Annotated in this window: 47 protein-coding genes and 6 pseudogenes; 21 read left to right on the top strand and 32 right to left on the bottom strand. The window is 69.0% G+C overall.

Annotated features, from left to right (window positions below; genetic code table 11):
• Window positions 1–583: 583 nt before the first annotated feature.
• The 3 genes and pseudogenes from ABZ434_RS31055 to ABZ434_RS31045 all read left to right on the top strand — a co-directional run.
• Window positions 584–1,378 (top strand): metalloregulator ArsR/SmtB family transcription factor, encoded by a 795-nt coding sequence (locus tag ABZ434_RS31055; RefSeq protein WP_359143599.1) that lies wholly within the window; start codon window positions 584–586, stop codon window positions 1,376–1,378.
• Window positions 1,379–1,435: 57 nt separating this feature from the next.
• Window positions 1,436–1,951: a hypothetical protein gene (locus tag ABZ434_RS31050; RefSeq protein WP_359143575.1), complete on the top strand. Its 516-nt coding sequence runs from the start codon at window positions 1,436–1,438 to the stop codon at window positions 1,949–1,951.
• A gap of 106 nt (window positions 1,952–2,057) precedes the next feature.
• Window positions 2,058–2,216, top strand: a pseudogene (locus tag ABZ434_RS31045) (IS5/IS1182 family transposase); the annotation flags it as partial.
• A 64-nt stretch (window positions 2,217–2,280) separates the two neighbouring features.
• Here the strand turns inward: ABZ434_RS31045 and ABZ434_RS31040 are convergent.
• The 4 genes from ABZ434_RS31040 to ABZ434_RS31025 all read right to left on the bottom strand — a co-directional run bounded on the left by ABZ434_RS31040 (window position 2,281) and on the right by ABZ434_RS31025 (window position 10,531).
• Window positions 2,281–2,820, bottom strand: coding sequence for an SMI1/KNR4 family protein (locus tag ABZ434_RS31040; RefSeq protein WP_359143597.1), 540 nt, complete (start codon window positions 2,818–2,820; stop codon window positions 2,281–2,283).
• Between the two features lie 608 nt (window positions 2,821–3,428).
• The gene (locus ABZ434_RS31035; RefSeq protein WP_359143572.1) at window positions 3,429–7,382 is read right to left on the bottom strand and encodes a S8 family serine peptidase; all 3,954 of its coding nucleotides are present in this window, start codon (window positions 7,380–7,382) and stop codon (window positions 3,429–3,431) included.
• Between the two features lie 62 nt (window positions 7,383–7,444).
• Window positions 7,445–7,585 carry a hypothetical protein gene (locus tag ABZ434_RS31030; RefSeq protein WP_359143569.1) on the bottom strand — a complete coding sequence of 47 codons (141 nt, stop codon included), beginning with the start codon at window positions 7,583–7,585 and terminating at the stop codon, window positions 7,445–7,447.
• A gap of 45 nt (window positions 7,586–7,630) precedes the next feature.
• Window positions 7,631–10,531: an AAA family ATPase gene (locus ABZ434_RS31025; RefSeq protein WP_359143566.1), complete on the bottom strand. Its 2,901-nt coding sequence runs from the start codon at window positions 10,529–10,531 to the stop codon at window positions 7,631–7,633.
• 1,012 nt (window positions 10,532–11,543) lie between these two features.
• On the opposite strand from ABZ434_RS31025, the gene ABZ434_RS31020 reads away from it, so the two are divergent.
• Window positions 11,544–11,897, top strand: coding sequence for a hypothetical protein (locus ABZ434_RS31020; protein ID WP_359143563.1), 354 nt, complete (start codon window positions 11,544–11,546; stop codon window positions 11,895–11,897).
• Window positions 11,898–12,097: 200 nt separating this feature from the next.
• A complete protein-coding gene (locus ABZ434_RS31015; protein WP_359143560.1) occupies window positions 12,098–12,475 on the top strand; it encodes a hypothetical protein in 378 nt (125 codons plus the stop codon).
• A gap of 33 nt (window positions 12,476–12,508) precedes the next feature.
• Here ABZ434_RS31015 and ABZ434_RS31010 read toward each other — a convergent pair.
• Both ABZ434_RS31010 and ABZ434_RS31005 read right to left on the bottom strand, forming a co-directional pair.
• Window positions 12,509–12,700: pseudogene (locus ABZ434_RS31010) on the bottom strand (ATP-binding protein); the annotation flags it as partial.
• Window position 12,701: 1 nt separating this feature from the next.
• A pseudogene (locus tag ABZ434_RS31005) lies at window positions 12,702–13,024 on the bottom strand (IS21 family transposase); the annotation flags it as partial.
• Window positions 13,025–13,198: 174 nt separating this feature from the next.
• On the opposite strand from ABZ434_RS31005, the gene ABZ434_RS31000 reads away from it, so the two are divergent.
• Entirely contained in the window at window positions 13,199–13,414 is a 216-nt protein-coding gene (locus tag ABZ434_RS31000) for a hypothetical protein (RefSeq protein ID WP_359143557.1), read from the top strand.
• A 753-nt stretch (window positions 13,415–14,167) separates the two neighbouring features.
• Here ABZ434_RS31000 and ABZ434_RS30995 read toward each other — a convergent pair.
• From ABZ434_RS30995 to ABZ434_RS30965, 7 genes and pseudogenes are all read right to left on the bottom strand, one after another.
• Window positions 14,168–14,384, bottom strand: a pseudogene (locus ABZ434_RS30995) (IS630 family transposase); the annotation flags it as partial.
• Between the two features lie 154 nt (window positions 14,385–14,538).
• Window positions 14,539–15,060 (bottom strand): hypothetical protein, encoded by a 522-nt coding sequence (locus tag ABZ434_RS30990; RefSeq protein ID WP_359143554.1) that lies wholly within the window; start codon window positions 15,058–15,060, stop codon window positions 14,539–14,541.
• A 1,944-nt stretch (window positions 15,061–17,004) separates the two neighbouring features.
• Window positions 17,005–17,937: a carbohydrate ABC transporter permease gene (locus tag ABZ434_RS30985; protein WP_359143550.1), complete on the bottom strand. Its 933-nt coding sequence runs from the start codon at window positions 17,935–17,937 to the stop codon at window positions 17,005–17,007.
• Window positions 17,934–18,827 carry a sugar ABC transporter permease gene (locus tag ABZ434_RS30980; protein WP_359143547.1) on the bottom strand — a complete coding sequence of 298 codons (894 nt, stop codon included), beginning with the start codon at window positions 18,825–18,827 and terminating at the stop codon, window positions 17,934–17,936. Before ABZ434_RS30980 ends, ABZ434_RS30985 begins: the two co-directional genes overlap by 4 nt.
• A gap of 87 nt (window positions 18,828–18,914) precedes the next feature.
• A complete protein-coding gene (locus ABZ434_RS30975; protein ID WP_359143544.1) occupies window positions 18,915–20,243 on the bottom strand; it encodes an extracellular solute-binding protein in 1,329 nt (442 codons plus the stop codon).
• A gap of 70 nt (window positions 20,244–20,313) precedes the next feature.
• A complete protein-coding gene (locus ABZ434_RS30970) occupies window positions 20,314–22,047 on the bottom strand; it encodes an alpha-glucosidase (RefSeq protein WP_359143541.1) in 1,734 nt (577 codons plus the stop codon).
• 88 nt (window positions 22,048–22,135) lie between these two features.
• Complete coding sequence (locus ABZ434_RS30965) at window positions 22,136–23,317, bottom strand: ROK family protein (RefSeq protein ID WP_359143538.1); 1,182 nt, start codon at window positions 23,315–23,317, stop codon at window positions 22,136–22,138.
• A gap of 736 nt (window positions 23,318–24,053) precedes the next feature.
• On the opposite strand from ABZ434_RS30965, the gene ABZ434_RS30960 reads away from it, so the two are divergent.
• The 3 genes from ABZ434_RS30960 (at window position 24,054) to ABZ434_RS30950 (ending at window position 27,698) form a co-directional block, all read left to right on the top strand.
• On the top strand, window positions 24,054–26,426 hold the full coding sequence (locus tag ABZ434_RS30960; RefSeq protein ID WP_359143535.1) for a family 49 glycosyl hydrolase: 2,373 nt from the start codon (window positions 24,054–24,056) through the stop codon (window positions 26,424–26,426).
• Window positions 26,427–26,520: 94 nt separating this feature from the next.
• Window positions 26,521–26,961: a DoxX family protein gene (locus ABZ434_RS30955; RefSeq protein WP_359143532.1), complete on the top strand. Its 441-nt coding sequence runs from the start codon at window positions 26,521–26,523 to the stop codon at window positions 26,959–26,961.
• 152 nt (window positions 26,962–27,113) lie between these two features.
• Entirely contained in the window at window positions 27,114–27,698 is a 585-nt protein-coding gene (locus ABZ434_RS30950; protein ID WP_359143595.1) for a lytic polysaccharide monooxygenase auxiliary activity family 9 protein, read from the top strand.
• 1,178 nt (window positions 27,699–28,876) lie between these two features.
• On the opposite strand, the gene ABZ434_RS30945 is transcribed toward ABZ434_RS30950, so the two are convergent.
• The 6 genes from ABZ434_RS30945 to ABZ434_RS30920 all read right to left on the bottom strand — a co-directional run bounded on the left by ABZ434_RS30945 (window position 28,877) and on the right by ABZ434_RS30920 (window position 33,362).
• A complete protein-coding gene (locus ABZ434_RS30945; protein ID WP_359143529.1) occupies window positions 28,877–29,635 on the bottom strand; it encodes a MerR family transcriptional regulator in 759 nt (252 codons plus the stop codon).
• 254 nt (window positions 29,636–29,889) lie between these two features.
• Window positions 29,890–30,291 (bottom strand): zinc-binding dehydrogenase, encoded by a 402-nt coding sequence (locus ABZ434_RS30940; RefSeq protein WP_359143592.1) that lies wholly within the window; start codon window positions 30,289–30,291, stop codon window positions 29,890–29,892.
• A 29-nt stretch (window positions 30,292–30,320) separates the two neighbouring features.
• The gene (locus ABZ434_RS30935) at window positions 30,321–30,755 is read right to left on the bottom strand and encodes a DUF6228 family protein (RefSeq protein ID WP_359143526.1); all 435 of its coding nucleotides are present in this window, start codon (window positions 30,753–30,755) and stop codon (window positions 30,321–30,323) included.
• A 207-nt stretch (window positions 30,756–30,962) separates the two neighbouring features.
• Entirely contained in the window at window positions 30,963–31,754 is a 792-nt protein-coding gene (locus ABZ434_RS30930) for a nitroreductase (protein WP_359143523.1), read from the bottom strand.
• A gap of 89 nt (window positions 31,755–31,843) precedes the next feature.
• Entirely contained in the window at window positions 31,844–32,584 is a 741-nt protein-coding gene (locus ABZ434_RS30925; RefSeq protein ID WP_359143520.1) for an NAD(P)-binding domain-containing protein, read from the bottom strand.
• Between the two features lie 166 nt (window positions 32,585–32,750).
• Complete coding sequence (locus ABZ434_RS30920; RefSeq protein WP_359143517.1) at window positions 32,751–33,362, bottom strand: helix-turn-helix domain-containing protein; 612 nt, start codon at window positions 33,360–33,362, stop codon at window positions 32,751–32,753.
• 172 nt (window positions 33,363–33,534) lie between these two features.
• Between ABZ434_RS30920 and ABZ434_RS30915 the strand changes: the two genes are divergently transcribed.
• Window positions 33,535–33,861, top strand: a complete 327-nt coding sequence (locus ABZ434_RS30915; RefSeq protein ID WP_359143514.1) for a hypothetical protein — start codon at window positions 33,535–33,537, stop codon at window positions 33,859–33,861.
• Between the two features lie 467 nt (window positions 33,862–34,328).
• Here ABZ434_RS30915 and ABZ434_RS30910 read toward each other — a convergent pair whose 3' ends face one another.
• On the bottom strand, window positions 34,329–35,249 hold the full coding sequence (locus ABZ434_RS30910; RefSeq protein ID WP_359143589.1) for an SGNH/GDSL hydrolase family protein: 921 nt from the start codon (window positions 35,247–35,249) through the stop codon (window positions 34,329–34,331).
• 424 nt (window positions 35,250–35,673) lie between these two features.
• Here ABZ434_RS30910 and ABZ434_RS30905 point away from each other — a divergent pair, with 424 nt between their 5' ends.
• Together ABZ434_RS30905 and ABZ434_RS30900 are read left to right on the top strand one after the other, a co-directional pair.
• Window positions 35,674–35,955 (top strand): hypothetical protein, encoded by a 282-nt coding sequence (locus tag ABZ434_RS30905; protein ID WP_359143511.1) that lies wholly within the window; start codon window positions 35,674–35,676, stop codon window positions 35,953–35,955.
• Between the two features lie 368 nt (window positions 35,956–36,323).
• Complete coding sequence (locus ABZ434_RS30900) at window positions 36,324–36,515, top strand: hypothetical protein (protein WP_359143508.1); 192 nt, start codon at window positions 36,324–36,326, stop codon at window positions 36,513–36,515.
• 257 nt (window positions 36,516–36,772) lie between these two features.
• On the opposite strand, the gene ABZ434_RS30895 is transcribed toward ABZ434_RS30900, so the two are convergent.
• Together ABZ434_RS30895 and ABZ434_RS30890 are read right to left on the bottom strand one after the other, a co-directional pair.
• Window positions 36,773–37,054 carry a hypothetical protein gene (locus tag ABZ434_RS30895; protein ID WP_359143505.1) on the bottom strand — a complete coding sequence of 94 codons (282 nt, stop codon included), beginning with the start codon at window positions 37,052–37,054 and terminating at the stop codon, window positions 36,773–36,775.
• 219 nt (window positions 37,055–37,273) lie between these two features.
• Window positions 37,274–38,428: an Lrp/AsnC family transcriptional regulator gene (locus ABZ434_RS30890; protein WP_359143502.1), complete on the bottom strand. Its 1,155-nt coding sequence runs from the start codon at window positions 38,426–38,428 to the stop codon at window positions 37,274–37,276.
• A 59-nt stretch (window positions 38,429–38,487) separates the two neighbouring features.
• Between ABZ434_RS30890 and ABZ434_RS30885 the strand changes: the two genes are divergently transcribed.
• The 4 genes from ABZ434_RS30885 (at window position 38,488) to ABZ434_RS30870 (ending at window position 42,644) form a co-directional block, all read left to right on the top strand.
• Entirely contained in the window at window positions 38,488–39,741 is a 1,254-nt protein-coding gene (locus tag ABZ434_RS30885) for a M20 family metallopeptidase (protein ID WP_359143499.1), read from the top strand.
• Window positions 39,742–39,749: 8 nt separating this feature from the next.
• Window positions 39,750–41,174: an MFS transporter gene (locus ABZ434_RS30880; protein ID WP_359143497.1), complete on the top strand. Its 1,425-nt coding sequence runs from the start codon at window positions 39,750–39,752 to the stop codon at window positions 41,172–41,174.
• A 623-nt stretch (window positions 41,175–41,797) separates the two neighbouring features.
• Window positions 41,798–42,214: a hypothetical protein gene (locus ABZ434_RS30875; protein ID WP_359143494.1), complete on the top strand. Its 417-nt coding sequence runs from the start codon at window positions 41,798–41,800 to the stop codon at window positions 42,212–42,214.
• A gap of 244 nt (window positions 42,215–42,458) precedes the next feature.
• Window positions 42,459–42,644, top strand: a complete 186-nt coding sequence (locus tag ABZ434_RS30870; protein ID WP_359143491.1) for a hypothetical protein — start codon at window positions 42,459–42,461, stop codon at window positions 42,642–42,644.
• Between the two features lie 41 nt (window positions 42,645–42,685).
• On the opposite strand, the pseudogene ABZ434_RS30865 reads toward ABZ434_RS30870, so the two are convergent.
• Window positions 42,686–42,946, bottom strand: a pseudogene (locus ABZ434_RS30865) (transposase); the annotation flags it as partial.
• Window positions 42,947–43,305: 359 nt separating this feature from the next.
• Window positions 43,306–44,775 (bottom strand): serine/threonine-protein kinase, encoded by a 1,470-nt coding sequence (locus ABZ434_RS30860; RefSeq protein WP_359143488.1) that lies wholly within the window; start codon window positions 44,773–44,775, stop codon window positions 43,306–43,308.
• 715 nt (window positions 44,776–45,490) lie between these two features.
• Between ABZ434_RS30860 and ABZ434_RS30855 the strand changes: the two genes are divergently transcribed.
• Both ABZ434_RS30855 and ABZ434_RS30850 read left to right on the top strand, forming a co-directional pair.
• Window positions 45,491–45,784, top strand: a complete 294-nt coding sequence (locus tag ABZ434_RS30855; RefSeq protein WP_359143485.1) for a hypothetical protein — start codon at window positions 45,491–45,493, stop codon at window positions 45,782–45,784.
• Window positions 45,785–45,933: 149 nt separating this feature from the next.
• Entirely contained in the window at window positions 45,934–46,710 is a 777-nt protein-coding gene (locus ABZ434_RS30850; protein ID WP_359143482.1) for a DUF4097 family beta strand repeat-containing protein, read from the top strand.
• Between the two features lie 6 nt (window positions 46,711–46,716).
• Here ABZ434_RS30850 and ppk2 read toward each other — a convergent pair whose 3' ends face one another.
• The 3 genes from ppk2 to ABZ434_RS30835 form a co-directional block, all read right to left on the bottom strand.
• Complete coding sequence (gene ppk2, locus ABZ434_RS30845; RefSeq protein WP_359143586.1) at window positions 46,717–47,652, bottom strand: polyphosphate kinase 2; 936 nt, start codon at window positions 47,650–47,652, stop codon at window positions 46,717–46,719.
• Between the two features lie 444 nt (window positions 47,653–48,096).
• Window positions 48,097–49,575 (bottom strand): hypothetical protein, encoded by a 1,479-nt coding sequence (locus tag ABZ434_RS30840; RefSeq protein WP_359143479.1) that lies wholly within the window; start codon window positions 49,573–49,575, stop codon window positions 48,097–48,099.
• Between the two features lie 573 nt (window positions 49,576–50,148).
• Window positions 50,149–50,772, bottom strand: coding sequence for a hypothetical protein (locus ABZ434_RS30835; protein WP_359143476.1), 624 nt, complete (start codon window positions 50,770–50,772; stop codon window positions 50,149–50,151).
• A gap of 202 nt (window positions 50,773–50,974) precedes the next feature.
• Here ABZ434_RS30835 and ABZ434_RS30830 point away from each other — a divergent pair.
• A pseudogene (locus ABZ434_RS30830) lies at window positions 50,975–51,106 on the top strand (N-acetyltransferase); the annotation flags it as partial.
• 80 nt (window positions 51,107–51,186) lie between these two features.
• On the opposite strand, the gene ABZ434_RS30825 reads toward ABZ434_RS30830, so the two are convergent.
• Complete coding sequence (locus tag ABZ434_RS30825) at window positions 51,187–52,080, bottom strand: hypothetical protein (RefSeq protein ID WP_359143473.1); 894 nt, start codon at window positions 52,078–52,080, stop codon at window positions 51,187–51,189.
• Window positions 52,081–52,139: 59 nt separating this feature from the next.
• On the opposite strand from ABZ434_RS30825, the gene ABZ434_RS30820 reads away from it, so the two are divergent.
• On the top strand, window positions 52,140–52,271 hold the full coding sequence (locus ABZ434_RS30820; RefSeq protein WP_359143469.1) for a hypothetical protein: 132 nt from the start codon (window positions 52,140–52,142) through the stop codon (window positions 52,269–52,271).
• On the opposite strand, the gene ABZ434_RS30815 is transcribed toward ABZ434_RS30820, so the two are convergent.
• From ABZ434_RS30815 to ABZ434_RS30800, 4 genes are all read right to left on the bottom strand, one after another.
• Entirely contained in the window at window positions 52,258–52,506 is a 249-nt protein-coding gene (locus ABZ434_RS30815) for a hypothetical protein (RefSeq protein WP_359143466.1), read from the bottom strand. The two genes, ABZ434_RS30820 and ABZ434_RS30815, sit on opposite strands and share 14 nt — an antisense overlap.
• A 76-nt stretch (window positions 52,507–52,582) precedes the next feature.
• Window positions 52,583–55,312, bottom strand: a complete 2,730-nt coding sequence (locus ABZ434_RS30810; RefSeq protein ID WP_359143463.1) for a Helicase associated domain protein — start codon at window positions 55,310–55,312, stop codon at window positions 52,583–52,585.
• Complete coding sequence (locus ABZ434_RS30805) at window positions 55,305–55,802, bottom strand: hypothetical protein (protein ID WP_359143460.1); 498 nt, start codon at window positions 55,800–55,802, stop codon at window positions 55,305–55,307. The genes ABZ434_RS30810 and ABZ434_RS30805 overlap by 8 nt, the downstream gene beginning before the upstream one ends.
• Before the next feature lie 53 nt (window positions 55,803–55,855).
• Window positions 55,856–56,197, bottom strand: a complete 342-nt coding sequence (locus tag ABZ434_RS30800) for a hypothetical protein (protein ID WP_359143457.1) — start codon at window positions 56,195–56,197, stop codon at window positions 55,856–55,858.
• A gap of 251 nt (window positions 56,198–56,448) precedes the next feature.
• Here ABZ434_RS30800 and ABZ434_RS30795 point away from each other — a divergent pair, with 251 nt between their 5' ends.
• Window positions 56,449–56,745, top strand: coding sequence for a hypothetical protein (locus ABZ434_RS30795; RefSeq protein ID WP_359143454.1), 297 nt, complete (start codon window positions 56,449–56,451; stop codon window positions 56,743–56,745).
• The last annotated feature ends 361 nt before the right edge of the window (window positions 56,746–57,106 follow it).

Raw genomic sequence — 57,106 nt, 5'->3', positions numbered from 1 at the left:
GTGGTCGAGGAAGCGGAAGCTGACGGCGACTGATTCCTGGGCCATGTCGCTCCCGGTCCACTCCAGGAGCCCATCGTCGGTCCGGATCTTCTCCGGCCGGGCCGCGGCGGTGCGCGTTGGGAGGCGGTGTGCCTGGGGCATGTTCTGGGCAGCGAGGCGCTCAGGCACGCTCCGGCGTGATTGGTGTCGATGGCGTCCCACCCGATGCGGCAGATCGACGCCGTCGTCGGCGTCGCCGGAGCCGGGTGGGGATTCGTGGCCCGGCGCCATGGCCGTCGACGGTAGGGCCCCGCTGCCGTGACCTCTGGAAGCGACATGGCCATGTCCGGTACCCCGCCTGGAACGGCTCATCACCCGCCCGTCCGCATACCGGGCTGCGAGAGCCCGGTAGCCGTCCCACTTCGGCTCCGCAGCGTGTTGGACCGTCCATCGCGGCAGCGAGCATCGGCTCCGGCAGTAGATCTTCTCCCCAGAGGCCAGCGCACATCGCTGCGCCCGGCTCGTGGGGTCGGCCCATGACATGCTTGACGATAGGCAGGTGAATACCTGCATAATGTCGAATGTGAGCCTCGAAGCAACAGCGATCGACTCGGTGTTCAAGGCGTTGGCCGATCCCACTCGACGCCTCCTGCTCGACCGGCTGCGCGAGCACAACGGGCAGACGCTGCGCGAGCTGTGTGAACGCCTCGACATGGCGCGCCAGTCGGCGACGCAGCACTTGGACCTCCTTGTGCGGGCCAACCTCGTCACCGTCGTACGGCGCGGCCGGGAGCGGCTGCACTACCTGAACCCGGCCCCGATCCATGAGATCGAGGAACGCTGGATCTCCGGCTTCGACAAGCCCCGCCTGCAAGCGATCAGCGCCATCAAGCACCAGGCAGAGGAGTACGCCATGACCAACGCGCCCGCACCCGCACCGGTGCCGGACTACGTATACGTCACCTATATCCGCGCCCGTGCGGAGCAGGTGTGGCAAGCCCTGACCGACGCCGACCTGACGGCACGCTACTGGGGACACGCCAACGTCTCGGACTGGCAGCCGGGATCGGCCTGGGAACACCGGCGAGCCGACGGCTCAGGCAAGATCGATGTGGTGGGCCACGTCCTGGAAACCGACCCTCCGACCCGGCTGGTCATCACCTTCGACGACGCCCCCGATGCCGAATCGCCGAGAGAACCGTCGATCGTTACCTTCCTGGTTGAACCGCATCAGGACATCGTCCGCCTCACCGTGACCCACGAGAGGCTCCCCGATCAGGACATGCTCGGTGGCATCTCGGCCGGTTGGCCTGCCGTGCTCGCCAACCTCAAGTCACTCCTGGAGACCGGCTCGGTCCTGCCGCAGGCACCCTGGGAGATGTCAGGCACCCACACCTGAGCCGCACCGCTGCGTCCTTCGTCCATTCCGCATAAGCCACACAGACAGGTGCCATACATGCTGGATACCGGCCCGCTCCAGGATGCCTACCGAGCGCTGCTCGACGCCGCCGCCACCGTGGCCGGCGCCGACGGCCCCATCCCGGCCCCACCGGACGGCGAGTGGAGCGCCGACGAGATCCTCGCGCACGTCTCTCTCGTCAGCGCCGCCACTGTCGCCGCCGTCGCGGATATCGCAGCGGGGGCCAACACGACGTACGACAACAGGGCCGCGCTCGACGCCTGGACCATCGAGCGAACCATCGCGCATGCCGGTGGCACCGCCGGTCTCCGGGACCGCATCAGCGACCAGGCAGCCGCTCTGTGCGCGCTCGCCGGAGGTACGGCGCTCAGCGAGGCCGAGCTCGGCACCCTGGTGCCCGCCCGGCTGCTGTCCAAGGACACGCTCCTGGTCGATCAGCCCATGCCTCTGCGCGACATCGTCACCGGGCTGGCTGACGCAGAACTGCCCGGCCATACGAAACAGCTCCTCGCCCTCCTTCCCGAGCGGGCCACGACCGGGGCCACGAGATGACCTCTGGGGCCTGCCCGCCGCAGCGGACGACGACCAGGTCGCCGCCGATCGTGTAGTGGCGCAGCCCCGTCAGGGGGCGTGCGACGAGGGGCACCTCAACACGCCTCGGCGAGCAGTTGATCGCGCTCTGTCAGCGGCACGAGCCCTGGTCGAACGAGGCATCGCCCGGCTCAAGTCCTGGCGGATCCTCCGCAGGGCCCGCTGGAGCCCTCACCGCATGACGGCCATCGCAGCAGACACCATCGCCCTGGAACGTGAACGCTGACAGCTCACTGCCGCTCCCGAGCGAGGACGAATCGGCAATGGCCGTCATACGGTGGGGGACCGTCTCACGACCAGACGAGTCGACCTTCGGTGACCCGACAGGGCGGGTAGCTGCCATCGGCAATCCGCGTCAGCATCTCCGCTACGGAGTCGAAATACTGGGCCATCGATTCGTACTCGCCCGTGACCGTGATGTCCCCCACGAACCAGCGGCCGACACGCCCGTCCCGCACATCGATGAACTTTCCCATCCAGCCGTCCTGGTCCGAGAGGAACGGGATCCACTCGTTACGCCAGAACGGATTGTCCGGCTGGTCCGGAGGGTCGAATCCACCGGGCATGGAGCGGTTCGCGTAGAGCTTCTCCATGGCCCGGATGCCCAGGAAGAAGCTCCCCTCGTCCGGGAACCCGTCGAAGCCGCAACATGCCACTTCGTCGTCGACAACTTCCTCAGGTAGATCCAGATTGTTCCGCAACAGCCACGTTCGCAGATCCCGCGGCAGGGAGATACCCATCCGTTCCTCGGCGGCCGTCAGCATCTGCCCCGTAGCGGGCCCTGGCAGATCCGCGTGATCGGCCGGGGCGTGCTGCCGAAGAAGGGTCATCACGCGGGACCAACTCTCAGCGACACTCATGCTTTCTGGCCTCTCTGCACACGTGCCTCCGCCTGACCGGGCCCCGGCGGGGTTACGAAGTGCCGACCGGAGAGCCTTGCGGGGATGGTACTTCAAGCATGCTTCCTCCCCCTCCACCCCTCGCGCTACGGCTGGCCGGACAGCATGTGCCCGTGCCTGTCCGCTGCCACCTTCTGATGCAAAGGCCGCTTCACTCCCGGCACGCAGCCGCAGCCGAGGTCACCCCTTTGCCTCCTCGGCGGCGTCGTGACGGCTGGGCCGGCACGGTGCCCGCCCGATCTGCTCGTTGATTTGTCGGAGCTTCTTCTCGCCGTAGGCGGTGCGCACTTAGAAGAAGCTGCACCGACCCATAGGGGCGGCTGCCACGGAACTCCCTCCCATAGGCCGGCACCCAGCGAATCCGGGCACCGACCCGTTCTCAGTGGGCGCCGGTGTGGCGCACTCGCCACCGCAACCAGCATCGACCGCATTGCCCGCGACCTCACGGTCTGGATGGCCGCCCGCAGCTTCCCCGGACGGCCTACCCAACACACGACCAACTTCTGGAACACGGCCTGGGCGGGTGGTGCGCTACGCCGCTACCTCAGCGGGAACGCCCGCGTGGTGGTCTGTTCGACCTTGTTTCCGTCGGCGTCCCATGCCTGGGCCTTGAGGCTGACGGCACCCTTGGTGTCGGCGAGCTTCGGGTAGGTGAGAGAGGTGGAGTACACGCCCTGACGCACCTTGCGGACGGTGGCGGACTTCCAGGTTGCCCCGTCATCCGTGCTGTAGGAGAGCTTCAGCCCGGCGATGGCCGGCAGCGCATCCGTGGACGGGGCGTGGCTGACGTCGATCTCGAAGGTGTGTCGGTGTCCGGCGGGAACGGTGTTGTCCAACGCCTGCGTGCCGGCCAGGTCGTAGCCGACGAAGACCAGGGGGAGAGGGTTGCAGGGGCTGGTCGCGCCGAGCTGCGCGAGGCACGTGTACGGCAACGGTGCGGTGTCCTTGTCGTGGCCGCGCGAGCGGAACGTCCAGACGTCCGCGTTGCCCGCGCCGCTCTGCTCCAGTCGGTAGGTCGCCTCCTCCTTCGGCAGGGCGAAGACCGGCAGCCCCGGGAACGGCGACGGCGTGCGCGCCATCTCGGTGCCGTTCTTGAACAGCCGGGCGTTGGCGTTGTAGTAGCCGCCCTCGGTGACCTGCTTACCCGATCCCACAGCCGAGACGTACGCGGGAACGAAGGTGTCGTCCTGACGGCACATCACGCACTGCGTCCGCCACTGGACTCCGGTGACCGAGGGTGCCCTCTGGACGCCCGGTGTCGCCGGGGCCGGCGACCACTCCTGGGTGCTCCGGCTCGGCCGGTCGACGATCGACGAGGTTGTCTGCCAGGTGCCGTCCCCGGTGTCCACCTCGGCGATCCGCAGGGTGTCGGCGGCGAATCCTCCGAGGTACTCGGTGCGCTCGGACGGCGCCATGAACTGGGAGCCGGCTCCGAAGGAGACGTTTTCCAGGGGCTTGAAGCTCTGCCAACCCTCGGAGCCCATCGCCCCGGCGGGGCCCGCCGCGGAGTGGTAGCTGGAGCGCACGGTCGCCAACTGCGAGTCGGTGTACCGCTTCGTGAGGCTCGGGGGGACGCGGCCCTCCTCGTAGCTCTGCAGCTGGTAGGTGTAGTCGATCTGGGGGTTGCTGGTGACCGACAGCGTCACCGGGCCGTTGGCGAGCAGCTTGCGCAGCGCGTCGCCCTCGGAATGGAGGACCTGTGCGACCGGGAGCGCCGGGGGACCGGGCTCGGTCGGCCAGACCGTGATCGGGCATCCGCCCGGGGCGGTGTCGGCGAACAGGACGACGCCGACGGCCCCGGCGTCCTTCAACTGCTGGATGCGGTCGTTGTAGATGCCGCAGCCCCAGTAGGGCCCGCTCGCCGGGTCGGCGGTCATGGTCTCGACGGCGATCTTGCCCTTGAGGTCCGCCTTGGCGATCTCTTCGGGGCTCGCGAGTCCGACATAGGCCAAGCCGCGCTTCTGCGTCCCGGCCGGGAACGGCGTGTCCGCGCCGTGCGGCAGGCTGTGGCCCTTGTCGAAGTACTCGTACTGCAGGGGGTGGAGCGGGTGCTTCGAGGGCGCCGTGACGCTCGCCGACAGCTGCGGGTTGGCGGCGGTGACCCGGGTCGAGAACAGCAGCTTGCCCACGGTCACCCGCCCAGTGGGCGTCACGTACACGTTATTCATCAGGCCCATGGTTGCGGTGGCCAGCATCGTGCCGTCCGTGGTGCGACGCGCGAAGGTCACGGCGCCGTTTGCATGGGACATGTCGATCGGCCGCGGCGTCTCGGTGCGCAGGCGGACGGCCGCGCGGGCGTCGAGCGTGACCTCCGCGCCCGCGTCGCCCACCGTCACCTGGGGTTTTTCCAGCAGCGACAGGGTGGAGGGGCCTCCGTCGTCGGCGTCCAGGACCGCCAAGCCGCCGACGTCGTAGGTGCCGGGCTCGACCCGGGCCTTGTAGGTGCCTTTGGCAGTGATGGCGCCAGGGGGAGCGCCGTAGACGCCGGGGACGTCGACGGCCGCGGCCCAGGCGGAGAACTGGTGCACCGCGGCCGGTTGTCCGTGGCGGTCCAGTACGTGGATGGTGAGCGGGACCGTCTTCGGCGCGCGCTGCAGGCCGACGGGGGTGGTGACGCGGTCCCCGGACGGGTCCGTGGCGACCACGCTGCCGGAGTAGGAGCCCTGGGCGAGCCCGCCGGGGTGCACGGTGACGGTGACGTCGGCCGTGCCGCCGGCCGGGACGCTCACGGTCTGCGCGCTGAGCGTCAGGGCGCCGTCGACGGCCCCGTCCGCGCCGCCGAACGTCGGCGTCAGAGCGAGCGTCACGTCCTGGTCGCCGCCGTTGGCGTAGGTGACCTTTCGGTCCGCCGCGGCGTCGTCGTCCGCCGGGATGGCGCCGAAGTCGGCGCCCTCCGTCGTGGCGGTCACCTTCTGCGCGGTGGCGCGGGCCACGTCGACCCGGCCGGCGCCCTGCTCGTAGGCGGTGTAGCCGTCGTCCTTGGCGGTGCTCATCAGCGCGGCCTTCAGCCGCGCCCCGCTCCAGTCGGGGTGCTCCTCGGCGAGGATCGCGGCCGCCCCGGCGACGTGTGGGGTGGCCATGGAGGTGCCGTTGAGGGTCGTGTAGTACTGGTCGACAGGCGTGCCCAGGCTCGTTCCCGCCGCACGGGCGGCGGTGATGTTCACGCCCGGTGCGGCGATGTCCGGCTTGAGCGCTCCGTCGGCCCGCGGGCCGCGGCTGGAGAAGCTCGCCAGCTTGTCGGACTTGTCGGTGGCGGCCACCGTCAGGGCCGCGGCGGCGGCGCCGGGGGTGCCGATCGTCGTCTTGCCGGGGCCCGCGTTGCCCGCCGCGATGACGAACAGCGCGCCGGTGGAGGCGCTGAGGTCGTTGACGGCCTGGGAGAGCGGGTCGGTGCCGTCGGTGGGGTCGCCGCCCAGGCTCATCGAGACGACCTTGGCGCCCGCCTCGCCGGTGGCCCACTCCATGCCGGCGATGATGTCCGACTCGGCGCCGGAGCCGGCGTTGTCGAGCACCTTTCCGATGGCCAGCTGGGCGCCGGGGGCCACGCCCTTGCGTGAGCCGTTCGAGGCCGCGCCGGAGCCGGCGATCGTGTCGGCGACGTGCGTGCCGTGCCCGTGGCCGTCGGTGACGGTCTGGCCGGCGACGAAGCTGCGGCTGGCGGCGACCTTGCCGGCCAGGTCGGGGTGGGTGGCGTCGATGCCGCTGTCGAGGACGGCGACTGTGACGCCCTTGCCGTCCCAGCCGGCCTTCCACGCCTCGGGCGCGCCGATCAGCGGCACGCTCTCGGAAAGGCTCGCCTTCACCTTCGCGTCCAGCCACACCTTCTCGACGCCGCCGGTCAGCGTCTTCGGTGCCATCCCGGAGGTGGCGCCGATCTTGCCGCGCAGCGTGGTCCAGAAGTCCTCGGCCTTGTTCTTGTCGACGGAGACGGCGGCGCCGTGGATGCTCGGCAGCGAGCGCTTCTCGGTGCTGGCGGGCAGGGCCTGCGCGGTGGACGCGACGGACGGCTGCGCCATGCCCGCCTGGTACTGGATGATTACCGGCAGCTGAGCGGCCTTGCCGTCGGCGAAGTCGTTGCGGGCCAGGTACTTCACGTCGAACAGCCGACGGTCGAGGATCCCGGCGTTGACGGCCTGTTGGGCGTCGTCGGGGATGACGAACACCCCGTCCGGCCCGGACTGACTGTGGAAGAAGGGGATGCGGCCGTCAGGTCGGGGCGTCAGGTCGGGGGTGACGGTGTAGCGGCCGGCACCGTCCTCGGTAAGGCGCACCGTGTCGCCGGTGATCAGCGTGACGGTCCATCGACCGCCCACGGCGCCCGTGCCCGGCACGGCGACGACCTTTCCGTCGTCGCCGCCTGCGGCCGGGGCCTCGGCGGCCTGTGAGGCCATCGGGGTGAGGAGCCCGGTGGCCAGCGCGGCAACGCCGACGGCGGCGAAGGTGCGGCGTCTGGGTCGGGACCGGGAGCGGTTGTTGTCTTGATGTATCGACATGGTGGGGACACGGCCTTCCTGCGTGACAGGTGGTGGAGAGGGAGCGTCAGGGGCGGGGCGGGTCAGGCGTCGACCCATCCGTCGTCGTCCAGGGCGTCGTCCGGAGCCGGTGGGTCCTGCGGCACCGGATGCGGCGGCGTGTCAGGATCCGGTGCCGCCGACTCGGCCGGGGCCTGCTCGTCCTGGGATGGGGAATCTGGCATCGCACAAGCGTCGCGCCGTGCGGGGCTCCGGTGCTATGCGGGAAACTACGTGTCTTTGATCCGCGAGCGGCCCAGGTGGTGTGCGAGTTCGGTGCGGGACCGGAGGCTCAACTTGCGGAGCACCACCCGAAGATGGCCCTCGACCGTGCGCGCCGAGACGAACAGCAGTTCCGCGATCTCCCGATTGGTGCGCCCAACGGCCGCCAGCTCGGCCACCTGCCGCTCACGGGGCGACAGCCCTTCGCCGTAGCCCTTCCGGCCACCGCGGTGCGAGGCGGGTAGCAGGACGCCGTGACCGCGGGCGAGCTGCGTGGCCCGGTCGAGGTCCCAGCGGGCGCCGAGCGATTCGTATCGGCCGAGGGCGGACCGGAGAACCGACTCGGCCCGCGAGTCCCCGACCGCGAACAGGCACGTCGCCGCCTGCTCGCGGGCCTGTGCCGCCTCGTACGGGCAGGGGATCGCGTCGTACGCCTCGGCGGCCTCGATCAGCAGGGCCTGCCCGCCCACCGCGTCGCCCGACGCGGCGGCCAGGATCCCGCGCGCGTGCGGCAGGGCGGCAGGGGTGAGGGGCGCGTCCAGATCGCGCAGATCGCCCTCGAACCGGACCACGTGGTCGACCGCCTCGCCCAGTCGGCCGACGGCGATCAGCGCGTCGACCAGAGCGGGCAGCGCACGCACGCCGAGTATCTGAAGGCCCCTGCTGCGCCACACGGTGAACATGTCCGCCGTCGCGGCCACCGCGGCCCGGGCCTCGCCACGCGCGGTGGCCAGCCGCAAGTACACGGACGCGGGCAGCGGCAGCACGTCGACCTCGCCTGACTCGGTCAGGCGCGCGAGGCTCACCTCCAGCAGTGAATCCGCGGCCTCCGGGGCGCCGCGCACGGCGGACCCGCAGGCGTGCAGCGTTTCCAGCACGCGCCGGTGGTGGGTCAGGACCGGCTGGGTACGCAGATTGTCGGCGATCGCGTCGTCGAGGCCCGCCCACGCACCGCTGCAGTGGGCGAGCAGCAGGGCGTTGGTGCGGCCGTGAAGGCTCGCATGCCCGTTGGGCTCGGTGCGGTCGGCGACCTCCAGGAGACGGTGCACGGTTCTGTGGTGGCCGGCGAGGCAGGCATCGGAGGCCAGCGAGTAGCAGGCCTCGGCCTCCCGGGCGCCTGGGTGCACACCGGCTACGTACGTGATGACCTGCTCGGCGAGTCCCGACCAGCGCGGGTCGCCTTTCGCCACCATCACCATGGCCACCTTGCCCGTGACGGAGATCGCCGAGGCCTGGTCCGCGATGGCCGGGACCTGCTCCAAGGCCCGCTCCAGCCAGGCGGCGTGCTCCGCGGGTGGGATGCCATCGACCATCGGGATGCCCAGGCCCACCATCGTCCAGGCGGCGATCTCCGGGTGGTCGCCGAGATCCTCGACCGCGCGGAGGTAGGCGGCGCGCTGCTCGACGGGGTCAGCGCCCGACCGCTCGTGCTGAAGGCCGGTCAGGAACCACAGTTGACCGCGTGCGGACGCCGGCGGGTCCTTGCTGAGGGCACGGGCCAGCAGGTCGCCCACGTCCGTGGGTTGGGTGGCGCGGGAGGCCGCATAGCCCAGCTTGACGGTGAGGGTGGTCTGCCGACCGGGTTCCAGCGGCGCAGTGCGCAGTACGTCCTCAAGGAGGCGGGCGGCCTCGGTGTCGTCGCCGAGGCTCGCGGCCTGTTCTGCGGCTCGTTCGGCGGCGTCCACCCATGGGCCGAACTGCTCCGCCTCGCGCAGGTGGTGGGCGAGTTGGCCGAGCGGCGTGGGGGCGAGCTGGCGGACGGCGTCGGCGGCGCGGGTGTGCAGCGCCTGGCGGCGGGGCAGCGGGATCCGCTCGTAGACGGCTTGAACGGCGAGCATGTGGCGGAAGGAAATGCGGGTGCCGCGTTCCTCCAGGAGGCCGGACTCCAGCGCCTCGGTCAGGCCGTCGAGGGTGTCTGCCGGTGGGAGCGGGGCGGCGGCGGTCAGCACGGCGAGCGGCATCGGCTCCTGGAGGACTGCGGTGGTCGCGGCGACGGCGCGGGCGGCGGGGGAGAGGCGGCCGACGCGTTCGAGGACGGAGTCGCGGACGCCGGCGGGGACGTCGAGTGCGTCGAGGGTCCGGCGGGCCCAGCCGGTGCTGCGGCGGACCAGGGTGCCGCGCTCCCGCAGCAGGGCGAGGAGCTCGTGGATGGCGAAGGGCAGGCCGGAGGTGCGTTCGCGTAGATAGGCGGCGAACTCCTCGGACAGCGGCTGGGCGGAGTCGAGGAGGGCGGAGGCCAGGGTGCCGGTCTGGGCGTCGTCGAGGGACCGCAGGCGGATGTGAGCGTGGGAGAGCGACGGGGGCAGGCGGGTGGTGGCGGCGCGCAGGGCGAGGTCGGTCTCCTCGCCGCGGTAGGTGAGGACGACGGCGAGCGAGGCGGGGAGGTGGGTGAGCAGGTAGCCGAGGTAGTCGACGGTCTGCTCGTCGGCCCAGTGGGCGTCCTCGATGACCAGGACGGTCTCGCCGAGTGTGGCGAAGACGCCGGTCAGCGCGCGGAAGACTCGGTGGCGTTCGGCGACGCGGTCGTCCAGGGGATCGGGCGCGGGCGGGAGGCGGTCGGCTATCTCGGGGAGGAGGGGGCGAAGGACGCCGGTGATGGGGGAGAGCCGCTGCGGGTCGAGGTGGGCGCCGGTGTCGCGGAGGGCGTCGAGGAGGGAGCCGAGCGGGAAGGGCTCGCGGATTCGGCAGCAGAGGCCGACGAGGAGGCGGCGGCCGGCCAGTCCGGGGTGCGCGGCCAGCTCGGCGACCAGCCGGGTCTTGCCGATTCCGGCCTCGCCCTCGACGACGGCGACGCCGGGAGCACGGCTCACCACGGACACCAGCCGCAGCAGTTCGTCGTCGCGGCCGACCAAAGCGGGGGTCGCGGCGGGCCGCTCGTACCGGCCGTCGCCCGCACCGAGTTTCCGCATGGAGGAAAACGTCACCGACTCGGGTTCGTCGCGATCGCCGCCAAGGGGGCCGGCGGCCGCAGGTGGACCTTGCCGTCATCGCCCGTGCTGCTTGTGCTCGATGCTGCTCGGTGCTGCATGCATACAACACGAACAACGCGCGAACGGGAAGAGCCCGGGTGCATATGCGAGGGCGGTGAGTTTGTCGTCGTTGGCATGGGCCGGGGTCACGAGCGCGGCGAACTCGCCGGTGAGTCGCGCGAGTGCGGTCATCTCGGGGCAGGCCGAGGTGAGGTGGCCGAGCGATTTCGGTGTCCTTGGCCCACAGTGTCCGGGGTGGGTGAGCAGGAGCCCGGCGAGGCCGCGAGGGGTAGTCACGGACGCCGCCGGGGCGAGGTGGGTTGACGGGGGCCCAGCAGGGGGCGTGGGCGTAGACCTTGGCGAAGCTCATCCTCACTCCCCACGACACCGAGGACCTCTCACCACGTCTTGCGCCGCAGCCGACTGCGGCAGCTGTGAACAGGCCATTGACGAGCCTCTGCGCGCCTTCTTCCAGGAAACGACGACACGGGACGACATGCGGTCCTGAGGCCAAAGAGACTCCCGGCGGCTAGCGAGCTGATCGGGTTCTGTTGCAGTTCACGCCCAGCCCTTAGCCCTCGTCGTCGTTCTCTCCAGCCGGGTACAGCTCCCGCTTGTGACCGTCTCGGACCTTTTCGGTGACCGGCGGTGCGGTGATCCCGTCCATGAGCGTGACTCAGACCTGGGTGGGGGAGGCGGGGGCGAGTACGGGCGAAGGCGGTCGTGGCCCGCCCACTCAATCGAGTCAACATTCGGTGCAACCCACCCGTCCGCCCCGGGTTTTGAGGGAGAAGACAAGGGCCATCTCGCGAGTTGCCCCCTGCTGCACTTGCGGATTGCTGTTCACCGGCTGGGGCGGCGAACTCGGACGTACCCCGCCAGCTCGGCGGCGGTACTGGCAACCTGCCGCAAGTTCGCCCCTACCACGAGGAACTACACCGCCTCGAAGCTGATGTCCCAGGTCGGCTCGCGGGCGAGCGGGGTGTGCAAGTTCGACCTGGCCGACATCAAGTGGGACCTGGGCCGCTTCGGCAAGCTCCACGTCCGCCATGGCAAGGGTGCCCGCGGATCGGGCCCGCGCGAGCGCACGGTGCCGCTGATCAACGGCGCCGACCGCACGCTGCGGTGGTTCATCGACGATGTCTGGGGCCAGTTCGACGACGACCACACCCGCCCCGGCGCCCCGCTGTTCCCCTCCGAGCGAAAGAACACCGACGGGACCTCACGCCGGGTGGCCGACAATGCCCTGCGAAGCGGGCTCGAGGAGGCAGCCAAGCTGCATCTTCCGGGCTGGGGGAGACGCTGACCCACACGTCCTGCGGCACTTCTGTGCGTCCCAACTCTACGGAACCGGACTCGACTTGCTCGCTCCAGGAGGTTTTGGGGCACTTCTGTCGGCGTACGACCTGAGCTCCCCAGCTGCGTACGGACGAACGTCCCCAGTTACGTTCGCGGGTTTGGTTGGTTGGGTTGAGACCGACACCCTGCCCCAGAGACACTCGCACAATGAGACAGAGCATGTCGGACACCGAGGTAGTGGAACAAGGCTGGGATGAGCCCTGGTACCGGGTCCGCACGGAGGCATTCGAGGCATCGTTCCTGCCCGGCGTGGACGAGGACTTGGACTCGGTGTGCAACGTCGATGTTTCCGTGGACCTCCAGGACGGTTCCCGGTGGACCGCAACTGTGTTCACGGTCGCAGAAGTCGAACGTCTGATGGAGGTCTGGGCAGAAAGCGGAGCGGCTCTCGGCGGACGCTTCTTCTGGGTCTCGGACAGCCTGATCGTCCGAGATCCCGGTGTCAACAGCATGATTCAGGTGATCGCCGGACTGATCGAGACCGATGAGTTCTCCACGGTCTTCCAGCGGCTCGAAGACGATTGATCAGGCCCTGGCAGCCGACTGGGACGTGACCTGTCAGGCCGCGTCTGTGTCCCGCTCGATGGCCTTGAGGCGGTTCTTGAGGCGGTAGCTGGGTCCGTTGATGGAGATCACGTCGCAGTGGTGGAGGAGCCGGTCGAGGATGGCGGTGGCCAGGACCTCGTCGCCGAACACCTGTCCCCATTCACTGAAGGTCTTGTTCGAGGTCAGGATGATCGAACCCTCTTCACGAGAGCGTCATGTGGAAGGAGTAGACCTTCGCGATGCCCATGTGGGCGAGGATCTTTCCCTCATCTCCCCAGTCCACTTGGGCCTGGGCCCCTGGGATCACCTCGAACCGGCGGTGCATCCCCGCCAGTTCCCCGGGTGTGCTCCGGAGTTCCTCGGTGATCCTGGGCCGGGCCGTCTGAACGCAGAGCTTGACCCGCTGATAGCTGATAATTGCCGGTGAGCCGTACTCCTGGGCCCGTCGCTCGTGAATGCCGCGGCCTTCATCAGGACCTCGGCCCGGAGCATCGAGTCAATAAGTGGCCCGAACTCGTCGATCACCCTGCCCGGCCGCGCCTGCGGCGCATGCGAGAGCGTCCGCCGCAGCGAGGCGCCCGCCAAGTGCGGCGGCTGCCGGCGAACAGTGCGGTTGAAGAAGGGGTACTGCCGTCTGTGCCGGCATCAGGCGAGCCAGGACGCCGGGGGGCAAGTCACCGTATTGGAGCCTTACTGGAGAAGGTGCGGCATCATCAACTGTTCTTCACCAACCTCCACCATCCGCCAGGCACCACGCTGACTGGCGGCGGCGTTCACCAGACACCGATCAACGGCGGACTCCTCACCGATTCCTACCCCAGCGCGGACGGCATGACCTGGACGGTGGGCATCGTGATGCTCGGCACGCCAGGGACCTTCACGTTCACCCCCTACGCCGTGTGCCTGCCGGTCGGCTGAGCCGGTCCCGGGAAGGGCGCCGCCACCGTCCCGGTGACCGGCCCCTCGGGGCACCTTCACCGCGGCCCGCGGCGACGTCTACCTGTGGCACGTCCCGGCCCCCTGAATCCGCTCCCAGACCCCTAATCGAAGCGTTTTCCCAGGTCAGACCCGACACCCGGTTTTTCGGTTGTCGGGTCCCACCTGCGTAAATGATTCGTTTACGCAGGTGGGACCGACAACGGGTTTTCCCGGGACCCGGGGAAGGCGGGAGTCCCTATAGAAGACTGGGGTTACAGAAGAGCGGCCCGTGCGCCGCTGGCGACGCCCGGAAGGCTAGGTACAGGTAGGAGCGCGCGAACGTGCGTGAGGCGGCTCCGCCGCGACCAACGGTGCCACGGCGCCGAACCAGTGCCCTCCTCCCCCGAAGACATCCACCCGGCGGCCGGTGGCCGCACACCCCGTCACGGGGCGGGCCTCGACGGGCAACTGCCCCTCTCGTCCCCCTAACAGGCCGGGGCGCCCGCCGTGCTCATCGCTTTCTCCCCCGATACAGGGGCTCATGGCACCCTTGCCGCCGTTGCTGGAGGGGACCCCTCGACGCTCCGCGACGCTGCACCCACGGAAGCCGAGGTGCTACCAGATCTGCGCGCGGTGGTACTCGACCGTGCGGCCCGTCCCGTCGTAGGACTCCAGCTCCGAGGCGGGAACTGCACCTGCCGGGCGACGAACTCCACCCACCAGGCCGTCGCGGTCACCGGGCTGAGACGTGCCCGCTACCTGGAGCGATCGGAGTGCTGACAGCGTGTTGTTGGCGCCCTTCTTGCGGCGGTTAACGCCCCACAGTGTGTCAGCGCCGACGGAGTAGCAGCCGTGGAAGTACCCGCACCCCGTGGGCGCGGCGATAGGTCGCGGGGTGTCGCTCGGGGTGGCCTGCGGGAGCCCAGCTGGCTCCGGCGGTGGGTCCAATGCCGAGCGGGCCGAACTCGTCCAGCCCGGACTTTCAGCCCAACCACCCTGGCAACGGATGACTTTCGGGCGAATTCCGAAGCTGCCCGAGACGCCCGGCCATTACTCGGAGTGGCAGCTGCACGGAAAGTGAGCCAGAACCCCAGTGGGGTTCTGGCTCACTTTCCGTGAACTGGTCATGTTGGGTAACGCGAGGCGGTTGAGGGACCGTGGTCCTGATGTGCTTCTGCGGCGAGAAAGCTTCGTGCTGCGGCGGTGACGTCGTCCCCGGCGTGCTCCTGGTCGGGAAGGTCATCGTTGCGCAGCTCGATTGCAGTCGCCAGATCAACGATGGGCTGCAGCGCATCGGGATAGTCGAGTTCGGCTGCAGCTTCCAACCAGATCATCTTCGCTCCGCGGATCGGATCGAGCTGGCCCGCCACGATCTGGGCTGCCCACCAGCGGGCAGCGATCCATCGTGCCTTCGTAAGATCTTCTGAGGTCAGCGGCAACAGGCCCATCTCGTCCAGCACAAGATCGAACAGTTCAGGGGCCTGTCTGTGCTCATTGCGCGCGAGCCCCGCCAGCAGAGGCAGGGAGGGACTCTCGATGTCAGCCATCAAGGCGTCCAGTCCCAACTGGACCAGCCAAGCGTCCGAAGGGTGCGCTCGGTCTGCGCCGGCCATGCGGATCAGGCTGATCGCTACGACTGCGTCCATGCTGTGCCTCGCCCCCACTCGTCTTCTGCAAGGGAAGTCATACCACCGAGGACCGAGCTGATGATCAGGTGGCAAGTACGCGATTGCGCAGCAGGGTGAATCCGGCTCAGCCGAACATCTGGCGCTTGAGCATCTTGATCCGGTTGACCTGGCCCCACCGGCACCTCGCCCATGAGTACGTGGTTGCGGGCCTGGCCACCGCTCTGCGTGCCGGTGCCCTGACCCGCCGACGTGGTCGCCCTGGAGGCTCGCAGGGCCGCGCAGGCAGAGGACGAGCCACCCACCCGCGCGTCCGTCCCGGCGGTTCCTGGACAGACGCCGGCCACAGGCACGTCTAGCACGAGCGGCGCCTCGCGCACCTCCCGCCGAACACGGGACCGCTGCCGTCGGTGACCCCCTTTGACCAACTGCTCCGACGCCGCCGCTCCAGCGGCAGCGAGCACCATGAGGGAGAAGCCCTGTGACCCATTGACGAGCAACCCGGTGATCGTCGCCAGGCCTGACCCGCGGGTCCTCCGCGCCGAGGTAGACCGCGTTGCTGGCCGATGTGCAGACGCCGACCATGCCGACGGCCTCCACGTAGGCCAGCCCGGTCAGGTAGGTGACCGCTGCCTTCAGGTCGCTGAGTTTCTCGGCGGGCGACTCGTACTGGCGCGGCAGTCCTTCGCTCTCGCCGTAGTGGGCGTAGTCGAAGCTGGGGGCGACGAAGCCCTGCCCGGCGAACTTCTCGGCGTAGGTTCCCGCCATCTGCCCTTGACCGAGGCGAACGAACCCTGGACGATCACTGCCGGATAGCTGCTGTTCTCGTTGAGGTCGTCCGGGTGAACAGGTTGCTCACCAGGGTCACGCCGTCACGGTCGAAACTGATCTTGCGCTGCACTCTGTACTCCTCGGTCGGTTGATATTCCCGCGCGTGGGTGCCTCTCTGCCCGCGGGGGCGGCTGGTCCGTCTGCTGCCCGGATGCCGTGTGGCGAGAGTGCCCTCAGCGTGACTTGTCCACAATGGGAAGAATCCTTCCTAGGCGCCTGACCAGCGACGACACGCTGGGCACCTCGACCGGCAGGGTCAAGAACGGGTTCACCGCGCGAGGGCTGCACAACTTGCGTACGCCCGACAGAAGCACCGAGCGGTCCTGCTGTGGCCTGTTTCCCGCTGGAGAACGGGCGACACCAGGGCCCTGTCACCATGGCCAACGACGGCTGGGTACTCACCGCCTTCAGCCGCTACTGCCCCGACTGCGTGAGCGACACCGCTCACCTCCCAGACGACCGCATCTGGCAGGGCTCCCGGCGGCTCCCGCACACCTTCCTCTGCGAACGGCACAACCGACTTCTGGACCTCGCAATGTCCTGCCCTGCCGCGCGCCGGCATTCTCCAACGGCTACCGCTCCCTCAGCCCCCTACCCACCGGGGCTGGCTCGGCCCTCGCACCATCCCGGCTGTCCTGCCCGAGCACTGGGCGGCCCCGCTGGACGATCTCGGCGCACCGATACGGCAGCTCTGCCGGGACGCGGCGATCCGCCTCGTCCAGATGGCCACCGACCGCTCCCGCCGCTCTGCGGCCTTCTGCCTCGGCATTCCCCTGGGCTCGCTGCAGTCATCCTCCCTTACAGTCCGCGCCTGGCAGAAGCACCCGGGCAACGCCGAGGCGTACCAGAGGGCCCTTCAGCGCGTCGCTGAAATCGCCATGCGCGAAGGGCAACGCGACCAGTGCGGTGACCCGGCCGGGTGAAGCGCTTTGTGTGGGGCGGTACAACCTGCGCAGAGGTCTTGGCGCTCGACGACATCTTGCTTTTTCGGACGTACCGCGATTCCCCCACTGGGAGCAGGAGTGACCGTAGGCGTCGCGATTTGGCTGTTTGTGCCGGGCATAGATGAGCCCCGGATCCGGCAGCGGGGCTGGTTGTGCCGGATCCGGGGCGGTCATAGGGCCCTGTGGGCGGTTACTTGACGGCGCCGGCGGTCATTCCGCGGGTGAGGGAGCGCTGGAAGATGAGGAAGAACACGATCATCGGGACCACGCCGAGGAGGGCGGCGGCGCTCATTGCGGTGGGGTCGCTGGTGTATTGCCCCTGCATGACGGACAGGCCGAGGGGGACGGTCTGGTTGTCGTTGGAGATGAGCAGGACGAGGGGGTAGAGGAACTCGTTCCAGCTCCAGACGAAGAAGAAGACGCACATGACCGAGAGGGTGGGCCAGCTCATGGGCAGGACGATGCGCCACAGGATGGTCCAGCGGCCGGCGCCGTCCATGGAGGCGGCTTCGATGAGTTCGCGGGGGAAGCTGGAGAAGACGGAGGAGAGCAGGTAGGTGCCGAAGGCGCTGTAGGTGATGCCGACGAGGATGGTGTAGCCGAGTTTCCCGTCGTAGAGGCCCATTTCCTTGAAGAGGTAGTAGATGGGGTAGACGAGTCCTTCTTGCGGCAGGACGTTGACGCCGAGGAAGAAGACGAGGAAGGCGGTGCGCCAGCGGACGCGGCCGATGCCGATGGCGTAGGCGTTGAAGAGTGCGAACAGGACGGCTATGAGGACGACGCCGAGGCTGATCTGGACGCTGTTGAGGAGTTTCTGGGTGAAGCCGACGCGGTCCCAGACGTCGGCGATGATGCTCCAGTTCCACTCGGTGGGCCAGGACAGGGAGCCGTGGGCCCGGAAGTCGGCGCTGGTCTTGAACGAGTTGAGCAGGATGACAGCGAAGGGTGCGAGGAAGGCGAGGACGAAGACGGCGATGGCGGCCAGGACCGCGTAGGAACCTGGGGTGCGGCGGTTGCCGGTGGCTTTGCGGGTCTTGCGTCGGGTACCTCGGCCACGGAGGGCTGGTGTGGGGACGTGTGGCGGTGTGGGCGTGGTGGGGTCGGCGGTCATGGTCACGGTCATCCGTCCTCGCGGGCCTGGCGGGTGAGCATCGTTCCGGCGATGATCAGCACGAGCAGCGTGATGGTGCTGGAGATGGCTGATCCGTAGCCGACGTCGGCCCGCTCGAAGAAGTTCTGGTACGCGAAGTAGGAGGGGACCAGTGTCGAGTTGCCGGGGCCGCCGCCGGTGAGGACGAAGATCTGGGCGAAGACCTTCAGGCCGGCGATGGTGGTGGTGACCAGGACGACGTAGACCTCGGGGCGCAGGATGGGCACGGTGATGCGGGTGAAGCGTTGCCACCAGGTCGCGCCGTCGAGGGAGGCTGCCTCGTAGAGTTCTGGGTCGATGCGCTGGAGTCCGGACAGGAACAGCACCAGCGGGTAGCCGAGCTGCATCCAGACCAGGACGGCGAGGACGACCCAGAGTGCGAGGTCGGGGTCGCCGAGCCAGTTTTCGGCGAGGGAGGTAAGGCCGGCTTTTTCGAGGACGCTGTTGACGGCGCCTTCTGGAGCGAGGATCCATCCCCACATCAGGCCGGTGACGGCGACCGGGATGACCTGGGGCAGGTACAGGCCGGAGCGGAAGAGGCTGACGACGCCGTCGCCGTGCTTCTTGCCGATGTAGTCGAACAAGAGGGCTGCGAGGAAGAGCCCGAGCAGGGTCGGGACGACCGCGATGCCGACGATGACGAAGGCGATGTTGCGGAAGGAGGCCCAGAAGTCGGCGTCGCTGAAGAGGCGGGTGTAGTTGTCGAAGCCGATCCAGGTGGGGTCTCCGATGCCCTGCCACTGGGTGAGGCTGTAGTAGAAGGTCATCGCCAGAGGGACGACGAGGAAGAGCAGGCTCAGCAGCAGGCCCGGCGCGAGGAAGACGGCGTACCCCTTGGGCCGCGTACGTCGTGTGGTTTTCACTGTGGCTCCTGGATGGGCGGGACGGCGGCCCGGTGGCAGCCGCCGTCCCCGGAAGTGAAGGGGCTGACGCTTGGACGAGGAGGTGTGTCAGCCTCGGCGCCGCGAGGCGGCGTACTTCTCGTAGGGGGCTGCGAGCTCGTCGAGAACCTTGTCGGGCTTACTGCCGTTCATGAGGTTCTGGGTGGCAGCCATCCACGTGTCGTAGTAGCCGGCGACGGGCCAGTCGGGGTAGAAGGCGAGGCCGTTGCTGGCCTGGTGGGTGTTGAATGCGGTGATGAGCTCGCGTGCCTTGGGGTTGGTGATGCTGTCCGGCTTGGCTGCGAGGGGCACGTTGCCCTCTTCGCCGATCCGCTTCTGGATCTTGTCGGACATGGTGATGTCGATGAAGTCCTCGGCGAGCTTCTTGTTCTTCGCCTTGGTGGGGACGACCCAGTGGTTGCCGCCGGAGCCGAGGGTCTTCTCGCTCCCCGGGTAGGGGGCGGTGGACCATTCGAAGTTCTTGATGTCGGTGGTCAGGCCGCCGAACCACCAGTTTCCGCCGACCATGATCGGCCGCTTCCGGGAGACGAACTGCTCGGTCATGTCGGCGCCCTTGAGGCCGACGTCCTTCTTTTCGAAGTAGCCCTTGTCGAGCCACTCCTTGTACTTGTTGACGGCGTAGGTCAACTCGGGGCCGTGGAAGTCGATCTTGCCCTTGTACAGCTGGTAGTTGTCGACCCAGGTGTCATCGGCCTGTGAGAGTGCGAGCAGGTAGAGCCAGTGCCCCGCGGGGTGGTCGTTGGCGGCGTTGGCCAGGGGTGTGATGCCGGCTGCCTTGAACTTGGCAAGCGCCGCTTCGAAGCTCTTGAAGTCGGTGGGCTTGGCCACGTCGTACTTCTTGAACAGGTCGTCGTTGTAGTAGGAGAGGACGAACTCGCCGTAGTTCGGGATGCCGTACCACTTGTCGCCGCCCATTTCGCCGTTGGCGTCGTAGCGGGCGGTGACGGACGCGCTCTCGCTGATCTTCTTGTCCCAGCCGCGTTCCTTCGCGACGGAGGTCAGGTCGGTGAGCAGGCCCTGCTTGGCGAGCAGTCCGGTGGTGGCATTGCCCTTGTTGTACTCCATGACGTCGGGCGCCTTGTCGGAGTTGAGGATCATGCCGGCGTTCTGCTGTATCTGCTCGAACGTCTTGCGTTCGAAGACGACTTTCACGTCGGGGTGGGTCTTCTTGAACTCCGCGATGGCCGCGTCCCAGGCGTTGCTGAGGGCGCCGTCCTCCTGCTCGTAGTGCCACAGGCGCAGAGTCTTGCCGTCCCCGGCCGCGGTGTCCGATCCGCCGCCGCAGGCGGTCAGCGGTGCCATGAGTGCCAGGGCGGTCACGGCGAGCAGGGCTCGCCGGGTGGTGCGGCGTGGAGCACGGAAGCGCATGTTCGTCATGAGGATTCCTTGGGTGTGCAGGGTCAGGGCGGTGCGGGGGGAGGCGGTACGGGTGTTCAGGTGGGGCTGGTCAGGCGGTGCGGCGGTGGACGCGGGCTTCCCAGGGCTGCAGGGTGTGCGGGGCCGTGAGAGGTGTCGTGGCGGGGACGTTGGCGATGAGGGTCTCGCTGTGTTCCCAGCCGTCGGGCAGGTCGACGGTGAGGTCGGCTCCGCTGAAGTTGGCGAGGATCAGCAGTTCGGTGCCGGATGCCGCGTCGTGGCGGGTGAAGGCGTAGAGCTGCTCGTGGTCGGGATGGAGCATGTGGAAGTCGCCGTGGGTGAGGGCGGGTTCGGTGTGCCTCAGGGAGATGAGGCGGCGGTAGTAGTGGAAGACGGAGTCCGGGTCGGCGACCTGAGCCTTGGCGTTGACGCGGGTGTGGTCGGGGTTCACCGCGATCCAGGGGACGCCGGTGGTGAAGCCGGCGTTCTGAGTGGTGTCCCACTGGAGGGGAGTGCGGGCGTTGTCCCGGCTTCGGTGGCGCAGCCCCGCCAGGATCTGTTCCTCGTCGACTCCGAGAGTGGTCTGCTCGCGGTGGTGGTTGAGGGACTCGATGTCCCTGAAGTCGTCGATGGAGGCGAAGGGGGCGTTGGCCATGGCGAGCTCTTCGCCTTGGTAGATGTACGGGGTGCCGCGGTGCAGGTGGAGCACGGTGGCGAGGAGTTTGGCGGAGCGGTCGCGGTAGGCGGGGCTGTCGTCGCCGAAGCGGGAGACGATGCGGGGCTGGTCGTGGTTGTTCCAGTACAGGCTGTTCCAGCCTGTCTCGCCCAGGCCGGTCTGCCAGCGGCCGAGGCTGGCCTTGAGGTCGGTCAGCTTCAGCGGGCGAACGTCGAACTTCCCGCCGGGGCCCTGGTCGAGCCCCACGTGCTCGAACTGGAACACCATGTCGACCTCGCTGCGGGCGGGGTCGGTGAAGAGCCTGGCCTCCTCCACGGTGACACCGGGCATCTCCCCGACAGTCATCAGCTGGCGCGGACGGCCCTCGAAGACCTCGCGGTGCATCTCGGCGAGGTACTCATGAATGCGGGGGCCGCAGATGTAGTGCGGGCTGCCGTCCCCGTACCCGCTGCCCTCGTGCACGGCTCCGTCGGGCAGGCCGGATGTCTTGGAGATGAGGTTGATGACGTCCATACGGAACCCGTCGACCCCGCGATCGAGCCACCAGCGCATCATGGCGTGGACCGACTGGCGAACGACGGGGTTCTCCCAGTTGAGGTCGGGCTGTTTGCGGGAGAACAGGTGCAGGTAGTACTCGCCGCTCGGCTCGTCGTACGTCCAGGCAGGGCCGGAGAAGAAGGAGCCCCAGTTGTTGGGTTCAGCACCCGGGGTGCCCGGTTCCATGCCGTCGCGGGCGGGGCGCCAGATGTACCAGTCCCGCTTGTTCCCCTGCCGGCCGCCGTCGCGGGACGCGGTGAACCAGGGATGTTCGTCGGAGGTGTGGTTGACCACCAGGTCCATCACGAGCTTCATGCCGCGCTCGTGGACGGCGTTCAGGAGCCGGTCGAACTCGTCGAGAGTTCCGAAGAGCGGGTCGATGTCCTGATAGTCACTGATGTCGTAACCGTTGTCGTCGTGCGGGGACGGGTAGACCGGAGAGAGCCACAGAACATCGACGCCGAGCTGGGACAGGTGGTCGAGACGCTCGATGATGCCTTGGAGGTCGCCGATTCCGTCCGCGTTGGAGTCGGCGAAGCTGCGCGGGTAGATCTGGTAGACCACCGCCTCGCTCCACCAGGAGTCGGCGGGATTGGCTTCATTCACGGGCACGTCAAACCTCATCGCGTTCGGTTGGTTACTTTTAGTGACATCGCTGAAGCGTTCGGGGCCACGGGCGTAGCTGGGCGGCCGGGTGGGGTCAGGAAATCGCGGCGCCCACCGCGTCGCGAATGACGAGGCAGGCCGCGCCTCGGGCCCAGAGATCGTGCCGGACGGGGTCGACGTGGATGTCGCAGTCCGCTGCCGCCGAAGAGAACGCCTGCGCTTCCAGTGCCGTGGTCATGGCCGGGCCGAAGAGGTCATAGGCGACCGCACCCTCCCCGGCGATGATGATCTTCTGCAGGTTGAGCAGGTTGCACATGCCGGCCATGCCCCGCCCGAGGGCGGTGCCGGCCTCGGCGAATGCGGAGCGGGCGACAGTGCTCGCCGAACCGCCTTCGCTGCGCGCGAGGCCAATGGCCTCAGCGATCGTGTCGCAGGCGATGCCGGCATCTCGGAGGTGGCGCAGGACGGCTCGGTCGCCCGCCAGGGCTTCCAGGCAGCCGCGGCGGCCGCAGCTGCACATGGGCCCGGCGGGATCCAGGGGAAGGTGGCCGAATTCTCCGGCAAGTCCGGTGGCGCCGGAGAAGAGGGAGCCGTCCAGGAGAAGGCCGCAACCGATGCCGGGACCGACGGTGACCACGGCGAAGGAGTCGATGTTCCGACCCTCACCGAACCAGCGCTCTGCGACGACCAGGGTATTCACGTCGTTGTTGACGACCACCGGCAGTCCGGTGGCCTCCATCAGAGGGCCGGCCACGTCGACCTTGCTCCAGCCGAGCAAGGCTGAGTAGCGGCAGATCCCGGCCGTCGAGTCGACGTGGCCGCTGACTCCTACTCCGAGGCCGAGAACCCTGTCCGCCGCGTCGGGCGCCTCTGCAAGGAGCCTGCCGGTCAGGGAGGCCGCGGCGGACAGGGCGGTACGAGGGGTGCAGTCATCCAAGGGCTCCTCGGCGCGGACCAGGACGTTGGCCGCCATGTCTGTGACGACGCCCGAGACCTGCGCGGGACCGATCTTCAGACCCACGACCAGATGCTTGTCGGGGTTGACGTGCAGCATCTTCTGCGGCCGCCCGCGGCCGTTCGGCGCGGTGTCGCTCTCACGCAAGTAATCGTGCTCGAGGAGCGGAGGCAGCATGCGGGTCACCGAGGAGGGCACCAGGCCAAGGCGCTGGGCGAGCTGGGTGCGCGAGATGGGCCCAGCGGTGAGGACGGTCGCGAAGATCTCCGCACGGGTCTGCTCACTGACAAGCTCCGAAAACCGGATCTTGGACGGGCTCATCACGCGGTACCTCCAGGTGGTTGTCGGTCAGGACGCTCGGGGGCGGCTCATCGCCATCGAACCCGATGTGGGCGCCGCGGTGTCCCAGCAGCAGTGAATCCGGTGTCGCCAGGCTTTACGGGGATCATCGTGCCTCCTGCGGCTGCGACGCCGCCGACCGGGATGCGCCCTGTCGACTGCGTATGACGGGAGTGTGTCCCCCACCCTTTTAGTGCGTCAAGAAAGAAAACAGTGCGTTACGCAACCGTGATGGGTCACCGCCGATCACCTAGTGTGACCGTATTGCAAGCGTTTGCCGTATTTGCCAGTTCCTCACTCGCCATCACCGTCGACGAATCTCGCGTATTTCATTGACACGACGAAGAAATGACGGGACGTTAACCGGCAGCCGGACACGTGCCGGAGCCGTGGGCCTCAGGGCTCCGGCGCACCCGCGGCCCCTCACCCCTCGGGTCAGGGGGGAGCGGTCGTCCCGGTCGCAGGACCGGTGTCCTGCGCCCCGGCCTGCGGCTGATCCCCACGCCTGAACTCCGCCCTGCAACTCCCCCCGAGAGGAGAGGAATCAGCAGGCCCCGTCTGCCGCACGGGCGGCTGCCGTGCGGTCCGCACCTCTAGCGGACAGCCGCACACCGATGACGCCCTCAGGCAGCGGCCTCAGCTTCCGGCCCCGTATCGGTGCCCGCCTCTGGCCGGCGCCTGGGGCTACGCCCCGATTCATCAAGGAGAGGACTTCAACATGCCCGCAGGAAGACTGCGACGGCTCAACACGCTGGCGGCCATCGCCGCCGGCCTGGCCTTGGCGCTCGCCGGCGCTGTCGTGCCCGCCAGCGCTCTGGCCTCGGTCACGCCCCTGCCGCCGGCTCAGCTCGTCCCCACGGCAGCCGTTGCCGCCGCGGCCCCGGCACCCGCAGCAGGAGCGGCGGGAGACACCGCGAACAGCGCGCAACTGCAGACCTGGTGGCACGACAACCACGAGTTCAACACCAGCAGCCCGGTGGGCGGTGACAAGGTCCGGCGGTCCTCCTTCTACGACGTGAAGGTCGCCACGGCCGCGGCACCGACCACGAAGTACGACTCGTTCGCCTACATGAGCATCCCCCGCAGCGGAAAAGGAAAGATCGGCTACACCGAGGAGGACGGCGCGGAATTCTCCGCCTCCGCGAACCTCACCATGAGCTGGTCGTCCTTCCAGTACACGGCCGACGTGTGGGTCGATGTGTCGCTGCGCACCGACCAGAGCATCACCTCGGCCGACCAGGTCAAGATCAAGCCGAGCAACTTGAACTTTGCCAAAGAACTCGTCAACAGCAAGACCGTCCGCGTCAAGGTGCCCTACAGCACCAAGGGTTACCGCTTCTCGGTCGAGTTCGACCCGCAGCTGTACACGGCCTACAACGACATGTCCGGCCCGGCGAACGAAGCCGGCAAGCTGACCACGAACAGCGGTGGCGGCAACCGGGCCATCCACACCGAGCCGCGCAACTCCATGATGATCTTCGCCGAGCCGACGCCGACCGGCACGGAGAAGGAGCGCCTGATCCCCACCGCCGCGTCGGGAAGCATCCACTACCCCGAGCCCGGCCAGGTCACCAACCTGAACAACGTCAGCCAGGACATCATCTACTTCCGCCCGGGCACCTACACCATGGGCTCGAAGTACCACGCGGTGCTCCCGGCGAACGTCAGGTGGGTATACCTGGCGCCCGGGGCCTACGTGAAGGGCGCCTTCCGCTTCTTCCACGACAACCAGGGCCTGTACAAGGTGACCGGGTACGGAGTCCTCTCCGGTGAGCAGTACGTCTACGAGGCGGACACCAACAACAACTACGACCACCTCAGCGGTGCGTCGAACTGTCACGCCTCCTGCGTGAAGATGCTCCAGTTCCAGTCCGCCGACGCCCAGCAGTACCTGGATCTGCAGGGCGTGACGATCAATGAGCCGCCGTACCACTCGTTCGTCGTCTACGGCAACGAGCAGACGTTCCAGATGCGGGTCGACAACTACAAGCAGGTCGGCTCCTGGTACTGGCAGACCGACGGCATCGAGCTCTACCGCGGCAGCACCATGAAGAACACGTTCTTCAACGCCAACGATGACGTGCTGAAGATGTACCACAGCGATGTCACCATCGTTAACACCGTTATCTGGAAGAACGAGAACGGCCCCGTCATCCAGTGGGGCTGGACCCCCCGCAGCATCGACAACGTACGGGTGAGCAACACTGACGTCATCCACAACCGGATGTACTGGAAGGACGTCAAGTACAACACCTGCATTCTCAACTCCTCCTCTCACTGGGAGGACATGGGCTCGACCACCAAGGCCGACCCCAGCACGTGGGTGAAGAACATGACGTTCGAGAACATCACCGTCGAGGGCAAGACCAATTGCGCGATCCGCGTCTTCGCGCTCTCCAGCACCGAGAACATCCACGTCAAGAACCTCAAGATCGACGAGTGGAGCGACCTCGACCCGAGCAGTCAGGTCAGCCTGCTAAGGCGCCACACCAACGCCGCCGGCCAGAAGGTCACCCTCGGCAACGAGACGAGCCAGAGCAAGGGCCTCAAGCTCGAGAACTACACGGTCGGCGGCACCGTCATCAGCAAGGCCGGGACCAACTGGGGAGCGGACAAGCTCGGCCGGCTCGGCTTCGACGCCGAGAACTGGGACAACTGGAACGCCTGGGGCCCCGGGGGCACCAACCCGGACCCTGACCCGAGCACGGGCTCCGGCCAGATCGTCAACGGCGGCACCGCCAAGTGCATCGACCGCGCCGGAGCCGGCACGGCCAACGGCACCGCGATCCAGCAGTGGACCTGCGCCAACACAGCCTCGATGACGTGGACTCTCGACGGCCAGCAACTCAAGTCCGGCGGCAAGTGCCTGGACGTCGACGGCGGCGCCACCGCCAACGGCACCAAGGCGCACCTGTGGGACTGCGGCGGCTGGGACAGCCAGAAGTGGGCCTTCCAGTCCAACGGCACCCTGAAGAACCTCAAGTCCGGCCGCTGCCTCGACGTCGAGGGCCAGAGCGCGGCCGACGGAGCCCGCCTCCACCTGTGGGACTGCGGTACATGGGCCAGCCAGAAGTTCAACCTGACTGCCTAGTCAGACTCGGCGTCGGCGGCCGCCACCGCGGCGGCCACCGGTGGCCAACGGAGCGGCGCCCCCACCTATCACCTCGCAGAAAGACAGCCCGCACATGCCATCGACCAGGTTCGAACAGCCAGTCCTAAGTCTCTTCCGCATCGTGATCGGGCTGCTCTTCGCCTGCCACGGAGCAGCCACCCTCTTCGACGTCTTAGGCGGACCCCACGGCCAGGCGCCCAGCACCGGGCAGTGGCCCGGATGGTGGGCCGCAGCGATCCAACTGCTCGGCGGAGCGCTCGTGCTGGCCGGACTGGCCACCCGCCCGGCAGCTCTCCTGTGCTCCGGATCCATGGCCTACGCCTACTTCGTCCAACACCAGCCCGACGGGCTGTTTCCGTTGGAGAACGGTGGTGAGCAGGCCGCGCTGTTCTGCTGGGCCTTCCTGCTCATCGCCGCCCTCGGCCCCGGCCGGTGGACCCTCACCGAGCTGCCGGGTACCGCGCAGCTCAAGCAGCGCACTCGCAGGGAGGTGAGCGACCGCAGCCACGTCTGAACCACCCAGTCAATCACTTGTCATGCACACGCAACTCACTGGCCGGATCGGCCGGTGAACCCCGACACACGGAGGAAGAGCATGAACCTCGCATCCGCAAAACCGACCCGCCGTACGGCCGTGAGCGCCGGCGTCCTGGCCACCGGCCTGCTCTGCCTGCTTCCGCTGGCACCGACAGCGTCCGCCCACGGCACGGTCATCGCCCCCAGACGCGCAACTACGGCTGCCTGCAGCGGTGGGGCTACAGCGAGCCGAACGAGGCCCAGGACCCCATGTGCTACCGGACCTACCACGAGAACGCGAACGCCATAGGCGCGTGGAAGGCCGTATACGCCAACAACACCGGGGACAACTACAAGCAGGTCATCCCCGACGGCCAGATCTGCAGCGCCGGCGGCCAGGGCGAGACGAACTACCGACCGCTCGACCGCCCCGGCCCGTGGATCACCACCAGTCTCGACTCCAACTTCACCGTCGACCTGTACGACGAGGCACGGCACGGCGCGGACTGGCTCGAGGTCTACGTCACCAGGCAAGGCTTCAACCCGGAGTACCAGCTGATCGGGTGGAATGACCTCGAGCTGGTGAAAAGGACCGGCCGCTACCCCTACCAGGCGCACTACACCACCGACGTCACCACGTCGGGATACAGCGGACGGCACGTCGTGGTGACCGTCTGGAAGGCATCGCACATGGACCAGAAGTACTTCCTGTGCAGCGACGTCAAGTTCGGCTGACCAAAGCCGGCTGACCGGGGCCCCGCAGGAGGCACGACCTGCTGTGGGGCCCTCCTTTCGAGGCCGGCCCCGACCCCGGCTCCCGTCAGTGGGTAAGCCGCAGACGCAGCACGGCGCCATAGGGCCTGGATCGGTTCCTGGCCCGAGATCGTCTCCAGCGGAGGACCGACGATGACCAAAACCTTCAACCGAAGCTCCCCTACCGGCACCCCCGCCCCGGCCGTTCAACCAGCAGCACGAGCGCCTCGTCCCCGCGGACATCGCCGATGGGGTCACCTACATGGTGACCCGGCCCCGGCACACGCGATGGTGTCTGGTCGGCGATCCTGACCGGGCTGCAGGCTCGGGCGGACGCGGCCGGTTTGATCACTTGGGACGTGAACGTCGACTCCACGGTCTGCCGGGCCCGTCAGCACGCGGCCGGTGCCCGGCGCAACAGCCAAGCCCAGCAGGAGCCGCCTGGCGGCAAGCGGGCCGAACACGACGACCATGGCCTGGGCCGGTCCCGCGGGGGCTGGACGACGAAGATCACCTGGCCTGCGAGCAAGGGCACAGGCCGTTATCACTGCCGACCACATCAGGTCAGCGGAGAGACAGCCCGCAGTTCAGGGCGGTGCTGGAAGTGATTCGGGTCCCGAGTGTCGGGCTGGGCCGGCCGCGGGTTCGTTCGTTGCGGGTGCGGGGCGACACGGCGTATGCGTCGCGCGCGAACCGTGCGTTCCAACGTGGGCGCGGGATCCTCTGCACGATCCCGGAACCTGCCGATCAGGCCGGCCACCGCAAACGCTGGGGAACGGCTGGCGTGCGGCCTCCGGCCGTCGACCGCGAGGACTAAAAGACCCGGCACGCGGTTGAGTGCGGCATCAACTGGCTGAAACGGAACCGGGCGGGGGCGACCCGGTTCGGCAAGCTTGCGCTCCGTTTCGAAGCAAGCATCCTCATCGCAGCTATCAACGAATGGCTGTGATCTGGCGTAAGTGCCAGCCCAGGGTGGCTTCGTTCGCGAGTACCAGCAGCGATCGTTTCGCTCGTCGGGAGGTACTCACTCGACCTGGTTCGATGGTGACGATGACGGGCAGCACCTCGCTCGGCAACTGATAGACCGGGCGAGGTGCGCCTGTTGGTGCGACGAACCAACTGCTCTCCGGGCTGGTCTCGCGGGACAGCCCGGAAAGCAGTCAGCTGAGCCGGGTCGTGGCGTACGCCTTGATGGCGTCGCGCTGGTACGCGGCCAGGCCCGGTGCGATCGCCTCGTACGCGGCGCGCCAGGCGTCGTTGTCCACGCAGGAGCGTCCGACGGCGCGGTATTCCTCGGCGGTGACGGGCCGCAGTTCGGTCATGGCCTGGTACTGGGAGTCGATCTGGGCCTGCACGGGCGCGGCGTCGGCCGGGTGGCCGGCGGCCATGAGGTCGGCCAGCAGGATCATCTGTGTCGTGCGCTCGCGCTGTCCGGCCTCGATGTCCTGCGGGGTCATCGCGGCGACCGTGCGGGCGACTTCCTCGGCGTGCTCGGGGAAGTCGTGCAGGCTCTCCTGGTACTGGGAGGGCTGGATGCCCTCGAACAGGTTCTCCGGTCGGTTGATGGTGATGGGGTTGCCGTCCTTTCTGGAGTGTTCCAGTTCGGCGATCGTGCGGGAGACGGTGCCGGCCAGGGCGTCGAGCCGGTCACGCTCGGCGAGCAGCCGCCGGTGGTGCCCGCGCAGGGCGTCCACCTCGTCGACCTGCTCGGCGAGGATCCGGCCGACCTCGGGAAGGCCTACACCCAGTGCCCGCAGTACGAGAATCTGCTGCAGCCGCAGCAGCTGCTGCTCCTCGTAGTAGCGGTGGCCGTTGGCCCCGATCCGGGCGGGCGGCAGCAGGCCGACCTCGTCGTGGTGCCGCAAGGTCCGGGCGGTCACGCCCGACATCCGAGCGACCTCCGCGATAGGCCAGTCCATCGCCCTCTCCCTCACGATCGCGTCACCGGACCGGTTTCTCCGGCCCTGTCAAGGACGGTAGAAGCTGCCGCAGCGGCAACCGCAAGCCCGCACCCCCACGATCTGGATGGCGGCCCGCGACCTTCCCCGACGGCCCACCCAGCACACCAGCAACTTCCAGAACACGGCCTGGGTGGCTCCCGCCGTTCCGCCGCCCTCTGCCTCGGCATTCCTCTCGGCTGCCGGCCCAGGGCAGCGAGCAGGGGAGGGGAAGCTCAGGCCGGGGAATCGGTCTCGCGGGCGACGGTGACGACGGCCTGGCCGACCGTGCCTCCGTTGCGGCTGGTATTGGCGGCAGGCACGTCATCGAATCCGTAGGTCTCGGTGTCGGGCGGGGTGATTGATCCGTCGCGCAGGAACGCGGACAGGGCCTCTTGGGTGAGGTCGCGTTCGGTGCCGGAGCGGAAGAGGGCAAGGGCTCCGCCGACTGAGTAGTCGTTGAAGAGGATGTGCTGGGCGTCGGGCTGCCCCCACTTGCCGCTGGCGAAGCCGACCAGGAGCACGCGTCCCCCGCGGCCGACGGCGGTGGCTTGGGCGTATGTTTTGCCGCCGACCGTGTCGTAGATGACGTCGGCGCCGTGCCCGCTGCTGAGTTCGAGAACCGTCTGGGCAAGGATCCCCTCCTGACGGGCCGACTGCCGACAACCTACTCTTCGCGCAGGAATTCCCGCAGGTCAGCGGCTACGGCAGTCATCCCCTCACCGGCCTCGATCACGGTCGTCACGGTGCAGTTCCAGTCGCCGGGGAAGAAGCCGGATCGCAGGGTCCAGCGCAGATACACATGACCGCCCGAGCCGAACGTCGCCGTCACGATCAGGTGGTTATTGCTCCAGATCCGCTCGCCTTCCCAGCCATGGAAGTCGCGCGCGAGGCCATCGAAGAACTCGCTCATGGCGTCCCAGACCGTCACGGTCACGGTCTCAAGCCGTGCACGCACACCGTCATCGATGGCCTCCACAGCGAAAGCGAACTCGTACTCATCCGCCCGCGACCAGTCGAACAACCGGACAGAGAGCGCCTGCGCCCCCGACCCCCGAACAACAACCTCGAACTGCCCTGGAACCACCTCGACCAGACTCACCCGCCGAAGCATACGGACGCCGCCAAGTCGACGTCACCGCCATTCCCTGGCACCGGTGCCGCTCCTACTTCTCAACAACACTCGGAGCATCCCCTGCTTCCTGGTGCTGCTAGCTCTCGCCAACAGACGTTCTTCGTTTCCACCTACGCAGCCAGGCGCGCCGAACTCGTTTGCCTGTCAGCGTTTCATGAAGGCATTTCTTTTCAGTCAGGGGAGGAGCGCCGAGCCGGTCGAGGCGGGCGCCCTGTCCGGGTGCGGCCGCACAGCAGACGGGCCCGGTGAAACCGGCGCCTGCTGCTGGCCGAGGACTCCGGGGGTGTCGTGCAGGATGACACTCTGCTCCAGGGCGGTCCGTTCCATGCGGAAGCCGTTGGCCTGCGCGGTCTCGTCGGCGGCGCCGAAGGAGATGCCGAACATCAGCTCGAGGTCCGCGGGTACGTCCAGAACCTCGCGGACCGTGTCGGCGTGGAAACCGAGCATGGTCTGCGGAATGCCGCCAAGTCCTCGGGCTGTCAGCGACAGCAGGAAGTTCTGGGCGTACATGCCGATGTCGCCCGCCGCCCGCACCCCGTCCCCGAAGGCCGGCATGAAGAGGAAAGCGACATGGGGTGCGCCGAAGAAGTCCAGGTTCTCGCGTGCCGCGGCCTTCCTGGCCGCCCGGTCCGAGCGGGCGATGCCCATGGCTCCGTAGAGGGTCGCGGCATGGTGGTGTGCCCGCTCGAGGTAGGTGCCCTCGCCGAAGTCGGCGTAGTCGAAGGTGAAATCGGGCGAGAGTCGTTCTTCCTCGTCGGCCTGGAGGAGTTGCTTGCTCAGTGCGTCCCGTGCCTCGCCGGAGACGACGTGCACCGTCCAGGGCTGCGTGTTGCAGTTCGACGGCGCTGCCTGCGCGTCCTCCAGCACGCCGCGGATCTCCGCAGGCGCCACCGGCTCGGGCAGGAACTTCCGCACGGAGTGCCGGGACCGTGCGAGGTTGGTGAAGGGTATGGCTGCGGTGGACAAGACGTTTTCTCTCAAGTTGCCCGGTACCGGGGCATGGGTGACCCCGGTACCGGGTCCGTCGGTGTCGGAGGTGCGGTCGGCGTCAGCGGTCAGAGGTGCAGGGAGCGGTTGAGTTCCACGATCTCGTCCAGCGGGGGCAGGGAGGGGAGAGAGGCCAGGTACTGAAGCTGGCGGTCACGGATGGCCGGGGTCTTCTCCTGGTCAGCCGCCTGCAGGGCCGGTCCCAGCTGGTCGAGGGTCAGCTCGGTGCAGTACGCGGGCGTCGCCGGCTGCTGGCGCCAGGAGTCGGCCAGCTTGCCCGCGTCGAAGGGGTCGAAGCCGGTCTCGTCCACCAGACGCATGGCCACGTCCCGCGCTTCGTCGGAGTCGGCCGCGACCGGTAGCGCGATCCGGCCCGGCGTTCCCGCGGGAACGCCCCTGGTCTTCAAGGTGGCCTCCAGGACCGCGTTCCACGCCTTGGCCACGGGCCGCCCCAGTTGCTCGGCCACCCACACGCTCTCGGCCTGACCCTGCCCCACTCCCTCGATAGGAACGTTCCACGCCCCGAAGGGGACGTAGTTGGTGGTGTCGATGACGATGGTCTCGCTGGGTACGGAGGCGAAAAGGCCGGCCACGTCCGGGACCTTGAAGAACGGGACGGACAGGATCACGACGTCCTTGTTCTGTACGGCGTCGGCGGCCGTCACCGCCTGCGCCCCGAATTTCAGCACGTCCGCATCGATCGTCTCGGGGCCCCGGGAGTTGGCCACGGCGACCTCGTGCCCGCCCGCGCTGAAGACGCGCGCCAGTTCCGCCCCGATCGCTCCCGTTCCGAGAATGCCAATTCGCATAATTTGTCCTTACTGGAGGTGCATCTCTCCCCGGGCAAAGGGGGGCGAGATGTAATGGCTGTGGGCGTGCGGGCCGGATGGCCCGCAGTTCAGGAGGAAGGGTGTCGCGGCGCCCTTCCCATGGCTCTCCCGGCAGCCCGCCCGGGGCAGGGCGGTGGCCGGTGGTCTATGTGCGGTTGTTCTGGACGTCGTGCTCGCGGTAACCGTCTTCGACGAGCGCGCGCAGTCGGTCGAGTGATTCCTCGTCGACGGTGCCGGTGCCCCTGACCCAGGCCACCGAGACAGACGCGAGGAAGAGGTCGTACCCCTTCACCGACGCTCTCGTGTCCCCGGCCTGCTGCGCGGCCCGTACGTACTCGTCGGTGGTGGCGATGAGCTGGTCGCACGGGAGGGTGAGAGGGTTGCCCGGTTCCTGTGCGCGGGCCGCGGCCATGAGCGGTTCCGGCAGTCCGCTGAAGGCACTGAAGTACTCCTCCATCGCCCGCAGCCACTGGCGCAGCGCCTCAGAGGCGTCGCCGAGCCGCGCGATGTCCTCACTGCGGGCCACCAGCTCCTCGGAGCGTGTCTGCAGCACGGCCGCCAGCAGCGCCTCCCGGGTGGGGAAGTGCCGGTACAGCGTGCCGGCCCCGACGCCCGCCTCCTTGGCCACCGCATCCAGCGATGCGCCGACACCGTGCTGCAGGAATTGACGCTGGGCCGCCTCCAGGAGAGTCGCGCGATTGCGCTGGACGTCAGCACGGGGCCTGCGCCCCTGCTGCTGTTCCCTGTTGCCGCCCATATGCCCTCCTGCCGTACACGATTCGACCACCGCACGAAACGGAGACCGCCTCCGTACCTTTTCGAGCGTAAAACGGAGACTGCCTCCGGTCAACTCGTCCCTTTCGGACAACGAAGGAATGCCGAGGCGCCACGCCTCCATCCGGACCGGCCGCGGCCTCCCTACTGAGGGCTTGCGCGAGGCTGGCGGGGTGTGCAGCCGGTTCAGCTTCAGCAACACAATCGGAAAGGCGCCCGTCGCGACCGAGGCGCTGGGCGTCCCGGCCCCCGGGGAGAGCGCACTGCGCTACCGGGCCCTGTCCCGATTGGACAACGGAGGCTTTCCTTGGACCCTGGTGACCGCCGTACGGGTCGGAGGCGTCATCGCGACGATGCACGTCCTGGACACCACCGGGCCGATCCCCCCCGAGAAGCCCGCCACGTTCAAGCCGGATCCGGGCCCCGACGAGGCGGTCATCGCCACTCTCATCGAGAACGTCACCACAGCCCGGAGCGCCTGAACTCGACCACAGCCCGCCGCACGCCCAGGCTCGTTGAGCGCATCGACGTTCTCGTGGTTGGGCTCCAGCTACCCCCGAGCACGCTTCCTCGGCCGCAAGCACCTCCGCTTCGGCGGACCGGGAACTCTGACCAGCACGCCACCGTCCACGCCCGAAGCTGTTTCCCGCGTGTGCACAGTTGGCCCGACAGGCCAACTACGTCGCTAAATGAGTGGGAGGGGCTGCCGGTGTCATGGAGTGCGTTCGTGTGGGGCTGGGTGATGAGAAATTCTCACGACTGATCGAGGGTCAACGAGATCCTGGCCGAGCTGACCGGAGAGGCCGAACAGGTTGGTGTGGGATGACTTGATTCCGCGCCCGCGGACGTGGTCTCCGCCAGCTGCCTGGATCTTCATGCTTGCTGCGCGGGTGCGTCCATCTTCGCCCTGCGCCTCAGGGCCGATGCGCCCGCCCGTCCGCGGAGTGGGTCAGTGGTGTCCGGCGCCCTTGCTGAGGGTCTTGAGGAGCGCTTGTGCCATGACTTGCTCGCCCTTCGCGTTGGGATGGGCCGGAGCGGCTGGCGCCGCGGGGCGCAGCGGCTCGATCCACCGGTCGGCGGGTGCCTTGCACATGTCGTGGCCCACCGTCGGTCCGTACGTGTCCACGTAGTCGGCCCGGTTCAACAGCGCCACCGCGCGTAGCATCAGGTTGAGGCGCTTTTCCGTGTTCCGCAGGTACGGGAAGTCCTTCGCGGCGAAGGGGACGGTGGGGTAGCAGCCGGTGCCGTCGTCGGGAAGGAGGTCTGGGTAGCCGACGACGACTACGCGCGCGTGGGGGGCCTTGTGGTGTATCTCCCGCAGTATGCGGGTGACCTTGGGCGCTGTCTGGATGATCTTCAGGGTCAACTGGTCGTAGCCTGCGGCACTGTAATGCTGCTGACAGGGGTTGCCGGCGAGGTCCGTGGCGCTGAGGCCGGCGCAGGTGCCGATGATGGAGCCGAAGCCGACGTCGTTGCCGCCGATCTGCAGGGTCACGACATCCGTGTCGCTCTTCACCGCGTCCAGCTGAGGTCCGTTGGTGCCCTGCGCCTGCCACATCTCGGCGGTCGTCGCACCGCCGCAGCTCATGTCAGTGAACGAGGTGGTGTGGAGCTCGCGCGCGGTGATCGACGGGTAATTGTGGTCGGAACGGGCACAGTTGGCGTCCACCTGTGTGGGTATCAGAGGGCCGGAAGTGTAGGAGTCGCCCAGCGCCACGTAGCTGGAGCGGGGTGTCCCGTGCGCATCCCGCGGCGCGGCCGAGGCCGTGCCGGTGAAGCCGACGGTGAGCGCGCAGCTGCTCAGCGCGGCCAGCGTGATGGCGGCGCGTCGCTTGAATACGGCCTCGCCCGGACGCGTCCAATGCATCATCATGCTCTCCCTGGAAATTCCGACGATCCGCGTTCGGCCGGGCAGCAGTGACTAGGGTGCATGAGACGTCAGAGGGCGCCTGGCCGCTCGGCGGTTCGTGCTCAGCGGAACCAACCTTGCCTGTATACCGGCCAGTAGGCTGAGAGGCCAGTGATCGGACGGACTCCGCTCAGAGTGGTGTTCTCGTCTCCCGCTGGTGTATCAGGCGGCGGAGGTGGGCCTGGCTTGCGTGTCTGGGCAACCGCAGCGCCCATGACTGGGCCCTCGCTCAGTATCTGATGCCAGTTACGTGCAGTTTCGTCGGTACGGGTGCCCTTTGGGCCTTGACCCCGAATCCTGGACGCGGGTGCCCCCTCGACTGGCAGGAAACCGCCGTGACGAGGAGATCATCTGTCTCACGCTGGACAGGTGGAGCCCACCTTCGATGATCATTCATGCGCCGGGGGACGGCCACGCCTGGCGAGCCGGCTTCGGAGCTGACACTGGTCAGTTATCCGGTCTGGATGAGGCATTGCGTGCAGCAGGAGCGGTGTATCCGTCGTTGCCTGACACAGGTGAAGCCGAAGTAGTGGCGTGCTACGAAGAGTACGGGGCGCGGCTGCCTGCGGCAGTGTTCAGCGCTGTCGGCAGTTACACCGGTCTGTCCATTGACCAGGCCGCCGTACAGGCCGGAGAACTGCCATCGGTCCTGATATCCATGGTGTGACAGGAACACAGAACCGGCCGCCTCCCCGTTGCGGGCGGGGGCCGGTCCCGTTGCGCGGGGCGACTTCTACTGGGTGGTCAGCTTGCAGACGTCCGGTGTGGCATTGCCGTGCAGGCATGTGCTGCCCGGCGGTCATACGGGTGTCTAGCCAGTAGGTGTCCTTGTCCATGATCCGCATGGCACGCATGAACGTCCCGAAGTTTCCGCCCATGGATTCCTTATTGTGCATGCCGGACATTGATGGTCGGCATGCACTCGCTGAACGTCGGGTCGGTGCCGTTAATGCTGAACGGGTGTACCGCTGTCCCCAGTTTCTTCGCGTAGGTGTCGATACACGCATTGCCGGTCGGGGGGTGCTGCCGGCCACCGTGGCAGGGTTCAGTCCGCTCTCGGCAGCGGACATGCCACCGCTGTTGTACGACGAGGTGAACGCGCACTCGTCACAGTTCAACTCGTCGGAGACGTCGACCAGGGCGCTGGCGTCACCGTTGTCCTTGGCCCGCCCGGTGGGGCAGATGCGGGCGCGGCTGCGGGTGTTCTGCGACTGGTCGCCCGTGTAGTACAGGGGGCTTGCGCGCGGGGAGAGAACCCGCGTGGGTGGGCGTGTACGGATCGTCCACGCATGTGCCGCAGCCTGCGGGTATGCCTTGGCATTGAGGGCGTGCGTCGGTGCGGAATTGCCGAACACGCGGCCCGTCCCAGGGCCCGCAGTTCGGGTGGCCGCCCGCCGCGTGATCCCTTGCTCAGGCGGACGAGGGATCTCGAGCTTCCGCCGGACTCCGGCGCTATGACTGGGTAGCCCGAGAGAATCAGGTGGTCAGAGGGTGCTGCAGCGTCCGGCGATCTGACCAAGGATGGGCAGGCTCAGGTGGATCACCGAGGGTTTGAGTGCGGCATTGAGCTGGGTCAGGTTCTCCTCGGCGCCGGCCAGGCTGATCTCCAGGCCCGACACGGGACTGGCCCGCACCAGCGTGGTCAGGACCGCGGTCAGCAGATGGCGGCGCGGCACCGAGCGGGTGGCGCGGGCGGCCGGCAGGGAGACCACGGCGGCCGTCAGCGCGTAGGCGGTGACCAGCCGGCCCACCGCGGCCGCCGGCACCCGCGGGTCGGCCGAGATCAGCTCGATCAGCCTTTCCCGGGCAGGTTCTCCGTGGTGTTGAAGGTGAATGCCGCGAGCATCAGGGCGCTGAGCACCGCCGGTCGGAGCGGGCGGGCCGTGCGGGGTGCGGCCATGGGGTCTTTCGGCGGGGTGGCGCCTGCAATGCACCTGCTGCGGCCGACCGGGCGGACAGCTCTTGCGGTGGCGCGCGGGGGTGTGTCAGCGGCCCGCGCGCAGCCGTTCCAGCAGGGCGTCCTGCGCCCGTTCCGCGTCGTTGTCCTCCCAGAAGGTGACCGGCACGCCCCTGATGTGGCGACCGCGCGGATCGAGCAGATGGCCCGCCAGCTTCAGCTGCCAGAGCGCCACCGCTCGGTCGGCGACGACGAGTTCGGGGAACCGGGTGGCGAGTCGGGCCTCGAAGGCGGCGATGTCCTGCGGGGAGCGCAGCCACACCGTGAGCATCAGGTTGTGCGGCCCGGAGAGCGAGGCGCAGAGCCGGGTCTCGCGCATCCGGATCAGCTGGGCGGCGATCCGTGAGGTCTCGGCCGCCGGTGCGGCGCCCCAGAGGGTGACGGAGATCGGCCAGCCGGAGAGGTAGCGCGCCACCTCGCAGCGGTAGACCAGGGCGTCCTGCCGGTGCATGCGCTCCAGCCGTCGGCGGACCGTGGTGGGGCTGACGCCGAGCCGTTCCGCGAGCCGGGCGGCGGGCTGCCGGAAGTCCTCGCTGAGCAGCAGGTACAGCCGGGTGTCGAGCGTGTCGGGGGCGGCCAGCCCCCGGCGGGGCGTGGCCACCGGGGGCCGGTCCGCCGCCAGCACGTCCTTGCTGTCCGGGCCGAGCCGGTCCAGCCGCCAGCGGCTGCCCTCGGTGTGCACGACGGTGGCGAGCTGCGTCCGGGTCGCGGACACGCCGGGCAGCCGGCCGAGGCGGAAGCCGACGTACCGGGTGAGTGCTGCCTGGTCGGGGAAGGCCGCATTCAGGATCAGGTCCCTGGAGCCGCTCATGTGCTCGATGGTGATGAGGTGGGGATCGTCCGCGATCTCCGCCGCCACCGCGTGCAGCGAACCCGCCGCGCAGTCCACCTCGATGAAGGCGATGATCGGCACCGCCGGTCCCACGGCCACCGTGTAGCAGCTCAGCCAGGCGTGACCGGCCTCGGTGAGCCGGTTCCAGCGGCGGGCCGCCGTGGAGGCGTCGACTCCGAGCGCCTTGCCGATCTGGGCCCACTCGGCGCGCGGCGAGGTCTGCAGGGCGGTGATCAGGAGGTAGTCCAGCTCGTCCAGCAGCGGCGGGTGCGCGGCGCGCAGCAGGGCACCGGGGCCGGCTGGTTCCAGCGGCTCGGGCCACCCGGTGGATACGTGCGTCGAGGGTGTCATCGGAGGCGCTTTCCTGCGGATGATCCGGCGTGGAGGGGTTCACTCCGCACGATACGCCCATGTCTCTGCTCCACGATGCCCACGCACTCGCCCCCTCGCTCACCGCCCTGCGCCATGCCCTGCACCGGGAACCCGAACTCGGACTGGACCTGCCGCTGACCCAGGCCCGGATCCTCGACGCGCTGGACGGCCTCGGCCTGGAGATCCGGCGGGGCCGCGCGCTGAGCTCTGTCACCGCCGTCCTGCGCGGCGGGCGACCCGGACCCCCCGTGCTGCTGCGCGCCGACATGGACGCCCTGCCCGTCACGGAGGACACCGGCCTGCCGTACGCGTCCGTGCTCGAAGGGCGGATGCACGCCTGCGGCCACGACCTGCACGTCACCGGGCTGGTCGGGGCCGCCCGGCTGCTCGCGGCGCGGCGCGGGGAACTGGCGGGAGACGTGGTCTTCATGTTCCAGCCCGGCGAGGAGGGCATGGGCGGCGCCCGGATCATGATCGACGAGGGGGTGCTGCACGCCGCCGGGGAGCGGGTGGTCGCCGCGTACGCCCTGCACGTCGTGTCCACCGGCGCTCCCACCGGCTACGCCGCCACCCGCCCCGGCCCGATGCTCGCCGCCTCCGACGCCGTGCACGTCACGGTGCGCGGCCGGGGCGGCCACGGCTCCTCCCCGCACTCCGCCTCCGACCCCGTGCCCGCGCTGTGCGCGGCGGTCACCGCCCTCCAGACTGCGGTGACCCGTGAGATCGACGTCTTCGACCCGGCCGTGATCACCGTCGGCAGGATCGAGGCCGGCACCGCCGCCAACGTCATCGCGGACACCGCCCGGTTCGACGCGACCGTGCGCACCTTCTCCGCCGCCGCGCGGGCCACCGTCCGCTCGGCCTTCGAACGGACCGTGCACGGGGTGGCGCGGGCGCACGGCGTCACCGCGGAGATCGACTACGTCGAGCAGTACCCGGCCACCGTCAACCACGCCGGGGAGGCCGCGTTCGCGCTGGAGACCGCCCGCGCCGTGCTCGGCGAGGACCACGCCTTCGAGGCCCCGCACCCCATGGCCGGGGCCGAGGACTTCTCCTTCGTCCTGGAGGAGGTGCCCGGCGCGTTCGTGGGCCTCGGCGCCTGCCCGCCCGGCACGGACCCGGCCACCGCCCCGATGAACCACTCGGCTCGGGCGGTCTACGACGACGGCGCCCTGCCTCACGCCGCCGCCCTGCTCGCCGGGCTGGCGCTGCGCCGCCTCGACGCCCCGCTCACCGCCCCGGACGCCCTCCCGGACCTCCGGGCCGTCCCCGCGCTCGCCCCTCAGGAGTGACACCCCCCGTGACCGCCACCGCCACCCCGCTGCCGGACGCCGCCGGGCGGAAGCTGCCCGCCGCGTCGGTCACCACCGTCGTGGGACTGCTCGTCTTCTTCGAGATGACCAGCGGCTTCCTCCAGGTCGGGCTGGCCCCGCTGCTGCCGGACCTCGCCGGCCACCTCGGCATCGGCTCCGCCGCGCTGAACTGGGTCGTCTCCGTGCAGTTGCTGGCCGCCGCCGTCTGCGTCCCGCTGTTCGGCCGGCTCGGCGACCTCTACGGCCACCGCAGGCTGCTGCGGATCGCCCTCGCGATGATCGCCGCCGGCTCCCTGGTCGTTGCCCTCGCACCCGATTACGGGGTGCTGCTCGCCGGCCGCGTACTCCAGGGGCCGATCGCCGCGTTGCTGCCGCTGGAGATCGCCCTGGTGCGCGATCGGCTGCCGGTGGCCGACGCCCGCCGGGCCATTGCCCGGCTCGTCGGCGCGCTGACCGTCGGGGCGCTGGCGGGCGGCCTGGTCATGGGGCTGGTCGACTCCGCCTTCGGCTCCCTGCGGCTGACGCTGCTGGTGCCCGCCCTGCTCGCGGTGGTGTGCGTCCCCGTTTCCTTCGTGGCGGTACCGGAATCGCGCACCAGGGCGGCCGGGCGGGTCGACTGGGCGGGGGTGGCGCTGTTGAGCACCGCCATGATCGCCTTGCTGGGCGGGGTGTCCGGCGCCGCTGACGGCTCGTGGGGCTCGGCGCGGGTGCTCGGCCCGCTCCTGCTCGGCCTCGCGCTGCTCGCCTGCTGGGCGGTGGTCGAGCTGTGGAGCGCCGAACCCCTGGTGGACGTACGGGCCCTGGCGGCACGCACCACCGCACCCTTCTACCTGGCGGCGTTCCTGTTCGGCGTCTTCTACTTCGGCAGCCAGACGCCCAACGCCACCTTCTACGCGGCCGACCCGGAGGCCACCGGTTACGGCTTCGGCCTCACCGCCCTGGGCATCTCCCTCGCCTCGCTGCCCGGCGCCGTCGGCAGCGTCGTCGGCTCGCTGGCCACGGCGGCGGTGGCGCGGCGGATCGGTTACCGGGCGACCCTGATGACCGCCTTCGGCCTGGTGGCGCTCACCTTCCTGCAGTTCGCCCTCGCACACGGCGCGTTGTGGCAGATGGCGGCCGGATCGACCTTCCTGGGCCTCGGTATCGGGCTGGCGCTGGGCGCGATGCCCACGGTGATCGTGGAGGCGTCCGACCCGACCCGCACCGGCATCTCGGCGGCCCTCTACAACAACGTGAAGACGCTGGGCGGAGCCGTCGCGGGCGGTGTCTTCGCCTCCTTGCTCGGCGCGCTGACCTCCACCGGCGCCGACGAGCCCGGCGAGGGCGGCTACACGGCGGTCTGGCTGGTCTCCGCCGCGTGCGCCCTGGTCGCGGTGGCGTTCGCGGCCTTCTCGCGGCGGAGGGAGGGGTGAGGGGCGTGGGCGTCCCGTGAGGCGGTAGCCCGCCACGGCACCGCCCTCAGCGCATCCCCCCGGCGCACCGGGCCCCGTCCCAGCTCACCGAGCGGATGTTCACCGCGACCCCCACACCCGCACCAAGGCCGTAGTCGGCTGGCTGCTGTGGAACTTAGCTGTGCGGGGAGTGTTCTGGATGTTCGTCGGCTTCGGCCGCGGGAAGCTCGGCGTCTGTGAGGACCTCAACGCCGCCGTCTCGGCCATCTTCAACAATGCCGCCTTATGCGCCTTGTGCGACACCAGCAAGAACCGCGGCTCCGTACCCGGGGAACAGTTCTGCAGCGGTCTCGTCGACGCGTTCTCTGCTTGGATGAAGCGGTGGGCCACTCAGGCGGGCACCGGCCGGCCCCACCGAATCCGCTGTGACCTGGTCGGGCACCCCTCCAGCGCCCCAGGGGCCGGCTCACCCATGGAGCCGGCCCATCCATCTGTCGCGGTCGCAGGAGGCGTTGGGCGGTGACCGCAGGCGCATTGCCCTCTGACCAGAGCGCCAGGGCATATGTGGCACAGGGCACAGGAGTGGGCGGCGAGCAGCAGAGGGCGTGAGGTCGCGGGCCGTGCGGGGTGGCTAGGCTCCCGGCATGGCTGATGACTGGTACGTCCTTATCGAAGAGGACACTCGTGTGACCCGGCGTGCCGACGGTGTCGAGTTGAAACTGCACCGTTGGGCCCTGGTGGCCAGCCACCCGGTCAACGGTCCCAAGGAGCAGGCACTGGCCGTGGCCGAGGATGCCGCGCTCCACTACCTGCCGGCCCTCCTGGCCAGGCATGCGCGACCTGGTGACACCCCGGCCCGCCGCGCCTTCCTCACCCCGGGCGGGGTTTGGCTGGTGTGGCTCAGGCAGCATCAACGCGAGTGCCACATACGCGTGAGCACGGCCCGCCTCGTCCACACACAGGAAGAAGGACATCCGCTTCCCAGGACCCTGAAGGAGAAGCTCCGCAACGTCCTGGAGGGCCCTGACCCTTCTCCAGTGCCCTGGGCGCCCAAGGACTGAGACCCGAGAGGAGCATCCGCTCTTTGGGGGAAGCGCGGACGTCAACTCAACTGCCGCGCCGATTGCCCCTTGGGGCGGGGCTGTCGTCGGCCAACTCCGGTGAGGGTCCTGGCCGTTACCCGGATCGGTGCAGTCGCCGCGCAGCGCTTCGGCGAGCTGCCTCTGGTGCTGTTTCCTCAGGAGAGCCGTGGCCATGCCTGGTCGGGGGCCTGGCCGATGAGGTGCTCGGCTCGATCAGGGGGACGTGGACCTGCTGGGACTTCGGCGCGGCCACGACGTAGGACAGGCCGGCGTCTTCCGGGAAGCGTCCCAGGCGGGAGTCCTGCCCGCAGGCGGCATCCGGCGCGACCCGGGCGACGGGCAGTGGGCCGGCCTGCGCTCGCAGGACCACGTGCGGGCCGGCTCGTTCGTGGTCGTGAACAGGCGGTGAGGGGTGTGGGCGGTGCGGCAGCGTTCGGGGTCCTGGGTCCAGGACTTGGGGAGGTAGAGCTCGTGGTCGGCGAGAGCGTGGCCGCGGGTGGTGGCGCAGGTGGCGAAGACGCCGATCTGGCAGTTCTCGGTGCGGCCGGCGGTGCCGGAGTACTGGCGTGGCACGCCGGCTGAGGTGATGCTCTTCTTGACGAAGCCGGTGCCGTCGATGGTCAGGATGCCGTCGGCGGTGCCGAGGTGTTCGGCGACGTATCCCTGCAGGTCGTCGCGTGTCTCGTCGGCCCCCCAGCGGCTCTTCGCCAGGAGGTGCTGCAGCCCGTCAGGGGTGGAGTGCCCAGCGCGAATTCAGCCGGCTGCCAGGAGTTGTTGCGTCCCACCGGTCCGGGCAGACCACGCACGTAGTCCCGCATCCGTCGTCCGGGCTCGACACGAGGAAAGCGGTGGCCGATCCGTAAGAAGAGTTCTTCCAGTGCGTGTTCCCGTGCTGAGGCAGGTGCGTCATCGATCACGTGCCATGGGTGTCCCCGTCGCCGTCACTGCACACGGCGCGGCCATTCGTTCGCGGGACAGGCGGGCGAACCCGCCCCGTACTCGGCATCACGCCGCTTAAATTCCCTTGCTCAAGCTGTTGACCAGGGCATACACCAAGCGCCGTTGCTGTGCTAGTTCTGCTGGGCCCTGTCCTCGGCTGCTTTTGTTTTCTTTGCCCGGCCGGGTGGTCGGTGGGAGGGTGTGGTCGCGGTGGCGTCCGGTGTGGTTGCTGGTGGGCTTCCGTTGCTCGGTGTTATCGGTGTAGTCGGTGTTTTGGATGTCGTGGGTGCCGTGCTTGTGGGGGGTGGCGCGGTGGGTGATGAGCTGGAGGTATCCGGGCTGTCGGCAGGTTCGCCGACCGAAGTGGGAGAAGCGGGGCGGGCGCTGAGCCCGGGGGCGTCCTCGGAGCGTGTGCCCACAGTGGCGTTGTCGTCGAAGGACGGCGCCCCCAAAGACGGCGGGAGCGCCTTCCGCTGTCCTTTGGTGCCGGACGTTTCGGGTGTTGCGGCGGGGGTGCCGGAAACCCTGGTCGTGTTCCGGTGGGTGTCCTGAGGGGCGGAGCTGCCGGTGACGGCGAATGCGGTTGCCACGACAGCGGCGAGTGCGACAGTCGTGCTGGCTATGAGGGTGCGCCCACGCGCGGGCGCGCTTCGAGTGGTGTCCTGATTCCTGACGAGGGCCGGATTGACGTGCGTGTGGTCTGTCGTCCCCGGCGACTCCTGGCCGGTGACGAGGCGCGTGGCGGGCGTCGGGAGGCCGGCCGCCACGGGAACCGTGTCGCCCAGCCCTGCCAGAGTGCGGGCGCAGTCGTAGGCTGTTGGGCGGTTCTGCTCGTCCAGGGCCGTCATCTCCCGCAGCAGACGGCTCAGTTGTTCGGGCAGCCCGTGAGGCAGGACGGGCTGACGGTGCAGTCGTGCGATGGCGGCCTCAAGGGGCCCGCCGTCGTACTCGAGCCTGCCCGTGAGGCATTCGAGGAGCACCAGGCCCAGTGCGTAGACATCGGAGGGCCGGCCGACGGGCTGGCCGAGTACCTGCTCGGGGGAGAGGTAGGCGGCGGTGCCCATGAGCGTGCCGGTGGCGGTGCGGGTGGTGGCGTCCAGCAGCCGGGAGATGCCGAAGTCGGCCAGATAGGGCCGGTTGGCAGCGTCCAGGAGAATGTTGGACGGTTTGACGTCCCGGTGGACGATTTCTGCTTGGTGCGCGTGAGCCAGTGCCTGGGCGAGGTCGGCCCCGAGAGCGGCGGTCACACCAGGGGGCAGCGGGCCCTGGGTGATGCGGTCCTTGAGCGTGGTGCCTTCGATCAGCTGCATGACCAGGAAGGAGCGTCCGTCGTGCTGCCCTGCGTCGAAGGCGGTGACGAGTCCGGGGTGATGCAGCCGAGCCAGGATCACTGCTTCGTCGTACCAGCTCTCCTCGCTGTTGAGACAGGCGTCAGGCCGGAAGATCTTGATCGCGACCGGTCGTTTCAACCGGAGGTCGAAACCCCGGTGGACATCGGCAGCACCACCCGAGCCGAGGGGATCGTCAAGGCGGTACCGGCCACTGAGCACCTCGGTGGAGCACCGGGATGCTGTGGCCTGAGCAAAGTCGCGAAGCCTCATTTCCTCTCCCACTGCATCGGAGGGCTTTACTCTGCGGCGGGCCGGGGCCGACGCGCCTTCGAACGCGAGTACCCGCGAAGAGGCGGAGTAGCCCCGCGTTCTCGCAGGCAGAGACGGAGGCGGGCTCCCCGAGGAAGGGGGGCAGGCGGTGCGTTCGCGAAGGCAGTCGGTGATCGACCCAGTCCGCCCGCGCCACCCGGCGGACTCCCCCATCGGGGCGCCACCGCCCTCCTGACGGCCAGGGCGCGCTCACGATGGGGGCGTGCGGTTGTACCGGTCGTGCTGTCGCTGTCGCTGTCGCTGTCGCTGTCGCTGTCGCTGTCGCTGTCGCTGTCGCGGACGAGGCACGGCTCGCCCGGCCGTGCCGGCACTGGATGCACGCTCTGCTGTGGCGGCCGCTGGGGGCCTGGGCTGCGGTGGAGTCGCGCGCGGAGCCTGCGAGCAGCTGAGCCTCTGCCCGTCATTCGTGACGTCGGCATGCGCTTCAACGAGCGCTGTGATGTCCAGCCGGAGATGAACGGTGCGGCACTTCGGTCCTTGTTCTGTCGGCGTCGCAGGTGTGTGGCGGACGAGCTCTTTGGCAAAAGAACAGCTCGGATCAGGATCTGCAACCAGGCAGAGGCTGACTCCTTGCTCGTCCTGTGGGGCCTCAGCAGACAAGAGGCAGGTGTCTTACGCGCTTCAAAGGCGCGGGTCCGGGGTTGGGCGACGGCCCGTGCCGGAACCGCTGGTCTTCGGCCTCGGAGGTGTGGCGGAGACGCATCAGACCACTGACTGGTGGGCCTACGACGGCACACTGCGCGCCCCGCTGGCTACCGCGCTGCGCGCCCCGCTGGCTACCGCGCTGCGCGCCCCGGTGGCTACCGCGCCCGGTGGCTACCGCGCCCCGCTGGCTACCGCGCTGCGCGGGGCGTGCTCGTGCGGCTCTGGTGTGCCACTGCCCGCCGCCCTCTCGATGGGAGGAAGCGGCCGCCGACGGCCCTGCTGGTACGACACCAGCGGTCCGTAAGCCGGCTGGGACCAGCAGATCACCGACATCGAACCCCGCACCGTCCCCGTCCTCGAAGACGTCACGGCCTTCCTCGCGCAGCTCCGCACCTGCCTGGAGACCCTGGCCGTGTGCCATGGGATGGCTTCGCGCAGGGAAGACGAGGAAACATGAACCTCACGGCTTTCACGTATCGATCGCGATGGGCGGCACTGCTGGCGGCCGTTCCCCTCCTGGCGGCGTGCGGCGGGGACCCCGGCGCAGGGCGCGATGGCGCGCCGCCCGGCCTGGGCCGGGGATCGCATCTGGTGATCACGACCGACAACGGCGTGCGTCTGCGGCCGGCCGAAGACGACCGGGTGGTCATCGAGGCCCGGATCGAGGGCCGTTGGTCCCATCGCGATGACACCTGGGTCCTCGATCTGTCCTGCCCCGGGGACGAGGAGCCCGCGCCCGACGGGCCGGGCAATCACGAGGACGGGCGTTGCCCCCGCATGCCCGCGGTCGGCATCCCCGCCGGCGTCCCGGTCACGGTCACCGCCCAAAACGCGGGGATCGACGTGGCCGGCGTCGCGACGGCGCTGGACCTGACCACTGTCAACGGGGACGTGACGGTCGCCCGCTCCGGCCGCGACGACGCCACCGTCCGTCTGGTCACCCGCAACGGCTCGGTGCGCGCGGGAACCCTGAGTTCGGCGCGTCTGCACGCGCAGACCGTCAACGGTGACGTGACGCTCGCCAGCACCACCTCACCGGCCCGTCTAGACGCCGCCACGACCAACGGCTCTGTGCGGGTGTCGCTGCCCAGCGACGCGCCCGAGTACGCCGCCGACGCGACGACGCGGAACGGCCGGACCTCGGTGGCGTTCCCTTCCGCCACGGAGGGAAACGGGCACGGCATGACCCTGACCACCGTCAACGGTGACGTCACCGCCACGCGCGGCTGAGAGCGATCAGGGATGTTCGCCCGGCCCCTCGGCGTGCGGGGCGAGGCGGGTGGGCGAGAGAGCGGTGTCCTCCTCGCCCGGTTCCAGCAGGGTGGCGGCCGGGCCCACGACGAGGGGGTCGAGCCTGCCGACCGCCTCGTCGTTCTTGGCCGTGTAGTCGATGCGGGCGAGCAGACTGCGCATCGCTTCGAGGCGTGCCCGGCGCTTGTCGTTGCTCTTCACGACGGTCCAGGGCGCGTGCTCGGTGTCGGTGGTGCGGAACATGTCGACCTTCGCGGTGGTGTAGTCGTCCCAGCGATCAAGGGAGTCCATGTCCGTGGGCGAGAGCTTCCACTGGCGGACCGGGTCGACCTGGCGGATGGCGAAGCGTGTGCGCTGCTCGGCGCGGGAGACCGAGAACCAGAACTTGACCACGATGATGCCGTCGTCGACGAGCATTTTCTCGAACTCCGGGCACTGCCGGAGGAAGAGCTCGTACTCGGACGGAGTGCAGAAGCCCATGACGCGTTCGACTCCGGCCCGGTTGTACCAGGAGCGGTCGAAGAACACGAGCTCGCCGGGCGCCGGCAGATGGGCCACGTAGCGCTGGAAGTACCACTGGCCGCGCTCGCGGTCGGTGGGCTTGTCCAGGGCCACGATGCGCGCGCCACGCGGGTTGAGGCGCTCGGTGAACCGCTGGATGGTGCCGCCCTTTCCCGCCGCGTCCCGCCCCTCGCAAAGCACCACGACCCGTGCGCCGGTGCTCTTGGTCCACCGCTGGAGCTTGAGCATCTCGATCTGCAGGATGCGCTTGATCCGCTCGTACTCCCGGCGGCGGATCTTGCGGTCGTAGGGGTAGTTCTCGCGCCAGGTCCTGATCGGCTTGCCCGCCTCGTCGAGCAGGATCGGCTGCTCGGGCCGGCTGGTGTCGACGGTCAAACCGTCCAGCAGCTGCTTCTCCATCCGGTCACGGTCCACCTGATCAAGCCTGTCACCCGTCCGGGCGCAGCGCCACCAGGCGCCTACCGCCCCGTCAAACCCCTCGCGGACGCGACCACCGCCGCAGACCTCTTCCACGGCCGGTGGCAGGGCCGCCCCTCCGTCCTCGAGGAGTACACCCGCCGGCGCCGCCTCTGCGTCCGGACACGCGGAGGGGCGCCGCCGGCGAGCAGCGGCCGGGGCCGGCAGCGGCAGCCTGCTCCGCCCGTGCGCCGCACGGGCGGAGCAGGGCCGGCCCGGGGGGTGCGCGGTGGGGCGCTGTCGACCTGGAACGGCAGAGCGTGTCGCCGACGGCTTCGGCACGGCTTGTGCCGCACGCCAGCACAAACACCTCGATACCCGCTGAAGCCGGATGCCTTCGACTCGATCCGCCACAGCGCCGGGGGAGCCCGCCGCGCTGCGTACCGGCTAGTGGCCGTCGGGGGGCACCGGGTTCGACGCCTCGAGCGTGTCCACCACAAGCCAGTGTTCCGAGAGGCAATGGACCTCGTCCCCCGCATAGCCGAGCACGTACTGGACGTTCCCGGCCAGGTCCGGCACAACGTCCTCCAGGACGAACGTTCCGTCCTGGGCGACCGGGACTGGCGGCAGGTCGGCAACCTCCTGCCCGTACAGCCGCTGCACCGTGATCCGCGGCGCCTCGGTGGGCGCCAGCCCATCCAGGTCCAGCCGTCCGGTCACCCTGAACAGCCCCCCGGCAACGGCCGGACCGTGCGTCACGTCCACGAACCGAGAGGGGGCCAGGGCTTCCCGGGTCTGAACGGTGTGCAGCCAGAACCGGTTCCCCTCCTGATTGGAGGTCACGACGAACAGCTGTTGACCGTCCCCGGAGAACTCCATGCCCCGCGGGACGACGCGGTCGCCTGCGGCCTCGTCCTCGAAACTGATGCGCAGCGGCTCACGCTCGACCGACGGATCGGCGAACGCCAGGGTCAGGTCAGCCGCATCGCCCGACGCAGCGCCGCCCTGCGCGAACCACTTGCCGTCGGGACTGAAGGCGACAGCCGCGGGCGCCACGCCCTGCGGCAGCGGCGCGTAGTGGTTCTCGAGGAAGCGGGCGTCCCAGCCGCTGAGCAGCACGGTCCCGCGGACCCCGTCGGCCACCGCGAGGACGGAGCCGTCCGCGGAGAAGTCGGCGTCCCGGAAGTCCATACCCTGACCCGTGCCGTCCTCCGTGAACCGGCGCTCGCCCAGGAACTCCAGCAGATTCCCGTCCGCCCCGTCCGTCACCCGGTAGATCCCCAGGTCGGGGTCGTCGCTCGGGGACCAACGCTCTGGAGCCGTCACCAGCAGCCCCCCGGGTCCTGCCTCGAGATGGACCGAGGTACTCGTGTACATGACCTCCCCGGCCTTGCCGCCCTCACTCGTCGCGGCGACGCCGACACTGCCCAGCGCGTCGGCGCAGTCCTCACTCGTCGCGGCCGGCCTGCTGGTGAAGAACAGCCGTCCGCCGGTGTGCACCAGCTCCCGCCCACAGCCGTCGTCCGGCGCCGGAATCGGGTCGAGGGGGGACAAGGACCCGTTGTCATGGGAGTAGTTCGCGATGTGGTCCGACTGCCCGGCATAGACCCTCGACCCGTCCGGCTCCACCGCGACACCGGACAGCGGAGCGGCCATGTGGGCGCTCGCGACGGCGGGCCCGCTGCCCCCGTAGAGCAGGCCGACCAGCTCGCCGTCCCGCGACCCGTCCGGATAGACCCGGTCACCGGCGATCCACACACGCCCGCTGACGTCGTCCACCGTCATCTGGGTGAACGACGCGGCCGACAGCTCCACACCCGGACCCGACGGCACCACCACCGCCGAAGCGGCCGCTTGCGGGGCCGCGGACGCGGTACCCGGAGCCGCCGTCAACGCCGACCCGGCCAGCACACCCGCCAGCAGCACCGTCGTCAGCCTGCTGCCTCTTCCTAACGTGTTCCTCAACTCTGATCCCACCCCTGATGCCGGCGCGCCACCGCGGATCGGGCGGCGCTCGTGCAGACACGAAAGCGTCATCAACAAGCTGAGACAAACCGTTTGCCGTCACCGCCGTGTCGCAGTGGCAACCGAGAACACACCGCTTCGATCACCTCACCCCACCTCACCTCACGGCCACCGGATCCCCGCGACCCTTCGCAGACCATGCGCCAACGGGCTTCTCAGACCCAACGGACCAGGGAGGCCCGCCCCCCGGAGGGCTCCCCGAGCACGGCCAGAACCCGCAGATCTCTGACCGGAAGGCATCGACAGCCCCTCACTACGAGGCTCTGCGCCCAGTCCATGCCCAGGTCTCCCAGCGCGCTCATGTCCAGGGGCGGCTTTTCTGATCAGTGGGTGGCGGGCTGGCCTGGGCCGATCAGTTTGGTGTGGGTGGCGATAGTGTTCCGGGTCGCTTGGTGATGGGGGACCGGGTTTCAGTTCTCTGAGCTGAGCTGAGCTGCTGCTTCATCAGGTGGAGCGAGTGCTGGTCAGGTGTGGTCATGTTCCGGGTGTGTTGATCAGATTCGTTGAGTGCTGGTATGTGGTCATCCAGTACAGGGCGATGTCGATGTCGCGGGCGGTCCAGCTGCGGATGGCGTCTGGAGCGGCGGTCAGGAGCTGGTCGATCGCTTCTATGTAGCGGCTGTAGCGGCCGGGTGCATGGCTGAGGGGGATGCCGAGGGTGCGCAGTCCGTTGTGGGCTCGGCGGTCGTAGACAGCCATGCGGTCCGGTGCGGCTGCTGTGAGGACGGCGGAGGCGAGGGCGTCACCAGTACGGAAACCAGGTAGTGAGGCCAGGGCTGCTCGGCCGGCTTGCGCTGCCGAGCAGCGGGTGAGAGAAGTATCCCGGGCGGCGGCCGCGGCCGCGGCGGTTGCGCGGCGTACGTCAGCGTCCGCGAGCGCCATGAGTTCGGAGGCCCAGGGCGTATCGGCCCTGAGCCGTTTCCACATCAGCAGTGCTCCGATGTCGGCTTTGCCGATGCTTCCGCTGGCGCACGCACGGCGTGTCACTTCCTGCAGGGTCTCGTCGTAGTAAGGGCTGACAGTCTCGGTGTAGGCCTGGTGGGCGGCGGCGAGGCGCTGCCATCGATCGGGCGCGAGGGCGAGTGGTTGGTCTGTCACGGCTTGCTGCTCCGTCTTGTCCGAAGGGATGAGGCAGGGGGTGGTCAGCCGCTGACTGGGGGTTGTCGGGGTCTGCTGCTGGGGCGGCGAGGAGTGGGCCGAGGAGGCTGTGCGTGTCGAGGCCGATGAGCGCGTCAAGGCTATGCAAGGTGTCGCTGTCGATGACAGGGAACGGTGGCCGGTCGGGCGGGAGGAGCACGGCGAGGACGCCAGCCTCACCCTCCACGAGCGCCCCGGGTTCCGCGTCATCGGCCATCGTGGGCGCATCGGCCGCCATCACCGCCACTGGCACGACGTCGTCCTCCTGGAACGCCGCAGCCCTACCGTCACCTGACGCGCAGCACGGCTCCCGGCACATCTGGCCCCTTCGGCGTGGCGTCCGGGGCTCACCGGTACGGCGGGCCGGTGCGCCGGTCAGCCCGGGACGGCGGTGCCGTCTTCGGGGGTGCGGTTCCATGCCTGCCGGTAGAGCTGAAGTTCGTCGTCGGGGAGGTCCAGTTGGCCTTCGACGCGGATGCTGGTGGTGTCCCACGGTGAGTTCCCGCCGCGGCGGGGGGTGAGCAGGACACCGAGCGTGGCGGTCTGCTCAGCCAGTCCGGTACGCGTGGTTACCTCGTGATGCCGCAGCAGCACGTAAGCCCGAAAGGCGGCTTTGACGCGGGAGTCGAGAAGGGTGGCCGCTCCGAAGATGAGCTGGCGGGTCTCGTCCTCGTGGAGCATGCGCCGAAAACGCCATTTGCAGTGTTCCAAGGAAACCTCGGGTACGTCGCGGAGCACGTCGGCGAGCAGGTGACCCCATTCGGTGCGGGCGCCGACGGGCAGCCGGTCGAGGTCGCACAGGAGAGCGAAACGGTTGGCTTCGGTCAGCGGGGGCTTCAGAGGGCTGAGGGCTATGTCCTCGAACAGCAGGCGGATCATGAGGTGGGCCTGGGTGCCGTCGCCCCCGGCCGGGGCCTGAGGCAGCAGCGGGGTGGAGTAGGCAACGCCTCCGGGGCCCACGAGCTCCGTGTCGAACTGCGCCGGCGAGGCGGCGGCGGCGAATTCGTAGTAGCGCACCGGTTCCTCGCCGAGTGGGACAGAGGGCTCCTTCGCGGCGCGGAAGAGGTAGTCCAGCACTGCAGTGGTGGAGCGCAGCTGGTCGAAGAGGAAGTCCCAGTCGCGGCGGGTCAGCGCGATCCCCGGCATGCCGATCTCCTGCCAGGTGACCACCGTGCCCGCGGGGACACCGGGGTGATCGAGCAGGAAAACGGCTATCCACTCGTAGGCGTTGCCGTCGACGTTCAGGATCCGCTCACGGCCGTTGACCATGTCGGCTGGCATCATCCGCAGTTGCCGGACGGCCCCTTTTCGCCTGGCTCATCGCCTTGGTGGCCACCTTCTTGATCCAGGCGGCTTCTGCGGTGTCGTCCTTGGGCGGTGGTGGTGCGGGCCTTGACCTGCACGACCGCACCCCGATGGCCGGCCAGCAGCAGGCGGTCACCGAGTTCACGGAGGCCTGATCCTTATCCAAGCGTGGGCGGCCTGGCGGAAGACGAAGTCGGGCAGACCCCAGGCCGCCGCGGCATGATGGGCCGCCTGCTCCGCCGCAGGGCCATGCTCGACGCCCGGGGCCAGAGGCAGCGCCGGCGGGACACGGCGGGTGCAGACCCCGGCCGGAGTGTCGACGACGAGCGTCAGCGCGGTGGCATCCTCCTCGTCGATGACGCGCCACAAGGCAGAAGATGATGGGGTCATGGGCGCCATCAGACGCGACCGGCCGCCCCGGGCGCCCAGGTCTTCCGCACAGGCAGGCACTGTGCCTGGCCGCGCATCAGCTGGGTGATCTGGTGCACGGCGTGGCGGGCGGGTCGGCCGACGCCGATGAGGCCCCGGGCTGTTCTGCGACCCAGGTGTAACCCAGGCCGGCGAGCGCGTCCCGCTGCTTCGCATCCAACCGGTCACGCCTGACCTTCTGGTTACTCAGAAACACACCTAGCTTGATCGTCGTGCCGTCCGGCAACTCTTCAACGTGGTTCCTGCCGACTACGGTTTGGCCTTCGCGGGTGATGTACTGCGTAAGGGCTGTCAGGCCCCGCTGGAACGCCTGCTCGCCTTTGCTCGGGCCCTTCGTGGTGCGCTTGGGCGCTGGGGCAGGAGACGGGGACACAGGGGCGTTGACGCCCAGTGCGGTCAGCCGTTCCCGCTGCCCGGGCAGGAGCTGCGCCCAGGTGCCCGGGTTCTTCTGCCGCGTGAGCCATCGTCCGATGTCGTCGCCGTCCATGAGGACGCCGGGTGCGATGTCGGGCAGGACCCCGTCGGGTTCGTCGGCGGCGAGGTGGGCGAGGATGCGGTAGTGGCGCTGCCAGTTCAGCGGCCAGGGGCAGTTCCAGTCCGGGTCGATCGCGTTCAGCTGCGCCGCGCGCTTCTCCGCCCGTTTCGGGTCCTTCCCGAGGCCGCCCTTCCTGCGGAGGTTGGCCATGTGCTGCCCGACGGGCACTAGGCCCTCGGCTTCGCTCTCGCCCCACACGGCGTCTTGCCGGGGCGCGAGGTGCCCGGTGGCCCGGTGGTAGGACCGGAGCGCGGCGAGCTTGTTCTCCCACGCTTCCTCGCCCGGCTCCCACACCATCCCGGCTTCATGCAAGTCGAGCAGGGTCTTGCGCCGTTCCTCCAGCTCCCCGGCCCGCAGCGCCTTCCTCTGCTGGTGCACCCACCGGCCAAGCGGGAAGTCCTTGGTGACGCCGACCTCGACCTCGACGTCATACGGGACGGCGTACAGACCGGTGATCTCGTTCTCCGCCCGCCACCGCAGCAGGGCCCGGTATCCCTGCAGCCACACCAGCGACTCGGGCCGGTACACCCGCGTACGGAGGAAGGCTGCGATGGTCGCGGCGTCGCGGGGGCTGGAGAAGTGGAGGAGGGCTGCTTCGGCGGCGGCCTGGGTGTCGTCGTCCTCCTGGTCCTCGCCCTCACCGGCGCCGTCGGCCCCGACGATCTGCCCGTCTTCATCCCGCCGGACGTGGACCGTGCGCCTCCCGCTCGTACGCGCCCGGGAGGCGAGCTGCTCGACGAGTCGCTCATCATGCGAGCGGAGGCCCTGGAGCACAGCGACCAGCCCGGCATACGAGGCGGAGGCGACCATGTCGGTGGGGTCCTCGCCGGGCTCGAGGAAGACGGGCACGGTGATCCTGGCGACCTTAGTGGAGCCGTCCTGGTTGAGCCGGAGCGCGCGGCCGATGTTCTGGACGATCTCGACCTGTGAGCCGCGGGTGTCGGCGAAACAGACGGCTTCCACGCCTCGTTCGCCGGTGATGTCGACGCCTTCCCCGAGGACGCGGCAGCTGGCGAGGAAGGCGCGGTGCACGCGTCGGCCCTCGGCGTCGATGCCGTTGGCGAACTGCCGCAGCACTTCACGCCGCTCGGCCACCAGGTGGTCGCCGCACAGCCATGCCGACCACACCCGGCCCGGCGGCACATGCCGTCCGGCCTCCAGCTCGTAGAACGTCGCGCCGATCGACGACGCGGGCAGCTTCTCCGCGGCCGCCAGGTCCTCGTCCGAGGCATCGCGCGCATACAGCTCAGCTGCGGTCTTCGGCAGCTTCGCCGCGAACGCGGCTGCTTCCTCGACCTTCTGGTGGAACGTCATGACCGTCCGCAGGTTGTACGCCGCGGCGTGCTCGAGGAGTGCGGTCTGCAGGAGCGCCAGACGCCGGCCACGCCGCGCCTCCTCCGACTCCCCGACGATGGGGGAGGGGTCGCGGATCTCGAGGACGTCAATCTCGAACCCGGCGAGGATGCCCCGTTCGATGGCCTCCGAGAGACCGAGCTCGGCGCCGGGAAGCCACGCCCCGAAGGTGCCGTCGGGGTCGTCGGCCATGCTCGCGAGTTCCATCTCCGGCCCGCCCGCGCCCCTCTGCGGGTGAGGAGAGGCGAGGATCCGCGGGGTGGCGGTGAGGTAGAGCCGGAAGCGGGCGGGGATCCGCTGGTTGTCGTGGATCGCCGCCCACGGCCGACCAAGATCACCCGCGGTTGAGTGGGCTTCGTCCACGATGGCGAGGTCGAATGGGGCCATCTGCTGGCCGTAGAGCCGTTCTCCGCCCGCCAGGGCGGCTTCCAGCGGCCCGCGGACCGTCCGCTGACCTGTTGGGCCCTCCGGGTCCTCGCGGTCCACGAGGGAGGCGTATGTAGCGAATACGACCACCGGCCCGGTCCCGGCCCAGAGTGCGAGCTGGATCGCATTCGTGGTCGTGCGCACCCCCAGCGTGCCCAGCATCGGGTCGTTCTCCAGCGAGCACACTGCGACCATCGGCGCCCGGTGGCCGACCGCACGCCATGCCTGGGCGGTCTGTGCGAGCAGATCCAGGGTCGGCACGGTCACCAGGATTCGTCCGTCCGGGAAGCACTCCAGCGCGCTCGCGGCAGCCGTGATCGTCTTACCGGATCCCGTGGCGGACACCAGTGTGCCCCGGGCCCCCTGCGCGGGAACGGACGATCTTGCAAAAAATCTGACCCATTCCCGAATAGCCGTTTTCTGGGTCACCTGATGTTCCCGGAGACTAATCACAGATTTCGACCTTTCTTTTTCCGGGTGACATCAGGTTCTTCCACCACGTGCCCCGACCCGAAGAGACCGCGCCCCCGGCGGGGGCAGGAGCGGGACGCGGGTACCTGTCGATCCCGCCGCGTGCGGGCAGCTCGTCCTCGAAGTCGCAGGCGGCCAGGGCCTTGAAGCCATCACGCCACAACGCTTCGAGCACGGCCGCGACGGCCTGCACCACCTCGGCCGGCGATCCCCCGTGGGCCTCGCACTCCAGCACGGTCGGCCACTCCAGGAAGTCGAAGGGGTAGGCGTGCCGGCCGGTGGAGTAATCGTTGTACGCGCCCTCCACGCGCAGCGGCCCGACGGTCAGCTCCGGACCGTGGTCCTCGGCGAGGCCAAGGGCTTCTCGAAGCCGGGCTACGACCCTCGGGGCGGCCTCCGCGTCCACGTAGATCGAGGCGTCGCTGTAAGGGGAGTCCGGGCCGAGGGGTGAAGACCCGCGATCATTCGTCACGCGCACCCCCCCCAAAGTTTCCGCTGGCGCGAGGGCGAGGAAGCGCGAGGCGTTCACCGGCCGAAGCGGCCCTTCTTGGGAGGTTCGGCAGGGACCAACTCCTGTACGTGGACGAGTTCCGCCACGCGGATGTTCAGGTGCTCGGTGTACGTGGTCGGTGACGTGTCGCCCTTCCTCCAGGAGGACTCGGTCAGCTCCACCAGCCAGCTCGTCGGTGAGGTACGGAAGACCAGCCGGCCGCACGGGCTGGAATCGCTGCTGCCCCACGGGGGGCGGGTACGAGCGGTCTCCTCAGCGCGCGCAAGGGCCTCCTTCTCTCCGCCTTCGACGGGGATCTTGTCCCCCAGGCTCCACTCCCCGTACTTGACCCGCTCCACCAGCACGTACCAGCCCACAATCCCGCTCCTCCCTCAAGCACGACCACCGCCGCGCTCAGCTCGACCGATATCCCAGGCCATCAGCCGCTCCTGTGCAAAGTACCGAGCTGATGCGGCCCCCGACCCTACTATCGGGTGTCCCTGCTTTACGCCAATGCTACATGCTGCATCACATGGAGATGCAGACTTGCGATACCCGCGACGGGCCCCCTCCACAAGGTTTCCGCTACCACTGATAGACATCGCCCACCCGGGGTACACGATGCCGCATGGCACCGAAGACCGAACGCATCCAGTTCCTGCGGGCCGTGCGGCAACTGCGCCGTGTCCGCTCCTTCTACGCTGCGGCCATCCTGCTGTGGACGGGGTCCGCCCTCTGGGCCGGCCAGCAGGCCCCAGGGAGCCCTCAGATGTGGGTGTCCGTCCTCCTTTTGGCCGTCTTCGCTGTACTGCTCGTCACCGCGAGTCTCGCCTTGCGGCACCTCGCAGTTCCCGCAACAGGCCGGCCCGTGCACCACGCTGTCCCGCACAAGCTGCCGAGCACCCGCCATCACGCTCACGCCTGATAGCCCATCACTCTTACCGCGGACTCGGCCAGGCTCTGGCTGAGTCCGCGGTCTGCTGAGAGCCCGCCACCGCACCCCGCCCCTCTAGGCGCCCGGGCCGAAGGCCCGTTGCCGAACCCGCGCAGCGGGTCCGGCCCCTTGTAGCGCGCAGCGCCTAAAGTGGCTGGCGCGCAGCGAAAGCCACCTCCGGTGGGCCGTAGGCCCACCAGTTCCGGGAGCGCAGCGAACGGAACGTCACCAGCCCGGCGCAGCCGGGCTGGTGCGCGGGACGCTCAGCGTCCCGCTCCGCTCACGCGGAGCGTGAGCGCAACACCCGCGCGCAGCGCGGGCGTTCGCTCTCCCATCGCGCAGCGATGGGGTA

Source organism: Streptomyces sp. NPDC005761, from assembly GCF_040630635.1.
Lineage (GTDB): Bacteria > Actinomycetota > Actinomycetes > Streptomycetales > Streptomycetaceae > Streptomyces.
This window is presented reverse-complemented; position numbering and strand designations above follow the sequence as displayed.

What these genes read in the sequence shown, in the direction of transcription:
- ABZ434_RS30875 (WP_359143494.1), top strand. Translation starts at nt 41,798, where the DNA reads ATGGCTGATGACTGGTACGTCCTTATCGAAGAGGACACTCGTGTGACC.
- ABZ434_RS31025 (WP_359143566.1), bottom strand. Translation starts at nt 10,531, where the DNA reads ATGCGGAAACTCGGTGCGGGCGACGGCCGGTACGAGCGGCCCGCCGCG.
- ABZ434_RS31020 (WP_359143563.1), top strand. Translation starts at nt 11,544, where the DNA reads ATGTCCCAGGTCGGCTCGCGGGCGAGCGGGGTGTGCAAGTTCGACCTG.
- ABZ434_RS30795 (WP_359143454.1), top strand. Translation starts at nt 56,449, where the DNA reads ATGGCACCGAAGACCGAACGCATCCAGTTCCTGCGGGCCGTGCGGCAA.
- ABZ434_RS30860 (WP_359143488.1), bottom strand. Translation starts at nt 44,775, where the DNA reads ATGAGGCTTCGCGACTTTGCTCAGGCCACAGCATCCCGGTGCTCCACC.
- ABZ434_RS30975 (WP_359143544.1), bottom strand. Translation starts at nt 20,243, where the DNA reads ATGACGAACATGCGCTTCCGTGCTCCACGCCGCACCACCCGGCGAGCC.
- ABZ434_RS30910 (WP_359143589.1), bottom strand. Translation starts at nt 35,249, where the DNA reads ATGATGCATTGGACGCGTCCGGGCGAGGCCGTATTCAAGCGACGCGCC.
- ABZ434_RS30990 (WP_359143554.1), bottom strand. Translation starts at nt 15,060, where the DNA reads ATGGACGCAGTCGTAGCGATCAGCCTGATCCGCATGGCCGGCGCAGAC.
- ABZ434_RS30890 (WP_359143502.1), bottom strand. Translation starts at nt 38,428, where the DNA reads ATGACACCCTCGACGCACGTATCCACCGGGTGGCCCGAGCCGCTGGAA.
- ABZ434_RS30885 (WP_359143499.1), top strand. Translation starts at nt 38,488, where the DNA reads ATGTCTCTGCTCCACGATGCCCACGCACTCGCCCCCTCGCTCACCGCC.
- ABZ434_RS30850 (WP_359143482.1), top strand. Translation starts at nt 45,934, where the DNA reads ATGAACCTCACGGCTTTCACGTATCGATCGCGATGGGCGGCACTGCTG.
- ABZ434_RS30955 (WP_359143532.1), top strand. Translation starts at nt 26,521, where the DNA reads ATGCCATCGACCAGGTTCGAACAGCCAGTCCTAAGTCTCTTCCGCATC.
- ABZ434_RS31050 (WP_359143575.1), top strand. Translation starts at nt 1,436, where the DNA reads ATGCTGGATACCGGCCCGCTCCAGGATGCCTACCGAGCGCTGCTCGAC.
- ABZ434_RS30905 (WP_359143511.1), top strand. Translation starts at nt 35,674, where the DNA reads ATGATCATTCATGCGCCGGGGGACGGCCACGCCTGGCGAGCCGGCTTC.
- ABZ434_RS30985 (WP_359143550.1), bottom strand. Translation starts at nt 17,937, where the DNA reads ATGACCGTGACCATGACCGCCGACCCCACCACGCCCACACCGCCACAC.
- ABZ434_RS31040 (WP_359143597.1), bottom strand. Translation starts at nt 2,820, where the DNA reads ATGACCCTTCTTCGGCAGCACGCCCCGGCCGATCACGCGGATCTGCCA.
- ABZ434_RS30815 (WP_359143466.1), bottom strand. Translation starts at nt 52,506, where the DNA reads ATGACCCCATCATCTTCTGCCTTGTGGCGCGTCATCGACGAGGAGGAT.
- ppk2 (WP_359143586.1), bottom strand. Translation starts at nt 47,652, where the DNA reads ATGGAGAAGCAGCTGCTGGACGGTTTGACCGTCGACACCAGCCGGCCC.
- ABZ434_RS31015 (WP_359143560.1), top strand. Translation starts at nt 12,098, where the DNA reads ATGAGACAGAGCATGTCGGACACCGAGGTAGTGGAACAAGGCTGGGAT.
- ABZ434_RS30920 (WP_359143517.1), bottom strand. Translation starts at nt 33,362, where the DNA reads ATGGGCGGCAACAGGGAACAGCAGCAGGGGCGCAGGCCCCGTGCTGAC.
- ABZ434_RS30965 (WP_359143538.1), bottom strand. Translation starts at nt 23,317, where the DNA reads ATGAGCCCGTCCAAGATCCGGTTTTCGGAGCTTGTCAGTGAGCAGACC.
- ABZ434_RS30960 (WP_359143535.1), top strand. Translation starts at nt 24,054, where the DNA reads ATGCCCGCAGGAAGACTGCGACGGCTCAACACGCTGGCGGCCATCGCC.
- ABZ434_RS30825 (WP_359143473.1), bottom strand. Translation starts at nt 52,080, where the DNA reads ATGGTCAACGGCCGTGAGCGGATCCTGAACGTCGACGGCAACGCCTAC.
- ABZ434_RS30925 (WP_359143520.1), bottom strand. Translation starts at nt 32,584, where the DNA reads ATGCGAATTGGCATTCTCGGAACGGGAGCGATCGGGGCGGAACTGGCG.
- ABZ434_RS31030 (WP_359143569.1), bottom strand. Translation starts at nt 7,585, where the DNA reads ATGCCAGATTCCCCATCCCAGGACGAGCAGGCCCCGGCCGAGTCGGCG.
- ABZ434_RS30945 (WP_359143529.1), bottom strand. Translation starts at nt 29,635, where the DNA reads ATGGACTGGCCTATCGCGGAGGTCGCTCGGATGTCGGGCGTGACCGCC.
- ABZ434_RS31035 (WP_359143572.1), bottom strand. Translation starts at nt 7,382, where the DNA reads ATGTCGATACATCAAGACAACAACCGCTCCCGGTCCCGACCCAGACGC.